This window comes from Saccharopolyspora sp. ASAGF58 (assembly GCF_012277335.1).
Taxonomy (GTDB): Bacteria; Actinomycetota; Actinomycetes; order Mycobacteriales; family Pseudonocardiaceae; genus Saccharopolyspora; species Saccharopolyspora hattusasensis.
In genome coordinates this window covers 5,676,363-5,734,033 of the sequence record NZ_CP040605.1, presented here as the reverse complement: position 1 = coordinate 5,734,033, position 57,671 = coordinate 5,676,363, and the positions used below count along the sequence as shown (strand labels likewise).

General features: G+C 67.2%; 51 protein-coding genes and 1 pseudogene (2 of these 52 cut by a window edge). 37 read left to right on the top strand and 15 right to left on the bottom strand.

Going from position 1 to position 57,671, the window contains the following annotated elements:
- Positions 1-648: the 5' portion of a maleylpyruvate isomerase N-terminal domain-containing protein gene (locus FDZ84_RS26755; RefSeq protein ID WP_168588125.1), read on the bottom strand. 9 nt of this gene lie to the left of the window's left edge; the window shows 648 of its 657 coding nt (coding positions 1-648); its start codon is at positions 646-648; its stop codon lies off the left edge, out of view.
- Between the two features lie 292 nt (positions 649-940).
- Between FDZ84_RS26755 and FDZ84_RS26750 the strand changes: the two genes are divergently transcribed.
- On the top strand, positions 941-1,144 hold the full coding sequence (locus FDZ84_RS26750) for a cold-shock protein (protein ID WP_168588124.1): 204 nt from the start codon (positions 941-943) through the stop codon (positions 1,142-1,144).
- 233 nt (positions 1,145-1,377) lie between these two features.
- Here FDZ84_RS26750 and FDZ84_RS26745 read toward each other — a convergent pair whose 3' ends face one another.
- On the bottom strand, positions 1,378-1,851 hold the full coding sequence (locus FDZ84_RS26745; RefSeq protein ID WP_168588123.1) for a hypothetical protein: 474 nt from the start codon (positions 1,849-1,851) through the stop codon (positions 1,378-1,380).
- Positions 1,852-2,763: 912 nt separating this feature from the next.
- On the opposite strand from FDZ84_RS26745, the gene FDZ84_RS26740 reads away from it, so the two are divergent.
- Complete coding sequence (locus tag FDZ84_RS26740; RefSeq protein WP_168588122.1) at positions 2,764-9,999, top strand: type I polyketide synthase; 7,236 nt, start codon at positions 2,764-2,766, stop codon at positions 9,997-9,999.
- 48 nt (positions 10,000-10,047) lie between these two features.
- Positions 10,048-11,019 (top strand): FkbO/Hyg5 family chorismatase, encoded by a 972-nt coding sequence (locus tag FDZ84_RS26735; RefSeq protein ID WP_246869234.1) that lies wholly within the window; start codon positions 10,048-10,050, stop codon positions 11,017-11,019.
- 214 nt (positions 11,020-11,233) lie between these two features.
- Here the strand turns inward: FDZ84_RS26735 and FDZ84_RS26730 are convergent, their stop codons facing one another.
- The 3 genes from FDZ84_RS26730 to FDZ84_RS26720 all read right to left on the bottom strand — a co-directional run bounded on the left by FDZ84_RS26730 (position 11,234) and on the right by FDZ84_RS26720 (position 16,615).
- Positions 11,234-12,019: an SDR family NAD(P)-dependent oxidoreductase gene (locus FDZ84_RS26730; RefSeq protein WP_168588120.1), complete on the bottom strand. Its 786-nt coding sequence runs from the start codon at positions 12,017-12,019 to the stop codon at positions 11,234-11,236.
- Positions 12,020-12,171: 152 nt separating this feature from the next.
- Entirely contained in the window at positions 12,172-12,465 is a 294-nt protein-coding gene (locus tag FDZ84_RS26725) for a hypothetical protein (protein WP_246868448.1), read from the bottom strand.
- 298 nt (positions 12,466-12,763) lie between these two features.
- A complete protein-coding gene (locus tag FDZ84_RS26720; protein ID WP_210435122.1) occupies positions 12,764-16,615 on the bottom strand; it encodes a non-ribosomal peptide synthetase in 3,852 nt (1,283 codons plus the stop codon).
- Between the two features lie 491 nt (positions 16,616-17,106).
- Between FDZ84_RS26720 and FDZ84_RS26715 the strand changes: the two genes are divergently transcribed.
- The 20 genes from FDZ84_RS26715 to hypB all read left to right on the top strand — a co-directional run bounded on the left by FDZ84_RS26715 (position 17,107) and on the right by hypB (position 30,283).
- Positions 17,107-17,580, top strand: coding sequence for a hypothetical protein (locus FDZ84_RS26715; RefSeq protein ID WP_168588119.1), 474 nt, complete (start codon positions 17,107-17,109; stop codon positions 17,578-17,580).
- The gene (locus FDZ84_RS40140; RefSeq protein WP_256413575.1) at positions 17,577-17,708 is read left to right on the top strand and encodes a hypothetical protein; all 132 of its coding nucleotides are present in this window, start codon (positions 17,577-17,579) and stop codon (positions 17,706-17,708) included. Before FDZ84_RS26715 ends, FDZ84_RS40140 begins: the two co-directional genes overlap by 4 nt.
- A 228-nt stretch (positions 17,709-17,936) precedes the next feature.
- Positions 17,937-18,830 carry a hypothetical protein gene (locus tag FDZ84_RS26710; RefSeq protein ID WP_168588118.1) on the top strand — a complete coding sequence of 298 codons (894 nt, stop codon included), beginning with the start codon at positions 17,937-17,939 and terminating at the stop codon, positions 18,828-18,830.
- On the top strand, positions 18,827-19,315 hold the full coding sequence (locus FDZ84_RS26705) for a hydrogenase maturation protease (RefSeq protein ID WP_168588117.1): 489 nt from the start codon (positions 18,827-18,829) through the stop codon (positions 19,313-19,315). Before FDZ84_RS26710 ends, FDZ84_RS26705 begins: the two co-directional genes overlap by 4 nt.
- A gap of 128 nt (positions 19,316-19,443) precedes the next feature.
- On the top strand, positions 19,444-20,478 hold the full coding sequence (locus tag FDZ84_RS26700; RefSeq protein ID WP_168588116.1) for a hydrogenase expression protein HypE: 1,035 nt from the start codon (positions 19,444-19,446) through the stop codon (positions 20,476-20,478).
- A 22-nt stretch (positions 20,479-20,500) separates the two neighbouring features.
- On the top strand, positions 20,501-22,270 hold the full coding sequence (locus FDZ84_RS26695) for a nickel-dependent hydrogenase large subunit (RefSeq protein WP_168588115.1): 1,770 nt from the start codon (positions 20,501-20,503) through the stop codon (positions 22,268-22,270).
- Positions 22,271-22,272: 2 nt separating this feature from the next.
- Positions 22,273-22,815, top strand: a complete 543-nt coding sequence (locus FDZ84_RS26690; RefSeq protein ID WP_168588114.1) for a NifU family protein — start codon at positions 22,273-22,275, stop codon at positions 22,813-22,815.
- Positions 22,816-22,820: 5 nt separating this feature from the next.
- Positions 22,821-23,429 carry a DUF5947 family protein gene (locus tag FDZ84_RS26685; protein WP_168588113.1) on the top strand — a complete coding sequence of 203 codons (609 nt, stop codon included), beginning with the start codon at positions 22,821-22,823 and terminating at the stop codon, positions 23,427-23,429.
- A gap of 9 nt (positions 23,430-23,438) precedes the next feature.
- Positions 23,439-23,642 (top strand): hypothetical protein, encoded by a 204-nt coding sequence (locus tag FDZ84_RS26680; RefSeq protein ID WP_168588112.1) that lies wholly within the window; start codon positions 23,439-23,441, stop codon positions 23,640-23,642.
- Positions 23,639-24,295, top strand: coding sequence for a DUF6084 family protein (locus FDZ84_RS26675; RefSeq protein ID WP_246868447.1), 657 nt, complete (start codon positions 23,639-23,641; stop codon positions 24,293-24,295). The genes FDZ84_RS26680 and FDZ84_RS26675 overlap by 4 nt, the downstream gene beginning before the upstream one ends.
- Positions 24,292-24,978, top strand: coding sequence for a hypothetical protein (locus FDZ84_RS26670; protein ID WP_168588111.1), 687 nt, complete (start codon positions 24,292-24,294; stop codon positions 24,976-24,978). Before FDZ84_RS26675 ends, FDZ84_RS26670 begins: the two co-directional genes overlap by 4 nt.
- A complete protein-coding gene (locus tag FDZ84_RS40135) occupies positions 24,968-25,099 on the top strand; it encodes a hypothetical protein (protein WP_256413574.1) in 132 nt (43 codons plus the stop codon). Before FDZ84_RS26670 ends, FDZ84_RS40135 begins: the two co-directional genes overlap by 11 nt.
- An 89-nt stretch (positions 25,100-25,188) precedes the next feature.
- Positions 25,189-25,809, top strand: a complete 621-nt coding sequence (locus tag FDZ84_RS26665; RefSeq protein ID WP_168588110.1) for an SIS domain-containing protein — start codon at positions 25,189-25,191, stop codon at positions 25,807-25,809.
- Positions 25,806-26,027, top strand: coding sequence for a HypC/HybG/HupF family hydrogenase formation chaperone (locus FDZ84_RS26660; RefSeq protein WP_168588109.1), 222 nt, complete (start codon positions 25,806-25,808; stop codon positions 26,025-26,027). The genes FDZ84_RS26665 and FDZ84_RS26660 overlap by 4 nt, the downstream gene beginning before the upstream one ends.
- Positions 26,024-26,725 (top strand): SIS domain-containing protein, encoded by a 702-nt coding sequence (locus FDZ84_RS26655; RefSeq protein ID WP_168588108.1) that lies wholly within the window; start codon positions 26,024-26,026, stop codon positions 26,723-26,725. Before FDZ84_RS26660 ends, FDZ84_RS26655 begins: the two co-directional genes overlap by 4 nt.
- The gene (locus FDZ84_RS26650; RefSeq protein WP_168588107.1) at positions 26,703-26,972 is read left to right on the top strand and encodes a HypC/HybG/HupF family hydrogenase formation chaperone; all 270 of its coding nucleotides are present in this window, start codon (positions 26,703-26,705) and stop codon (positions 26,970-26,972) included. The genes FDZ84_RS26655 and FDZ84_RS26650 overlap by 23 nt, the downstream gene beginning before the upstream one ends.
- A gap of 61 nt (positions 26,973-27,033) precedes the next feature.
- On the top strand, positions 27,034-28,161 hold the full coding sequence (hypD, locus tag FDZ84_RS26645) for a hydrogenase formation protein HypD (protein WP_168588106.1): 1,128 nt from the start codon (positions 27,034-27,036) through the stop codon (positions 28,159-28,161).
- Positions 28,158-29,267, top strand: a complete 1,110-nt coding sequence (gene hypE / locus FDZ84_RS26640) for a hydrogenase expression/formation protein HypE (protein ID WP_246868446.1) — start codon at positions 28,158-28,160, stop codon at positions 29,265-29,267. The genes hypD and hypE overlap by 4 nt, the downstream gene beginning before the upstream one ends.
- Before the next feature lie 2 nt (positions 29,268-29,269).
- Positions 29,270-29,599, top strand: a complete 330-nt coding sequence (locus FDZ84_RS26635) for a hydrogenase maturation nickel metallochaperone HypA (RefSeq protein WP_168588105.1) — start codon at positions 29,270-29,272, stop codon at positions 29,597-29,599.
- On the top strand, positions 29,600-30,283 hold the full coding sequence (gene hypB / locus FDZ84_RS26630; RefSeq protein WP_168588104.1) for a hydrogenase nickel incorporation protein HypB: 684 nt from the start codon (positions 29,600-29,602) through the stop codon (positions 30,281-30,283).
- Between the two features lie 1,007 nt (positions 30,284-31,290).
- On the opposite strand, the gene hypF is transcribed toward hypB, so the two are convergent.
- Complete coding sequence (hypF, locus tag FDZ84_RS26625; RefSeq protein ID WP_168588103.1) at positions 31,291-33,573, bottom strand: carbamoyltransferase HypF; 2,283 nt, start codon at positions 33,571-33,573, stop codon at positions 31,291-31,293.
- Between the two features lie 175 nt (positions 33,574-33,748).
- Positions 33,749-34,636 (bottom strand): universal stress protein, encoded by an 888-nt coding sequence (locus FDZ84_RS26620; RefSeq protein WP_168588102.1) that lies wholly within the window; start codon positions 34,634-34,636, stop codon positions 33,749-33,751.
- Positions 34,637-34,890: 254 nt separating this feature from the next.
- Between FDZ84_RS26620 and otsB the strand changes: the two genes are divergently transcribed.
- The 4 genes from otsB (at position 34,891) to FDZ84_RS26600 (ending at position 40,449) form a co-directional block, all read left to right on the top strand.
- Positions 34,891-36,192, top strand: coding sequence for a trehalose-phosphatase (gene otsB, locus FDZ84_RS26615; protein ID WP_168588101.1), 1,302 nt, complete (start codon positions 34,891-34,893; stop codon positions 36,190-36,192).
- Positions 36,189-38,615, top strand: coding sequence for a glycoside hydrolase family 65 protein (locus tag FDZ84_RS26610; RefSeq protein WP_168588100.1), 2,427 nt, complete (start codon positions 36,189-36,191; stop codon positions 38,613-38,615). The genes otsB and FDZ84_RS26610 overlap by 4 nt, the downstream gene beginning before the upstream one ends.
- Positions 38,616-38,786: 171 nt before the next feature.
- Positions 38,787-39,638, top strand: a complete 852-nt coding sequence (locus FDZ84_RS26605; protein WP_168588099.1) for a CDP-diacylglycerol diphosphatase — start codon at positions 38,787-38,789, stop codon at positions 39,636-39,638.
- A 292-nt stretch (positions 39,639-39,930) separates the two neighbouring features.
- Positions 39,931-40,449, top strand: a complete 519-nt coding sequence (locus FDZ84_RS26600) for an LppY/LpqO family protein (RefSeq protein ID WP_246868445.1) — start codon at positions 39,931-39,933, stop codon at positions 40,447-40,449.
- A gap of 376 nt (positions 40,450-40,825) precedes the next feature.
- Here the strand turns inward: FDZ84_RS26600 and FDZ84_RS26595 are convergent.
- Positions 40,826-41,042 (bottom strand): annotated as a pseudogene (locus FDZ84_RS26595) (transposase); the annotation flags it as partial.
- A gap of 404 nt (positions 41,043-41,446) precedes the next feature.
- Here FDZ84_RS26595 and FDZ84_RS26590 point away from each other — a divergent pair.
- Positions 41,447-42,496, top strand: a complete 1,050-nt coding sequence (locus FDZ84_RS26590; protein WP_246868444.1) for a YncE family protein — start codon at positions 41,447-41,449, stop codon at positions 42,494-42,496.
- Positions 42,497-42,551: 55 nt separating this feature from the next.
- On the opposite strand, the gene FDZ84_RS26585 is transcribed toward FDZ84_RS26590, so the two are convergent.
- From FDZ84_RS26585 to FDZ84_RS26570, 4 genes are all read right to left on the bottom strand, one after another.
- A complete protein-coding gene (locus FDZ84_RS26585) occupies positions 42,552-42,719 on the bottom strand; it encodes a hypothetical protein (RefSeq protein WP_168588098.1) in 168 nt (55 codons plus the stop codon).
- A gap of 295 nt (positions 42,720-43,014) precedes the next feature.
- Positions 43,015-43,347, bottom strand: coding sequence for a LysM domain-containing protein (locus FDZ84_RS26580; protein WP_246868443.1), 333 nt, complete (start codon positions 43,345-43,347; stop codon positions 43,015-43,017).
- A gap of 156 nt (positions 43,348-43,503) precedes the next feature.
- The gene (locus tag FDZ84_RS26575) at positions 43,504-43,920 is read right to left on the bottom strand and encodes a hypothetical protein (RefSeq protein WP_168588097.1); all 417 of its coding nucleotides are present in this window, start codon (positions 43,918-43,920) and stop codon (positions 43,504-43,506) included.
- A 54-nt stretch (positions 43,921-43,974) separates the two neighbouring features.
- Entirely contained in the window at positions 43,975-44,553 is a 579-nt protein-coding gene (locus FDZ84_RS26570; RefSeq protein ID WP_168588096.1) for a hypothetical protein, read from the bottom strand.
- Between the two features lie 330 nt (positions 44,554-44,883).
- Here FDZ84_RS26570 and FDZ84_RS26565 point away from each other — a divergent pair, with 330 nt between their 5' ends.
- The 6 genes from FDZ84_RS26565 to FDZ84_RS26535 all read left to right on the top strand — a co-directional run bounded on the left by FDZ84_RS26565 (position 44,884) and on the right by FDZ84_RS26535 (position 51,767).
- A complete protein-coding gene (locus FDZ84_RS26565; protein ID WP_168588095.1) occupies positions 44,884-45,600 on the top strand; it encodes a response regulator transcription factor in 717 nt (238 codons plus the stop codon).
- A gap of 70 nt (positions 45,601-45,670) precedes the next feature.
- Positions 45,671-46,744, top strand: coding sequence for a serine protease (locus FDZ84_RS26560; RefSeq protein ID WP_168588094.1), 1,074 nt, complete (start codon positions 45,671-45,673; stop codon positions 46,742-46,744).
- 41 nt (positions 46,745-46,785) lie between these two features.
- Entirely contained in the window at positions 46,786-47,751 is a 966-nt protein-coding gene (locus FDZ84_RS26555; protein ID WP_168588093.1) for a DNA/RNA non-specific endonuclease, read from the top strand.
- Between the two features lie 714 nt (positions 47,752-48,465).
- Positions 48,466-49,230, top strand: a complete 765-nt coding sequence (locus FDZ84_RS41040) for a hypothetical protein (RefSeq protein WP_168590370.1) — start codon at positions 48,466-48,468, stop codon at positions 49,228-49,230.
- Positions 49,231-49,341: 111 nt separating this feature from the next.
- A complete protein-coding gene (locus tag FDZ84_RS26540) occupies positions 49,342-50,655 on the top strand; it encodes a serine/threonine protein kinase (RefSeq protein ID WP_168588092.1) in 1,314 nt (437 codons plus the stop codon).
- A gap of 5 nt (positions 50,656-50,660) precedes the next feature.
- Positions 50,661-51,767: a hypothetical protein gene (locus FDZ84_RS26535; RefSeq protein ID WP_246868441.1), complete on the top strand. Its 1,107-nt coding sequence runs from the start codon at positions 50,661-50,663 to the stop codon at positions 51,765-51,767.
- A 34-nt stretch (positions 51,768-51,801) separates the two neighbouring features.
- On the opposite strand, the gene FDZ84_RS26530 is transcribed toward FDZ84_RS26535, so the two are convergent.
- Both FDZ84_RS26530 and FDZ84_RS26525 read right to left on the bottom strand, forming a co-directional pair.
- Complete coding sequence (locus FDZ84_RS26530; protein ID WP_168588091.1) at positions 51,802-52,686, bottom strand: hypothetical protein; 885 nt, start codon at positions 52,684-52,686, stop codon at positions 51,802-51,804.
- Positions 52,687-53,025: 339 nt separating this feature from the next.
- Entirely contained in the window at positions 53,026-53,451 is a 426-nt protein-coding gene (locus FDZ84_RS26525; RefSeq protein WP_168588090.1) for a LuxR C-terminal-related transcriptional regulator, read from the bottom strand.
- 1,066 nt (positions 53,452-54,517) lie between these two features.
- Here FDZ84_RS26525 and FDZ84_RS26520 point away from each other — a divergent pair.
- The 3 genes from FDZ84_RS26520 to FDZ84_RS26510 all read left to right on the top strand — a co-directional run bounded on the left by FDZ84_RS26520 (position 54,518) and on the right by FDZ84_RS26510 (position 55,793).
- The gene (locus FDZ84_RS26520; protein WP_168588089.1) at positions 54,518-55,390 is read left to right on the top strand and encodes a helix-turn-helix transcriptional regulator; all 873 of its coding nucleotides are present in this window, start codon (positions 54,518-54,520) and stop codon (positions 55,388-55,390) included.
- The gene (locus tag FDZ84_RS26515; protein WP_168588088.1) at positions 55,368-55,541 is read left to right on the top strand and encodes a DUF397 domain-containing protein; all 174 of its coding nucleotides are present in this window, start codon (positions 55,368-55,370) and stop codon (positions 55,539-55,541) included. The genes FDZ84_RS26520 and FDZ84_RS26515 overlap by 23 nt, the downstream gene beginning before the upstream one ends.
- Positions 55,542-55,619: 78 nt before the next feature.
- Complete coding sequence (locus tag FDZ84_RS26510) at positions 55,620-55,793, top strand: DUF397 domain-containing protein (protein WP_168588087.1); 174 nt, start codon at positions 55,620-55,622, stop codon at positions 55,791-55,793.
- A 301-nt stretch (positions 55,794-56,094) separates the two neighbouring features.
- Here FDZ84_RS26510 and FDZ84_RS26505 read toward each other — a convergent pair whose 3' ends face one another.
- Positions 56,095-57,671, bottom strand: partial view of an NADH:flavin oxidoreductase gene (locus FDZ84_RS26505; RefSeq protein ID WP_168588086.1) — the 3' portion only. 463 nt of this gene lie beyond the right edge of the window; the window shows 1,577 of its 2,040 coding nt (coding positions 464-2,040); its start codon lies off the right edge, out of view; the stop codon is at positions 56,095-56,097.

The following is a 57,671-nucleotide window of genomic DNA, read 5'->3' as shown; positions in this document are numbered from 1 at the left end:
GACGAACGGGAGTTTCGCGGCCAGTTCGCCGAGCTCGGTCTGCTCCGCGTCCGTCGGGGCCCGGCGTCCGGTGCCCACCAGCAGCGCGTCCTTGTCGGACCACGACGCGGGAAACGGCTCCCCGGCGATCTCTTCCAGCATCTCCCGGGTGCGAGACAGGCTTTCGGTGGGCGGTTCGGCAGCGTCGTGGAGGTGCGCGATCAGGTCGAGGTGGTGCAAGGTCCATTCCAGGACGTACGCGGAGAGGTAGTCGCCCGCGGTGAGCACCTGGTCCTGGGTGCTGACCCGGACGCCCGGATCCGCGAGCTCGGCGGCGCGACCGGCGGCGGAGCCGACGTCGTCGAGGTGGAACTTCAGCAGCCACGGCTGCTCGTACGCGGCGGCCAGCCGGACGATCAGCGCGTCGAGCGGGTCGTCGCCGGTCGGCGGCGTTCCGGCGACGTTCCAGTAGGTCACCGCGTTCCGGGTCGGCTCCGCATCGGCGGGGGTCACGAGAGTGATCAGGACGTCCTGGGCGTCGAGGATAAGGTGGCATACCAGGTCCCGCACGAGCCAGCCGGTGCAGCCGGACGGCCGCTCGAAGTCCTGGTCCCGGAGTTCGGCGACGGCCGCGCGCAACGCCGCCCAAGAGCTCGAGAAGAGATCCACAGCGCCAAGCTAGCAGCGCCCGGCCGTGGTGACGACCGCTTTTCGATCTCCGCAGCGCACCGGCACCGGCCACGACGGGCCCACGATGTGATCACTGGACCTCGGCGTCGCAGATCGTGCTAGGATCGTCAGCGGTCGTTAGTTTCTGGGTACGTGTTCCCGCATGTTCGCAGGATCTTGTGCGGATGTGTTGTTGTCTTCAAATCGATCTGGAGAAAACCGCCATCTGAAGGCCCGGTTCGCCACGCGGTGTGGTGTTCCGTCATCCAGCGCTCGAAGAAGGAGAAACAGCGTGGCACAGGGAACCGTGAAGTGGTTCAACGCGGAAAAGGGCTTCGGCTTCATCGCCCCGAACGACGGTGGCCCGGACGTTTTCGTCCACTACTCCTCCATCGACACCAACGGGTTCCGCAGCCTCGAAGAGAACCAGGCGGTGGAGTACGAGGTCACCCAGGGCGCGAAGGGCCCGCAGGCCAGCGGCGTGCGCCCGCTCTGAGCCTTCCGCTCTTCGCCGACCCGACCGATCGGAACCCCGGCTGAGCCTCGATGCGGCTCCCCCTCCGGACCAGGAGGGGGAGCCGCATTGCGCTTCGCGCCAAGAATCCCCCACCATCGCCGGGGCCGCGCAGCCCGTAGGCTGGGGTCGCTCGCGGTGGCCCGCGGCGAGTGGGCGACCGCGACCAGCCACCTCACGGAGACCGGCGCGTGCGTCCCGGCGTGACGGTCCGGCTAACCGCCGTTCTGCTCGATCTTGTTCCCAGCGGGCGAGACCACGTACCAGGTGCCGCCGTCGGAGTACACGGTGTCACCGTTGGCTTCGCCCGGAACGTCGTCACCTTCGTAGTAGTACAGCGGGTGTCCGTTGTAGACGACCTGGGCGCGGCCGTCCGGACGTGTGACGACGCCGAGCAGAGCGGGGTTAACGCCTGCACCGGCAGTGGGCGGGCCGGTCGTCGTGAGCGGCGGCCAGGCCGAGGTGCACCCGCCGACGCAGGTCGGCTGCGAGTCCCGGTCGTTGCTGAACAGGTACAAGGTGCGACCGCTGGGGCCGGCGAGCACGGTGCCCAGGTTCGGCACCTCAAGGGTCTGCAGCGCGATGACCTCGTCCGTGACCGGTGGGGCCGTCGTCGGTGGTGGCGGCAGTCCACTTCCGACACCGTCCGGGTACTCGCCGGGTGAGCATGCGACCGCGACCAAAGCCATTGCACCACAAGCGAGCCCGCCCCAGCGGAAGCGCGGGCCGATGCTTCTCCGCCCAGTACTGCGGTCTCGAGTCGAACGAGTCATCATGCCCTCTCCTTGGCCGGGACGGCGCCTTTCCGGCGGTCCCAGCTCGACCGTTGCCCCCGCGGAACGGATATCGATCCCAAGGCTGTTGCGGACCTCAGGCAATGGTCGCGCGCGCACTCGTCAGTGGCCCCGGGCACGAGCCTGAACCTCGTTGGGAACGGCAGCATAGGGCCGTTGGTCCCCCACGGTGGTCACCGAAGAAAGGTAGCGCGGATGCTTCGTCTTGAGGGCGGGGAAGAAGCGCACGTGGTCGGTGGACACGGGTGCCGGTACTTCGTGACGAAAACCAAGTGAGCATGCGTCAGGGAACTCGTTTTTGCCGGTACGGAACTCGCTGTCGATAGCCGTTAACTCACTGCTACGGTGATCCACATGACAGCAGCGAAGGCCGGGGAGACCGGGCACGCCCGGTACACGGCCAAGGCGCGTGGTGACCAGTCACGCGATCTGGACGAATGTCCAGGTCGCGTACCTGCTGACGTACCGAGACGCTCTCTCGAACGCGTCTCCGACTGTTGACCGGGACCGTGGCGCCGAGGGGCGGCTGTCACGCATCAGTCGATCTCGGTGCTCAGTGCCCCATGAGTGCCTCACCGCCGGGAACGTTCTACCGCCAGGCGTTGTCGACGAGGTTGCGCACCATTTGACCGGGTAGCGCGGGATCACCATTCGACCGTGCACCGCACGGGCACGTCGATCCGAAGGCCGACCCGCCAGCGGGCTGGTTGGCAGAAATACGCAATTTTATTTTCGTCGACGCGAACAACGCATCACTGCGAAAAGGTCGGCTCGATCGGCATGTAGACAGTTCATCAGGAGGAATGCATGACCCAGTGCCTCCAGAGCCGGACGATCTCCGGAATTCTGAAGGACAACGCTCGTCGGTTCGCGGACAAAATCGCGTACCGCGACGAGCACCGCTCGGTGACCTACACGGAATTGGCCGCGCGCACCGAGCGGTTGGCCGGGAACCTGGCCGGACGCGGCGTCGGGCGCAATATGCGCGTCGCGCTCCTGCTGGGGAACTCGATCGAGGCAATCGAGGGTCTGCTGGCGATCACGCGGGCCGCCGCGGTCGGTGTGCCGCTGAACCCGCGCGGTTCCGACGCCGAACTCGGGTTCCAGCTGCACGACTGCGATCCGGTGCTGGTGATCACGGACCCCGTCCACGAACCGCAGGTCCGTCGGATCTGCGACCTGCCGGTGCTGGTCACCGGCCCGGCTTTCGAACATCTCGCCACTACTGCCACCGCCGCACCACCCGATGACCTGCCTCTGGACGATCCAGCGTGGATCCTTTACACGTCAGGGACTGCCGGACGAGTGCGAGGTGTGGTCTCCAACCAGCGAGCGGCACTGTGGAGCGTCGAAGCCGGTTACGAATCAGTGCTCGGCCTCGGTCCGCACGACACCCTGCTGTGGCCACTTCCGCTGTACCACTCGTTCGCGCACTCCTTTTGCATTCTCGGTGTGATCGCGGTCGGCGCCAGTGCCCGTATCCTGCCCGGCTTCGTCGCCGAGCAGGTCCTCGCGACCCTGCGTGCGGGCAGCTACACCGTGCTCGGTGGTGTCCCCACCATCTACCGGCAGCTCGCAGCCGGTACGGACGGAACCGTGCCCGGACCTCGCATCTGCCTGACCGCGGGCGCACCGAGCGGTGTCGAACTGCGCAGGGCCTTCGAGCAGGCCTTCGGCACACCGTTGCTCGATTTCTACGGATCCACCGAAACCTGCGGCGGGGTCACGATGGCCGCACCCGGCAGTCCACCCTCGGCCGGCAGCCCGGTGATACCCGGTCAGCAGGTCCGGGTCGTCGATCCGGACACTGGAGAGGATCTGCCACTCGGGGACGAGGGTGAGGTGTGGCTGCGCGGTCCGAACCTGATGCTCGGCTACCACGGCCGGCCCGCACTCGAACCAGGCGAGTGGCACCACACCGGGGACGTGGGCCGGTTCACCGGCCACGGGCGGCTGGAGATCACCGGGCGGCGCAACGAGGTGATCAACTGTGGCGGCGAGAAGTTCCACCCGGCTGAGGTGGAGCAGGTGCTGGCCGAGCTGCCCGAGGTCACTGACGTCGCGGTGACCGGACGGGCCGACGAACTGCTCGGCGAGGTCCCGGTCGCCTACGTGGTCGCGGCGCCGTTCGAGCCGGACCGGTTGCGTGCTGCGTGCCGCCGCGCGCTCACCGCGTCGAAGGTTCCCGTCGAGTTCCACCGGATCGGCCACATACCGCGGACCGCGTCCGGCAAGGCACTGCGCCGGCAGCTGGCGGTGGCCGAACTCGACCTGCTCGACGTGGTGCTGCGGGAGACCGCGGCGGTGGCCGGGCTAACCGAGCAGGACGCGTTGGCCTCCGACCGGCCGTTCACCGAGCTGGGGGTCACGTCGCTGCTTGCGGTGGAGTTGTGCGCCCGGCTCAGCGGGCACGCCGGCCGGAAACTGCCTGCGACGCTGCTGTTCGAATTCCCGACGCCCGGGCAGCTGGCACAGCACTTACGCCAGGCCGGACCGGCACAACGGCCGCCGGTCCCCACCACTGCGGCCGAGCCGATCGCGATCATCGGGATGGCCTGCCGCTATCCCGGCGGAGTGCATTCGCCTGCGGACCTGTGGCAATTGCTCGTCGACGAGGTCGACGCCACCTCGGAGTTTCCGGCCGATCGTGGCTGGGATCTCGCCGGGCTGTTCGACGACGATCCCGACCGGGCCGGGCACACCTACCTTCGTCGCGGCGGGTTCCTGCACGACGCCGCCGAGTTCGACCCGGCTCCGTTCGGCATCACCCCGCGGGCCGCGCTGGCGATGGACCCCCAGCAACGGTTGCTGCTGGAGACCGCGCTGGAGGCGTTCGAACGGGCCGGAATCGATCCCGCGTCGCTGCGGGAGAGCGACACAGGTGTGTTCGCGGGGGTGATGTACAACGACTACGCCTCCCGCATACAGCACTCGTCAGCTGAGGTGGAGGCACAGCTGGGCCTGGGCTCGGCGGCCAGTGTCGCCTCCGGGCGGATCGCCTACACCTTCGGTCTGCGCGGCCCGGCGATCACCGTCGACACCGCCTGCTCGTCGTCACTGGTGGCCATGCACTGGGCCGCAGCGGCGTTGCGTGCCGGAGAGTGCTCACTGGCACTGGCCGGTGGCGCGACAGTGATGTGCACGCCGAATTCGTTCGTCCAATTCAGCCGTAGCCGCGCGCTGGCCCCGGACGGCCGGTGCAAACCGTTCTCCGCGAACTCCGACGGTGCCGTGTGGAGCGAGGGTGCCGGGTTGCTGGTGTTGCAGCGACTCTCCGACGCCCGCCGCGACGGTCACCCGGTACTGGCCGTCTTACGTGGCTCGGCCGTCAACTCCGACGGCGCCTCGAACGGGCTCACCGCACCCAGCTGCTCGGCCCAGCAGCGAGTGATCGAGCGCGCGCTCGCGGCCGCCCGCCTGCAGCCAGGTGACGTGGACGTGGTGGAGGCGCACGGCACGGGCACCCCACTTGGTGACTCGATCGAAGCCCGGGCGCTGATCGCCGCGTACACGCCGGGTCGGCCCGCGGACCGGCCGCTTCAGCTGGGCTCGATCAAGGCCAACCTCGGGCACACCCAGGCTGCGGCCGGAGTCGCCGGCGTGATCAAGATGGTCGAGGCGATGCGGTACGGCGTGCTGCCCGCGACCCTGAACGTCGGCGTTCCCACGCCGGAAGTGGACTGGCCGGCCACGATCGAAATCACCGACCGCACCCGTCCGTGGCCCGATACTGGTGGCCCCCGGCTGGCGGCGGTGTCCTCGTTCGGCATCAGCGGCACCAATGCCCACGTCATCCTCGAACAAGCCGGCGAACCCGCCCTCGTCGAATCATCCGTCCGAGCCGACGTCGAACTGCCCTGGTTGCTCTCCAGCGCTACCGATGTTCGCGCACAGGCCGCCGAGCTCGTCGAAGTGGTGCCAGAGCTACCGGCCTCGGCGGTCGGCCACGCGTTGGCCCGTCGACCCGCGTTCACCCAGCGCGCCGCGGTGCTGTCCCCGGCCGCCCTGCCTGCCCTCGCCGCGGGCGAATCCGATCCTCGAGTGATCACCGGCGTCGCCGCTGCCCGGGGGAAGCTCGCCTTTCTGTTCAGCGGGCAGGGCGCGCAACGCCCGGACATGGGTGAGTCCCTGCGTGTCTTCCCGGTTTTCGCCGACGCGTTCGACCACGTCTGCCGCTTCCTCGATCCGTTACTGGACCGCCCGGTGCGTGCAGTGATCACCGGCACCGACCAGTCGCTGCTGGACCGGGCGGACTTCACCCAGGCGGCCCTGTTCGCCTTCGAGGTCGCGTTGTTCCGGCTGCTGGAGTCGTGGGGCATGCGACCGGCCTACCTGGCCGGGCACTCGTTCGGCGAACTCGCCGCCGCGCACGTGGCCGGAGTGCTGACCGTCCGGGACGCCGCCGAACTCGTCGCCGCTCGCGGCGCGCTGATGCGGGATCTCCCGTCCGGCGGTGCGATGGTGTCGGTCGAGGCCGACGAGGGCGAGGTGCTGGCGAGCATCGCGGGCCTGGAGGACCGGCTCGGCGTGGCGGCGGTGAACGCGCGGCGATCGGTCGTGCTGTCCGGTGCCGAACCCGAAGTACTCGCGGTCGCGACGCACTTTGCCGCGCGGGGCCGGCGGACCAAACGTCTCGGCCTGCGCCTGGCGACTCACTCTCCGCTGGTCGAACCGATGCTGGACGAGTTCCGGGCGGTTGCGGCCCGGCTGTCCTATCAGGACCCGCGGATCCCGGTAGTGTCCGGGCTGACCGGGCGGATCGCCGAACCTGGCACGTTGAGCAATGCCGAGTACTGGGTGCGGCACGTCCGGCAGCCGGTCCGTTTCGCCGACTCGGTCCAGACGCTGGCCGATGCGGGCGTCCGCCTCTTCGCCGAGCTGGGGCCCTCCTCGGTGCTTTCCGCGCCCGCGCAGGAAACCACCGATCGCGTGGTCGCCCCGATGGCGCCTTCGGTGACCGCGGCCGTGGCCAAGTTGTGGGTGCACGGGGCCGAGCTGGACCGGGCGGCGATGTTCAGCGGCTCGCCGATCGCAGCCCTGCCCACCTACGCGTTCCAACACTCGCGGTTCTGGCTAGAGGATGACCGGGAGGACCAGTTCGCCATCGCGGGAACCGGGCAGCGGCTGTTCACCCGCACGTTGTCGGTGTCGGCCCATCCCTGGCTGGCCGACCATCGGATCGCCGGCACCCTGGTGGTGCCCGCGGCGGTGTTAATCGAGATGACGATGCGGGCCACTGAAGCCGACCTGGCGGAGTTTCTCCTGCGCACACCGATGGTGCTGCCTGAAACCGGGACACTGACGGTGCAGGTACTGCTCGACGAGAGCGGTGAGCTCACCCTGCACGCCCGCCACGACGACACGGCGCCCTGGGTGCTCCACGCCACCGGCCGCGTTGCTCCTCGAGAGGTACCGCCGGAGAGCGACGAGTGGCCGGCTTTCGAGTCGAATGTGGACAGTGTCGACGTGGCCTACGAAGTACTCGCCCGCCGCGGCTACCACTACGGCCCGGCGTTCCAGTGCGTACGATCCGTCCACCGGGCCGGGGACACCATTTACACCGAGGCCCGGGTCCCCGACACCGGCCGGTTCGCACTGCACCCGGCGCTACTCGACGCTGTGGCGCACTCGACACTGTTCGTCGACGAGGTCGACGGACCGGTCCGGCTGCCGTTCGCCTGGACCGGCGTACGCCTCTACGCCACCGGGGCGACCGCCGTGCGGGCCAAGCTCACCCCAACCGGGCCTGACACGGTGGCCGTTGCCATCGACGACTACCACGGCAACCCGGTCGCCCGCGTCGACGCACTGGTAGTCCGGCCACTGCCGGCGGACGCGATACCCAGGGCCGATCTCCCGTTGCTCCGGCCGGCCTGGCAGCCGGTCGCCCCCGGTTCGGCACGTCGTGACTTCGACGTGCGGGAGCTCACCGATCCGGCGCCACATGTAGTGGACCGGACGCACTCGCTGGTCACCCGCACCTTGCACTGGTTACACGAATCGGTCGATGGGGACCGGCTGCTGGTGCTGGTCGCCGAGGACAGTGATCCGGCGACTATGGCGGCGTGCGGCCTGATCCGGGTGGCGCAGCACGAGCATCCCGGCCGGTTCGTCCTCGTCCACGGCAACCCGGCCGATCGTGCCTCGCTCGCCGACGCCGTGGCCACCTGTGAACCGGAAGTTTCCACTGTCGACGCACAACTCCGGGTACCGCGGCTCACCGTCGCGCCCGCGTCACGGAGCCGGTACTCCTTCGATCCGGATGGCACTGTCCTGATCACCGGCGGCACCGGTGCGCTCGGCAGCGTGCTCGCCCGACATTTGCAGGCAAAGCACGGGATACGGCGGATCGTGCTTGCCAGCCGGCGCGGCCCGGAAGCTCCGGGGGCCGGCGAACTGGACTCGGAGGTCGTCTCCTGCGATGTCGGCGACCGTGCCGACCTGGCACGGCTGCTGGCCGAACTCGGTCCGCTGAGCATGGTCGTGCACGCCGCCGGAGTGATCGACGACGGCATTCTGACCGCGTTGACCCCTGACCGGATGACCGCCGTCCTGCGGGCCAAAGCCGACGCCGCGTGGTGGCTGCACGAACTCGTCGGCGACTCGGCGATGCTCGTCCTGTTCTCCTCGGCCACGGGCCTGCTGGGCAACGCAGGACAGGGCAACTACGCCGCGGCCAACGCCTTCCTCGACGGCCTCGCCAACCACCGGCGCGCCCTCGGCATGCCCGCTCTATCCCTCGCCTGGGGCCTGTGGGACACCGACCACGGCATGGCCGCGCAGGCCGCCCGTTCCCCGTCCCTGGTCGCCCCTGTCTCGGCGGAACGGGGTCTGGCGATGTTCGACGCCGCACTGGCCGGGGACGAACCGGTGCTCGCTCCGATCGCACTCGACCAGCGCGGCGTACGGCCCGGGCAACCGATCCCGCCGATGCTGCGTGGACTGCTCCAGCCGGTTCTGCCGGCCGCCGCACGCACCGGGCCGTCCGCCCAAACCGGCGACCGTGACCCGCTCGGCCTGGTCCTGCGGGCGGTCGCGAACGTCCTCGGCAACCGCGATGCCAGTGCCATCGCACCGGAGGAGTCCTTCGCGGCGATCGGCTTCGACTCGCTGACCTCCATGGAACTGCGCAACCAACTCGCCGGAACGGTCGGTACGCGCCTGCCCGCGACCGTGGTGTTCGACCACCCGACGCCCGCCGCGCTGGCCGGGCACCTCGCATCCTTGGTGGGCACCCCCGCGCCCACCGCACCCACCACCAGCGGGCTGGCCTCGCTGTACCGGAGGATCTGCGAAAAGGGCGAAGTGGTGCTCGGGATGCACCTGCTGGTCAGTGCCTCCGTCGTCACGCCGAGTTTCGGCCTGGCTGACCTCGGCGATCACCGGATCACGCCGGCCACTCTCGCTCGTGGCGAGCGGGCACCCGCACTGATCTGCCTGCCGTCATTCAGTCCCGTTCCGGGCGAGTACACGCGGCTCGCGGCGTTGTTCGACGGTGAGCGCGACGTGCACATGCTGCCCCACCCCAGCTACGTCGGGAGTGCAGTTCCCGCCGATCGCGAGACGCTGATCCGGTTGCACGCGAACGCGGTCGTGGAACTCATCGGAGACCGGCCGTTCCTACTGGTCGGCCGATCGAGCGGGGGTTGCGTGGCGCACGCCGTGGCCACCGAACTGGAACGTGCGGGCGCCGCGCCCGGCGGCGTGGTGCTGATCGACACCTTCCACGTCACCAAGCACAACGAGGACGCCGAATGGTTGCTCGCTCTGCCCGCGCGCAGCGCGCTCGCCCTCGGCGCGGGCTTCGACGCCCTGCCTGACAGCGCAGTGGTCGCGATGGGTGCCTACACCTCGATATTCCGGGGCTGGCAACCGGAAAAGGTCACCGCACCGACGCTGCTCCTGCGCGCGGCCGACGCGGTGGCGGACGAGGGCTGGCCTGTGTCGCACGACCTCGTCCGCGTGCCAGGGGACCACTTCTCCATAGTCGAAGAACACGCCGCCACCACCGTCGCGGCCATCCGTGCCTGGGAAGCCCGGTAACGAAGCCACTTTGCCCATCAATACTCGAAGGAACCGCACGTGACAGCAATGACCTACAGCACTCTGGCGCCGGCAACACCACCCGAGCACATTCTCGGCGTGGTGCGGCACCTGCCCACCACTGCGGGATCGCCTCCAGCGGCGCCCTGGCCATCGGTGGCGGTGCGCTCGGCCGCCGACCACGACCAGGCCTTTCATGAGGTCTGGACGAGCAGCCGAACCGCCTTCGGCGGGCAATACAAGAACCTGAGTTACCGCCACGACGGCGAAACGTTCTTCTGTGCGGCCGAAATCCCCGATGCGGCCCGGTTGCGCAATGCTGTCCGCGCGACTTATCAAGCGGTGGTAGAGCTGACTCGCCGGCTCGGCTACCGCCTGCTCCGGGTCTGGAATCACGTCGGGAACATCAACGCGGGCAACGCCGACGGCCTCGAGCGGTACCGGGACTTCTGTCAAGGCCGGGCCGAAGCGCTGGAAGACCTCACCGGGGAATGGCGCGTCCACCTGCCAGCAGCCAGTTGCGTCGGCGCTCTCGCCGGTGGCGCGGTGCTGTACTGCCTGGCCACACGGTCACGACAGCCACTTCACTTCGAGAACCCCCACCAGGTCCCGGCCTACCATTACCCGCCGCAGTACGGGCCCCGGTCCCCGAGCTTCGCACGAGCCACGCTGCTGCCCGGAGACACCGGCCCGGCGGGCGGCCAGCTCTTCGTCTCCGGCACGGCCAGCGTCGTCGGCCACGCGACCACGCACCCGGACGACGTTGCCGAGCAATGCGACACCACCGAGGAAAACCTCGAGCACCTGCTCAAGCACGTCGGACAGCAGACCGGCACCTCCCCCGGTCTGCCGGATTTCCGCTTCGCCAAGATCTACGTCCGGCACGCGCCCGACATCCCTTATGTGGCCGGGAAATTCCGGAGAGCTTTCGGCGAGAACACCGAGATCCGCGTGCTCAATGTCGACCTCTGCCGCAGTGATCTGCTCCTCGAGATCGAGGGCGTCGTCGCGATGGCCTGAATCCCCAGCCACCAGTCCGATACCGAACAGGGAAGACCATGAACGGAGCGAACGGACCAATCGCCTCGTCTATTGAAGTGAACAGTCCGTTCGCCTCACACCGGTTGGCGAGGCGGCACCAGGCCGCTCCCGCTGCGGCGGCCACCGGAACCCCTCTTTGTCAGCGCAGGTCCGGGTTCGTCTCGTCGTGAGGCGGCGTCGTCCGCGAGGGACATCAGAAGTGGGTCCCGCCGTCGATGCGGACCTCGGTGCCGGTGATGAACTTGCCGTCGTCGGAGCCCAGCATGGCGACGACCGACGCGACGGTTTCCGGACCGGCGTAGCCTTCGCCGATGGCCGGGCTCAGCTTCGCGAAGAGGGACATGTCGGCGTCGGCGGGCAGGCCCGGGCCAACGCTCGACCGGCTGGCCCCGCTGCCATCGGTCATGCCCGACGAGATGGAGCCGGGCTGCACGGCGGTGAAGCGGATGCCCCGCTTGCCGTACTCGCTTGCGAGGGTGTGCGTCATGGACTGGATGCCGCCCTTGCTCGCCGCGTACGCCGCCATGTAGGGGTGCGCGAAGGCCGCCGAGGTGGAGCTGAAGTTGACCACGGCAGCGCTGTTTCCCTCCAGCAGTGCCGGAATGGCTTCGCGGATCATCAGGAAAGTGCCGGTCAGGTTGATCGAGATAATCTTGTTGAAGTCGGCTAGGCTCATCTCGTGGCTGTGTGCAGAACGCAGGATCCCGGCCGCGTTGACCAGAACATCGAGGCCACCGAGCACTGAGACGGCCGAGGCGACGGCGTCCCTGACCGACGCTTCGTCGGAGATGTCGAGCACGAGCGTGGTGAGCCGGTCGGCGACGGTGCCGGCTTTCTGGACGGTGTCCGCCAAGCCCGGCTCGCTGATGTCAGCCGCGACGACGTTGCCGCCTTCCGCAAGCACGCGAAGCACGGTCGCCTGACCAATGCCCGAGCCAGCACCGGTGATGAGCACGCGTCGGCCTTCGTAGCGGTTCATGTTCTCGCTCCATGTCTCCATCGACCTCGTGGTGTCCTAGATGATTGATTCCGTGAAGATCACGTGAAGGGAGGGGTTGGTGAGTGGGTAGCGGAGAAGGGTGTTCAAGATCAATGTGTGAATAAAGAACTAAACCCCCTCCTGACTGCACTCTACGTGCTCGCCGACGACCACGTTGTTCCCGCCCGCACAGGGACTCGGACGCTGGCGACGACCTCTGGCCGTCGTTCCTGCGTCGTGCTTCCCAGCAGATTCGGCAGGGTGCTCTCCGCGAGCCGGCCGCCGGTGCCCTCGCGTTCCGCTCGATCCGCGACCGTGAGGCGGTTGGCACGCTGCACGTCGTTGTCGGCGACAGCCCTGGTGTCCACGAGAAACAGACCCGCGACCCGTTGCGGCGCCACCGCGGCGAAGGTCGCCACCTGGCCGTGAGTGATTTTGGGTGCCATAGCACCGAAAAACGCTCACGGGCCTCGGTCCTGCACCGCGCACACCCAACAACAGCAGTCCGGATACGACAAGCGTTTGAGGAACGCAGCTTTCAGCGCCTCTTCCACGCGCGCGCCGAACCGCCTGGTGCGCGAGGCGATCCCAATGGTCTCCGGAGGAATGCCGTGTCGCATCCACCGCTGGACCCGATGCACGATTGCCGTGATCCCTGCGGGGCTCGTCCGCGAACCCCGCAGGCTCGGGCTGGTTTCCCGCCGGTGATGGATCTGCGGGCTCCTACGACTGACTTCGCGGCCGTTACCGCGACGTGGCAGCGGCCGCCGGCTGCCATTGCAGGTGGTCTGCGATCAGCCTGCCGATGACGGCCATCGGTTCCGCCTGCGTGATGGTGTGGTGGGTGCACGCGATGTCGTGGGAGATCACCTCACCCGTGATCCGCGACCGCCACTCGCCACCATCGGTGATGTGGTCGGCCTGCGTCGCGCGGAACTGCAGCAGATCCCCGTCGAAGGTGGACTCGGTGTAGGTCGGCAGCAGCGCGGCGGCGTTGATGAGAACCGTGGTGAGCGCCGCGAGGTGCTTCTCCCCCAACGCAGGGTGCACCTCGGCTTCAGGTGGCAGGCCCGCCGCCTGAAGCAACATCGACCGGACGTCCTCGCGCTTGGGCGCGGCTCGCTGTGCCTGCGGGTCGACCGGCCTGGCATCGAGCAGGGCGAGCAACGCCACGCGCTCGCCGTCGGCCTGCAGGCGGGTGGCGATCGCATGCGCCAATGCGCCGCCGAGCGACCAGCCCAGCAGATGGTAGGGCCCCGCCTGTTGCACCGAGCGGATCTGGCGCACGTAGCCGTCGATCATCTCGCGAAACGACGAGGGCAGTTCGTCGTTCCCGGTCAATCCGCTGGACTGCAGGCCGTAGACCGGCACGTCCTCGGGCAGGTGGCGCGGCAGGCCGGCGTAGCACCAGCTCAGGCCGCCCACCGGATGCACGCAGAACAGCGGCGGTCGCGAACCGCTGGCACGCAGCGGAAGCAGCGCGTCGAAGGCGTTCGACGACGTTTCCCGCTCCAGCACGCGCACCAGGTCGGCCACGGTCGGAGCCTCGTAGACGACGCCCAGGGGCACCTCGGCATCCAGGTCAGCGCGGAGGCGAGTGACGAGTTCGGCAGCGAGCAGCGATTGCCCGCCCAGCTCGAAGAAATCGTCGTCGATGGTGACTTCGCCAACGCCGAGCACCTCGGCGAACAGGGCGCACAGCTGCTCTTCGCGAGGTGTGCGGGCGGCACGACCGGCGCGAATTTCGGCGGCAGGCAAGGCCGAGTGGTCGAGCTTGCCGTGCACCGTCAGGGGCAGCTCGTCGAGCACGACGAATGATGCGGGCACCATCGAAGTGGGCAGTCGTTTCGCCGTCCACGACCGGAGTTCCGCTGTGTCGACCGGCCCTGGACCCGGAACCACGTAAGCGATCAGCTCGGGCTCGGCGGACTTTGTCGTCGTCACCACCGCCTCGGCGGCTCGTGGATGCGCGGTTAGCACCGCCTCGATCTCGCGCGGCTCGATGCGGACGCCACGGATCTTGACCTGCTCGTCGGTGCGGCCGAGGTACTCCAGCACGCCGTTCTCCGTCCACCGGGCCACGTCGCCGGTGCGGTACATGCGCGTGCCGGGCGGCCCGAACGGATCGGGCAGGAAGCGCTGCGCGGTCAGCGCCTCCTGGTCGAGGTACTCGCGGGCGACCTGGTCGCCGGCCAGGTACAGCTCGCCGGGCACTAGCGGCGGCTGGGGTCGCATCGCCCGGTCGAGGACGTAGGCGCGAACATTGTGCCCCGGACGGCCGATGACTGGCCGATCGCCCTCGATCCGGCAGTACACAGCATCCACTGTGGACTCCGTAGGCCCGTAGTAGTTCCAGGCCTCGACACCGGGGCAGTCGCGCAGCGTCGACCACAACGCGGGATCGACCGCTTCGCCGCCGACCATCAGCAGCCACGGGAACTTCTCCGGCCCGGACAGCAGGCCCTCGGCCAGCAGAAGCCGGAGGAAGGACGGGGTGAGGTCGGCGAAGTCGATCCGGTGCCGGGAGAAGTAGCGCACGAGCGCGGCCGGGGCGAGGCGCACCGCGTCCTCGACGAGGTGGACCTCCTGCCCCGCGGCCAGGAACAGCAGGCCCTCCCATGCGGTGTCGAACGAGAACGACGCGGTCAACGCCGCACGCAGTCGCCGCCCCGCCGGCGCGATCAGCTCGCGCTGGTGGTCGTGGAAAAGGTTGGCGAGGTGGCGGTGCTCGACGACCACTCCCTTCGGCCTGCCCGTCGAGCCGGAGGTGAAGCAGACGTACGCCGCGTGGTCCGGCCGGTGGGTGCCGGTCGGATCGGTGCCGGGATGCCGGTCGATGCCGACGTCGTCGAGCACCAGGAGCGGCTGCTCGACCGGAAGAGTCGCGCTGGTCGTCGCGGTGGTGAGCACGTGGAGCGGCCGGGTGTCCGAGAGCAGCGCCTCGATGCGGGCGGGTGGATGGCTCGCGTCGAGCGGCACGCACACCGCGCCGGCCTTGAGCACCCCCAGCACCGCGACGATGTAGTCGGCAGTGCGTGGCAACGCCAGCGCGATGCGCGTTTCCGGACCGGCGCCACGTGCGATCAACAGGTGCGCCAGGCGATTGGCTCGGGTGTTGAGTTCGGCGGCGGACAACGTCGTCGAGCCGCAGACCAGCGCGGTGGCATCGGGCGCCGCGCGGACTCGGGCCTCGAACAGTTCCGGCAACGTCGTGGCCGGCGTCTCCCGCCTGGTGTCGTTCCACGTGTTCAGAACCAGTTCGCGCTCATCCGCGGACAGCATGTCGATCGTGCCCACCTGCTGCTCAGGGTCTGCGGTCGCCAGTGCGTGCAACAGCGCGAGGAAACGGCGGTGGTGCGCCGCCGTGGTCGCCGCGTCGTACTTGGCAGGATCCGAGTTGAAGTCGATCCGCAGTGATCCATCGGCGGGCCTGTCGTAGACGTTGACGCCGAGGCCGGTCACCGGGCCGTTCGAGAGGTTGCGCAGCACTGCGGGGTGGCGGCCGAACCGGAGCTGGACGTCGTGGGTCATGACGTTGATGCCCCAGTCGCCGAGGTATCCGCCGCGGTGATGGGCGATCCCCAAATCGCGCACCAGGTGCGTCGAGGAGTAGCGCTGGTGACGCAGCAGATTCTTCGCGCTGTTCGCGGTGGTGCGCACCAGCTCCGCCACGGTGGTCGACGGCGTCATCCGGGTCCGCAGCGGCAGCACGTTGGCCACCATCGACGGCACGCCGCGCGCGACGCTGCCCGCCCGGCCGTTCACCGTCAGGTCCAGCGTGACCTCGTCGTTTCCCGCCAACCGATGTACGTACAGCGCCAGGGCGGACATCGCGACCGATGGCAGGCTCGTGCGCACCTGCCGCGCCAGCGCCCGCAGGGCTTCGGTGTCCGCCGGGGTCACGTAACCGGTCTCGCGGAGGAAGGTGTGCGGAACGATCGACGACGGTCGCTGCGACCCGCGCGACGCAGGCCAGTCGGCCAGTTGTTCCGTCCAGTACTGCTGATCGCGGGCGAACCGCTCGGATGCCTCGTATTCGGCCTCATCGGCCAGGATCTGCGCCAGGGAGCCGAACGGGCACGGCGGAGCGGGACGCCTCTCCTCGGCCGCCGTGTAGAGTTCCGCGACCCGCTGGATGAACAGCGAGAGGCCGAAGCCGTCCAAGATGATGTGGTGCAGTCCGAGGTAGACGGTGAACCGCTGCTGCCCCGTCCGCAGCAAGGCGAACGAGAACAGCGGCGAGCGGCGGAGGTCCGCCGCTCTGCCCAGATCGGCCCACATCCACGCCTCGGCCGCCGCAACTGGATCGGCGGCCCCGCGCAGATCGACCACCGGCAGCTTCCAGTCCGGCAACGGTTCGATCGCCTGCCAAATCCGCCCGTGGCCGTCGTCACCGAATCGGGCCCGCAGTGCTTCCGCCTCGTCAACAGCCTGGCGCAATGCGACCTCGAGCAGCGCGACATCCACCGGGCCCTCGATCTCCAGCGCCTCCGCGGCCCGGTAGATCGGGTTGGCCGGATCGAACTCCTGGGCGAACCACACACCCGTCTGGGCAGCCGTCAGCGGCAACGTTTCGCAGCCGATATCCGTAGACATGCACGCTGCGTATCACGAAAACAGCAAGCTCACACAGAGCAACGGCCCGCGCGTCAGGGGGTAAATCGAATCGATCACGGTGTGAGCGCGCACCCCGCTCCAAATCGGCGCGCTCAACGGCGGCGGACAGCCTGGTGGCACGAGGCGGGATGCGCGGGGCAAGGTCCGCGAGGCGACCGGCCAGTACCTCACCAAGCGGGCCGAAGCAGAAGCCGAACGCCAGGAGCACCCCGCCGCCCCGCACGTGACCTGTGCAGACGAAGGCGGCCCGCGATGCCCGGTTGGGCGCCAAGTGGCGATTTCGCGCGAAATCGCCGCCCGCCAGGCGTGGAAAACGGCGATTTCGCGCGAAATCGCCACACCTCCACCGACGAACCGCCGGCTGCGACATTTGCATGAGGGCGCACGAGATCGCAGCAGCGAAAGGCCATCGCGGTACACGCCGGGGTGATCACGACTGCCGCTAGCAAGTGAGCGGAGACAGGACGACGATGGATGCCGCCAAGCTGAACGAGGGTGCACGCGAGCTGCTGGAACAACTCGCCGACCGGCTCCCGAAGCGTCGGCTGCCCTCGTACCGGGCGCTGGGCGAAGCGGGCGAGTCGACCTCGTTGCTCAACGAGATCTGCAAGATGCTGGTCAACCGCCACACCGAAGTGACACCTGCGGAGAAAGACACGTTGGCCCAGCTCCTCGGCATGGTGCCAACCGACGCCAGCGACTACGACTACATCAACAACCGCGATCAGACATTGGCTTCGCTCCAGGTTGCCGATCAACCACGAGTGGTCACCAACGTCGACCAGAACTGGCTCAACACTAAATCTCAGCAGCTGCTTGAGCGCTTCGCAGACCGGCTGTCACCACACGATCTCGAAAGCAACCGCACCCTGAGCTTCGCCGGGGAGCAAGCGATCATGCTCAACAATCTCTGCGCAGCCTGGTCAAGGATGAGATCTCGGTGACGCCGCATGAACAGCGGGCTCTCGCCGAGTTGCTGAACTGGTTCCGCCCGGCCACGGTCGCCGAACTCGAATACATCCGCGACCGTGAGAACACGCTTGCCTCGCTGAACCTCACCGACCAGCCCTGAGCGGTTTGACAGCAACCAGCCGTTAGCCCGCGCGAGGTAGGCGATGAACAGGACGTGCAAGACGGAGTCGGGTGCCCAGTTCGCCTGTGGCGCCGGATCGACGGCGAGCTCGGCAGGCGCTGGACGACGGGACGCATGACGCGGTCGTGGTGCTCCGGAGGTGCTTCGCCGCCCATCTCGGTTGACACTCCGGTCCAGTTCCGAATTCCCGACCGACGGAGTGGACCAGTGAGCCTAGACGACGCACGCGCGGTGGCCGACGCCGTTCTGTTCGAAGGATATCTGCTGTACCCGTACCGGGCTTCTGCGTTGAAGAACCGGATGCGCTGGCAGTTCGGCGTGCTGGCACCGCACGGCGAGGAATCCGAACCATCGTTCGCCCGCACGGAGTGCTTGCTCGTCGCGCAGCCGGGCGCGGAACTCGAAGTGCTGGTGCGCTGCCTGCAATTGCGCACTCGCAAGGCTGAACCCGATTGGGACGAAGGCGGCCTGCGCGAGATCGTTGCGACGGTCGAACTCGATCGACACGACGTCGCAGCGGATATCCCGTTCGAACTGCCGGGCGGCGAGAACGAGCGCGAACGCTGGCTGCCCCTGCGCGGGACGATCGGCATCCGCACGACTTCGATCGGGGGAGGTTTGCAGCGCCTAGCGGTCGTGGTCGAGAACCGGACGCAGCGGAACCCCCGTTCGCAGCGCGAAGGCATGCTGCGGAGCTCGCTGGTTTCGGCGCACACCGTGCTTGCGTTGCGCGGCGGGCATTTCATCTCGCTGCTGGATCCACCCGAAGGCGTTCGCGAGGCCGCGCAAGCGTGCCGCAACGAGCACACCTGGCCGGTGCTCGTCGGGGAGCAGGGGCGACGAGACGTGGTGTTGTCCGCGCCGATCATCCTCTACGACTACCCGGCGATCGCTCCGCAGAGCCCGGGAGATCTGTTCGATGCCACGGAGATCGACGAAATCCTCATGCTGCGCACGATGACGCTCACCGACGACGAGAAGCGCGAGGCCCGGGAAACCGATCCCAAGGCCGCGGAGATCATCGATCGCGCGGAGCGGCTCTCCGCGGAGCAGCTCTCCCGGTTGCACGGCACCATGCGCTACCCGGACGGCCGTCGATGACGGGACCGCGAATCCTGATCGCAGGGGTCGGAAACGTGTTCCTCGGCGACGACGGTTTCGGCGTCGCGGTCGCCGACCGGCTGGCCAGCGAACCACCGGAGGGCGCTCGGGTCGCGGACTTCGGAATCCGCGGCATGCACCTGGCGTACGAACTCATGGACCGGTACGACCTGCTGATCCTCGTCGACGCGGTGGCGCGCGGCGAGGAACCCGGAACCGTCTCGGTCATCGAACCCGACCTGGCGGCGATCGAGCCCGCCGCCGGCGTGGACAGCCACGGCATGAACCCGGATGCGGTCCTCGCCTGCTGCAAGGGCTTCGGCGTGCCGCTGGGCCGCGTCCTTGTCGTCGGGTGCGAACCCGCGGACTGCTCGTGCCGGTGGGGACTCACCGAACGGGTGGCCGAATCCGTCGGATCAGCCGAGAGAACTGTGCGGAACCTGGTCGCCGACGCGATCGACGCCGGAACCCGAACCAGCGGGTAGCGCATGATCCTGGTGCTGCGCCGGGCAGATGGACTTACGGTGGCGGCGGGCCTCGCCGCCACGGTCGGCCGTCAGGGGGAGCCGACGTTGCGAAGTGGTTGGCGGAAACCGGAGATCCGGAGTGGCATATGAGTGCTGTGTCGACGCCGTCGAACATAGACGAGGTCCACATCCTGTGGACCTCCGAGGGCATGAGCTGCGATGGCGACACCGTGTCGGTGACCAACGCGACGCTGCCCAGCATCGAGGACGTGGTGCTGGGCACGGTCCCGGGAATACCGAAGGTGCACCTGCACAACAAGGTGCTGGCCTACGAGACCGGCGCGGACTTCATGGCCGCGTTTCACCAGGCCGACCGCGACGAGCTTGGCCCGTTCATCCTGGTCGTGGAGGGCTCCATCCCCAACGAGCGGATCAACGGCGACGGTTACTGGACGTCCATGGGAAACGACCCCGAGACCGGGGAGCCGCGCACCCTCAACGAGTGGCTCGACCGGCTCGCGCCCAAGGCGTGGGCGGTGCTGGCGGCGGGCACCTGCGCGACCTACGGCGGCATCCACGCCATGGCCGGCAATCCGACTGGGTGCATGGGCCTGGCCGACTACCTCGGGGCGGACTTTCGCTCCGCCGGTGGGCTGCCGATCGTCAACGTGCCCGGCTGCCCGGTGCAACCGGACAACTTCATGGAGACCTTGCTGTGGTTGCTGCACCAGGCCGCCGGGCTGGCGCCGACCATCCCGCTGGACGAGCAACTGCGTCCGACGTGGCTGTTCGGCAAGACCGTCCACGAGGGCTGCGACCGCGCCGGCTACTACGAGCAGGCCGACTTCGCTCTCGACTACAACTCGCCGAAGTGCCAGGTGAAGATCGGCTGCTGGGGACCGGTGGTCAACTGCAACGTCACCAAACGAGGCTGGATGGACGGCATCGGCGGCTGCCCCAACGTGGGCGGGATCTGCATCGGCTGCACGATGCCGGGATTCCCGGACAAGTTCATGCCGTTCATGGATGAGCCGCCCGGCGGCAGCTTCTCGTCTGGCCTGCTGCGGGCGTACGGGCCGCTGGTCCGGACCTTGCGGAGCATCACCAACCACAGTGCGAACCGAGAACCGAAGTGGCGGCACAACCGGGCCGAACTGACCAGCGGCTTCCAGCCGCGGTAGCAGAGGTGGAGGTAGCAGCGGCATGAGCGCGCAACAGCGGAACCTCGTCGAGGTGGAGTTCGATCCGATCACCCGGATCATCGGCAATCTCGGCATCTACACCAAAGTGGACTTCGACAACAGCGAGGTCGTCGAGTGCCGCAGCACCTCATCGCTGTTCCGCGGGTACAGCGTGTTTATGAAGGGCAAGGACCCGCGCGACGCCCACTTCATCACCAGCCGGATCTGCGGGATCTGCGGGGACAACCACGCGGTGTGCTCGATCTACGCGCAGAACATGGCCTACGGAGTCAAGACCCCACCGCTGGGCGAGTGGATCATCAACCTCGGCGAGGCCGCGGAGTTCATGTTCGACCACACGATCTTCCAGGACAACATGGTCTTCGTCGACTACTGCGAGAAGATGGTGTCGGAGACCAACCCGTCGCTGCTCAAGCGGGCCGAGCAGACCGATGCGCCGCGCGGGAACGTCCACGGCCACCGCACGATCGCCGACATCATGCGGTCGTTCAACCCCTTCGAAGGCGAGACCTACAAGACCGCGCTGGAGATGTCGCGCGTGACGCGCGAGATGTGCTGCCTGATGGAAGGGCGGCACGTGCACCCGTCGACGCTTTACCCGGGCGGGGTCGGCACGGTCGCCACCCCGCAACTGTTCACCGACTACCAGGTGCGGCTGGTGCGGGTGCTGGACTTCATCAAGCGCGCGGTCGCGATGAACGACGACGTGTTCGACTTCTTCTACGAAGCCCTGCCCGGCTACGAGGAGGTCGGCCGGCGCCGCACCTTGCTTGGCTGTTGGGGGTGCTTCCAGGATCCCGAAGTGGTCGACTACGACTACCGGAACATGAGCGAGTGGGGACGCGCGATGTTCGTGACCCCGGGGATCGTGGTCGACAACGAACTGCTGACCACCGACCTGGTCGACATCAACCTGGGCATGCGCATCCTGCTGGGCAGCTCCTACTACGAGGACTGGGCGAACGAGCAGACGTTCGTGGACCGGGACCCGCTGGGGAACCCGGTCGACCAGCGCCACCCCTGGAACCAGACGACGGTCCCCCAGCCGCAGAAACGCGATCTCGACGGCGGGAAGTACAGCTGGGTGATGAGTCCACGCTGGTTCGACAAGCGTTCCGGCGACCACCTCGCGCTGGACACCGGCGGCGGTCCGATCGCGCGGCTGTGGGCCACCGCGCTCGCCGGGCGCGTCAACACGCCTTACGTGCGCTCCACGGGGCACAGCGTGCAGATCGACCTGGCCAAGGGGCAGTCGCTGCCGGACATGCAGCTGGAATGGCGCCCGCCGCAGTTCCCCAACACGTTGGAGCGCAACCGGGCGCGGATGTACTTCGTCGCCTACGCCGCCGGGATGGCGCAGTACTTCCTGGACCGCGCGCTGGCCGAAGTGCGGTCCGGCAACACCAAGGTGTTCGAGGACTTCAACGTGCCCGACGAGGCGATCGGCGTCGGCTTCCACGAAGCGGTCCGCGGCGTGCTGTCGCACCACTTGGTGATCCGGGACGGCAAGATCGCGAACTACCACCCGTACCCGCCGACGCCGTGGAACGCGAGCCCGCGCGACAGCTACGGCACACCCGGCCCGTACGAGGACGCCGTGCAGGGCCAACCGATCTTCGAGGAGAACGGGCGCGACGACTTCAAGGGCATCGACATCATGCGGACCGTGCGCAGCTTCGACCCGTGCCTGCCTTGCGGTGTGCACATGTACCTGGGTGGCGGGCGGGTGCTCGAACGAACGCACTCGCCGATGTTCGGCGCGGGCTCCTGACCATGCCTTGGGACGCCGAGCAGGTCCGCGACGAGATCGTGCGCGCCGAGACGTTGCTCTCCGACCTGGGGTCCGGGGTGGAACCGGTCGCGGGCACGCATGCGATCGAGGCCGTGCAGGCAGTCGTCGGTCTGTACGGGGAATGCCTGGCGCGGTTGCTGCGGCACATCGAGCAGGCCGGGCACCCCGAAGTCCTCGCCGACGTCGCCCGCGACGAACTGGTCTCACACCTGCTGCTGGTGCACGACCTGCATCCGGTCGGCATCGAGGGCCGGATCGGCACCGCGCTGGCCGAGGTGGAGGACGCTTTCGAACCCGGTTCCCTCGATCTGCTCGACGTGCAGGACGGCGTTGCCCGAATCCGCGTGGCGGTTCGCGGCTGCCAGTCCACGGCGGCGCGGATGCGCACCTCAGTAGAAGAGGCGGTGTTGGCGGCAGCACCGGAACTCGAAAGCGTGGAGATCGACGCCGCCGCGCCGCAGGGGTCCACCGTCATTCCCGTCGAGGACCTGTTCGCGACCGGGCGACTGGCCGGGGAGAGGTGAGCACGATGCCTTCGACGTTGCGGCAGCTCGCCCACCGCAGGCCCGCGCCGAGGGCCGGGCCCGCCGAGCGCTGCGATCTCTGCTCCGACGAGCTGCCCGACCAGCACAGCCACCTGCTCAACACCGCCACCCGCGCCCTGTCGTGCAGCTGTCCTGCGTGCAGCGTGCTGTTCGATCACCACGCCGCCGGCGGCGGGCACTACCGCCGCATCCGCTCACGACCGCGACCGCTACCCGAGTTCGTGCTCGACGACGTGGGGTGGGCCCAGTTCGGCATCCCAGTCGGGTTGGCGTTCTTCGTGCACAACGCCGAAAGTGATCGCGTCACCGCGTTCTACCCCAACCCGGTCGGCACCATGCGCGCCTCCGTCGATCCGGGCAGCTGGCGGTCGTTGGTCGAAGCGAACCCCGAGCTGCCCACGCTGGAAAGCGACGTCGAGGCGCTGTTGATCAATCGGCTCAGTAGTGGGCCGGTGGCGTGGCTGCTGCCGCTGGACGAGTGCTACCGGCTGGTTGCGCTCCTGCGCACGCATTGGCGTGGTTTCAGCGGCGGCGACGAGGTCTGGCGACAGGTCGCCGAGTTCTTCGCGAACCTGCACCAGGGCAGAGCCTGAGGAGGAAACGTGATCAAGGTCGGCAAACCACAAGTGCACCGCGACACTCCCGCGCACGTCCGGGGCGTTGAGCAGGGCAACCAGGTCGGGCACTACCAACGCCAGCCCGGACACCACCCGGATGGGACGTCGACGGCCCGCCGGTCCACCGGGATCGGCGCCGCGCGGCACAACCCCATCCTGTCGTCGATGCCAAACCTCTCGCCAGCATGACCGCGGGGTTGCCCAGCGCCATGCCGGAACTGGCCTTCGCCGTCACCGGGGCGGAACCGGTGCGCATGGCCGCAGTGCCCGCGCTGAGTTTCGAGCTCCACGTGCGTCGGGTCGGAGGCGGCTCCGTCCGGTCCATCAACCTCACCACGGCGATCCGCATCGCTGCGGCCCGCCGCCGCTACCGCGCCGCGGAGCAGGACGAGCTCGTGGAGCTCTTCGGCGTTCCCGAGCGGTGGGCGACCACGATGCGCCCGCTGCCCTGGGCGCGCCTGACCACCGTCGTCGGACCGTTCGACGACGACGTCGTGGTGCCGTTGCAGCTCGTCTGCACCGACGATGTCGAACTCGCGGTCGCCAAGTATTTCCACGCGGTGCGCGATGCCGCCGTGCCGCTGGATTTTCTGTTCAGCGGCACGATCTTCCACCTAGGTCCGGACGAGCGGTTGCGGACCGCGCAGATCGACTGGTCCCAGGACACGACCTTCGATCTGGCAGCGGGCCTGTGGCACGAGGCGCTCGGCGGAACCCGATGGGTGCGGATGTCCGAGGACAGCTTCTCGCGGCTGCACGACTACCGGCGTGCGCGGGCCCTCGGCACGTGGGACGAGACGATCAGCGCGCTGCTGGCGCGCACCGAACAGGACGTTTCGTGAGCCCGGGCGCGGATTCGGTACCGACCAGCGGAATGCGGGTGCGCCTGCGGCCAACACGTCGCGCCGACATCGTGGACATCGCTCTCGCGGGCAGGCTCGCCGAGGTCGAAGGCGTCGAGCACGGTGCGGACGGCCGGGTCTACGTGATCGTGTCGCTGCTCGGTGACACCGCGGTGGATCTCGGACCGATGAGCCAGCTCGGTCACCGGTTCTTCTTCTCCCCCGAAGAACTCGAACTGCTCCCCGGCGGAAGCGCGCGCCGGGTCCTGGTCGCGGGGGTCGGCGACATTTTCAGCTCCGGCGGAGGCCGAGCGCATCGGATCACCGAAGACCTGCGCAGGTCGGACCTTCCGCCAGGCGTGCGCGTCGCGAACTTCGGGATCCGGTGGCAGGATTTGCTTCGCTCGCTGGAGGATTGCGACGCCGCGGTTCTGCTGTGCGCCGGTGCTGCCGGCGAAGTCCGTTCGATCGAGATCGCAGATCTGCCGGGGTTCGCCCACTCGGGTGCGCAGCTTCAGCCCGCAGTGGCACACCGGTGCGTGCGGATCACCTCGGTCGGCTGCGGTGAAACCGGTGGCGCTGGTCCGGCTGGACGAGGACTGGCCATCGAGGCTGTCATGTCCGTTGTGGACGATCTATTGGCTGATCGAGCTTTCGAGGGAGGAACCGTCGATGAAAGATGACATCCATGTGCCGCGCAAGGCCGTCTACGCGGCACTCGGCGTGCTGTCCGCGGTCGCGGCGGTGGTTCTCGCGCTGCAGGTGCCCGCGATCACGAGGTACGTGAAAGCTTCTCGAATGTGATTGCAGGGCAAGCAGATCAAGTTGTGCGCCGCTCATGACGGACCTTAGCGTTGGTACGCCGCACGATCGCGAATGAGGATGTGACCCCGATGCCGTGGTCCGGACAAGCAGCTGCTCGTGCCGTCGACGAGATCTTCGAACGACGGGTGCCGCCGCTGCAGACTCTCGTCGGAGACGCCGAACGCGTCGCCCGCGCATGCCATGCGATGGCCACCCGGTTCCACGCGGGCGGCAAGCTCATCGTGTTCGGCAACGGCGGGCCGAGCACGGACGCCCAGCACGTGGCCGTCGAGTTCGTCCACCCGGTGATCGTGGGCAAAAAGGCGCTTCCGGCGATCTCGCTGACCGCGGACGTCGCGACGGTGACCGGGGTGGCCACCGGCGAAGGGCTGGACGAGGTGTTCGCCCACCAGGTCCGGCACCTGGCCGACCCGGAGGACATCGCCCTGGGCATCTCCACCGACGGCAACTGCGGGAACGTCCTGCGCGGCCTGGCCGTGGCCCGTGATCGAGGCCTGCTGACCGTCGGGCTGGCGGGCGGCGGCGGTGGGCGCATCGCCCGTGCGGGCCTCGACCACGTGCTGATCGCCGATGCGGTCGATCCGCGGGTCGTCAAGGAGGCGCACGTGACCATGTACCACGTGCTGTGGGAGCTCGTGCACGTGTTCTTCGAACACCCGGGCGCGTTGCAGCAGGGGGTGAGCGCATGACATCCGGAGATCCGGGGGAAACCTGCCGCGGCGATTCCTGCGTGACCTGTTCGGACGAGGCAACGGAAGTCCGGGTACTGCGGCTGCTGGGCGACGAACTCGCCGCCGTGGCCACCGATTCGGGTGAAGAAGTGGTCAGCGTCGCCCTGGTTCCGGCTCGTCCCGGTGACACGGTGCTGGTCCACGCCGGTGAGTCGATCGCGATCGTGGAGGAGTGACCGCCGTGAGTTCAGGTGCCGATGCTGTCGAGTCGCTGTACCCGTTCTTGTCGACATCGGACGGCGACGTCGATGCGGTGCTCGCCGAAGTGCGCCAGTCCACGCAGGACAAGGCGCGGGAGATCATGCAGTTGCGCGAGGCGGTCAAGCAGGGGTACCGCGACGAGATCGTCGCGTGTTCGTCGGCGATGGCCGAACGGTTCGCCCGCGGTGGGCGGCTGCTCACCTTCGGCAACGGCGGCAGCTCCACCGATGCGCAAGACCTTGCCAGCCTCTTCCTGAACCCGGGCGCTACCGCACCCGCGCTGCCCGCGATCGGGTTGACCAGCGATATCGCGGTGGTCACCGCCCTGTCCAACGACATCGGGTTCGACGTGGTGTTCGCCCGCCAGATCGGCGCCTTCGGCCGCCGCGACGACATTGCGGTGGGGCTGTCCACCAGCGGGAACTCGCCGAACCTGCTGCGGGCGTTCGAAGAAGCGGCGCGACGCGGATTGCTCACGATCGGGATAGCCGGCGACAAGGGCGGCCGGATGGCCGAGTGCGAGCACATCGACCGCCTTTTCGTGGTGCCGTCCGCCTCGGTGCACCGCATCCAGGAAGCGCAGACCACGCTCTACCACGCGCTGTGGGAGATGACCTTGCTGACGCTGCACGGGACAGGAGGAACGGCCGATGTGCCTCGCGATCCCCGGTGAAGTCCTCGAGATCCTGCCGGACCGCCCGGATCTGGCCAAGGTCGAAGTCAGCGGCGTCCGCCGCAACATCAACGTCAGCCTCCTCGGCAGACCACCCGAGCCGGGCGAGTGGATCCTGATCCACGTCGGATTCGCAATGTCCACAATAGACGAGACCGAAGCGCGTGCGGTGCTGGATTTCCTGGAGGGCTTGGGGCAGACCTACACCGACGAGATCGATGCGCTGCAGGACTCCCGCATCGAATGACTGATTCCGCTGCCCGCACCGCTATGCAAAAAGAGACTGGAAAACGCTCAAAGGGGGGCGGATGCGATTCGTCGACGAGTACCGGGACGCGGACAAGGCGCGGGCGCTGGCGGCCGAGATCGCCGCGCTCTGCGAGCCGGGCCGGCAGTACAAGTTCATGGAGGTCTGCGGCGGCCACACCCACACCATCTACAAGCACGGGATCGAGGACTACCTGCCGGCGAACGTCACCCTGGTGCACGGCCCCGGGTGTCCGGTGTGCGTGATCCCGATGGGCCGGGTCGACGACGCCATCCACATCGCCCGGCAACCGGACGTGCTCATGACCTCGTTCGGCGACATGATGCGGGTACCCGGCAGCAACGGGAACTTCTTCGATTCGAACGCCGAGGACACCAACATCCGCATGGTGTACTCGCCGCTGGACTCGCTGAAGCTCGCCCGGCAGAAACCGGACCGGCACGTTGTGTTCATGGCGATCGGGTTCGAGACCACTGCCCCGTCGACGGCGATGACCCTGCTGCGCGCCGAGCAGGAGGGCCTGGAGAACTTCTCCGTCTTCGGCAACCACGTGACGATCATCCCGGCGATCAAGGCGATCCTGGACTCCCCCGACCTGCGCCTGGACGGGTTCCTCGGGCCGGGGCACGTGTCGACGGTGATCGGCTGCCGGCCGTACGAGTTCATCGCCCGCGACTACGGCAAGCCCGTGGTGGTCTCGGGCTTCGAACCGCTGGACATCATGCAATCGATCTACCTGCTGCTCAAGCAGCTCGCGGAGAACCGCTGCGAGGTCGAGAACCAGTACGCCCGCGTGGTGCCGTGGCAGGGCAACACGACCGCGCTGGAAGCGATCGCCAAGACCATGGAGCTGCGGCCGTACTTCGAGTGGCGCGGGTTGGGTTTCATCTCGCACTCCGCGCTGCGGCTCCGCGAGGCGTACGCGCGGTTCGACGCCGAACGGCGCTTCGACCTGCCCGGGGTGCGGGTGGCCGACCCCAAGGCATGCCAGTGCGGCGAGGTGCTCAAGGGCGTCCTCAAACCGTGGGAGTGCAAGGTGTTCGGCACGGCCTGCACGCCGGAAACACCGATCGGCACCTGCATGGTCTCGCCGGAAGGAGCCTGCGCCGCGTACTACAACTTCGGCCGGTTCAGCCGGGAACGCGTCAGGGAGGCGAGCCGAACATGAGCGCGGAACCCCGAGCGGAGCTGACCGACGAGCAGCGCGACCCCGAGCAGCAAGTACTCGACCGGATCGAGAAGGCCCGCCGCCGCAAGCCGAAGGTGAAGGAGGAGCGGATCACCCTCGCCCACGGCTCCGGCGGGAAGGCGACGCAGACGCTCGTCGAGGCCGTGTTCCTGGAGGCGTTCCGCAACGAATTGCTGGAACCCCTGGAGGACGGTGCGGAGCTGGCGGTGGACGGAACCCGGCTGGCTTTCACCACGGATTCGTTCGTGGTGTCGCCGCTGTTCTTTCCCGGCGGGAACATCGGCGACCTGGCCGTCAACGGCACGGTAAACGACCTCGCCGTCTCCGGCGCGACACCGCAGTACCTGTCGGCCGGTTTCCTGATCGAGGAGGGCTTCCCGGTCGCCGACCTGACCCGCATCGTCGAATCGATGTCGAAGGCGGCGCAGGCGGCCGGGGTGCGGGTGGTAACCGGCGACACGAAGGTCGTGGAGAAGGGCAAGGCGGACGGCTGCTACATCAACACCTCGGGCGTCGGCGTCATGCGGACCGACCACCGGCTGGGCGTCAACACGGTCCGTCCGGGTGATGCCGTCCTGGTCTCGGGCCCGATCGGCGATCACGGGGTGACGGTGATGCTCGCCCGCGGCGAACTCGACATCGACTCCGACGTGGTCTCCGATACCGCGCCCGTCCACCAGCTCGTCGCCGACCTGCTCGCGGCGGTTCCGGACGTCCGGGCGCTCCGCGATGCGACGAGGGGCGGTGTTGCGACGATCCTCAACGAGATCGCCCGGGCCGCGCAGGTAGCAGTCGTCGTGGACGAAGCGGAGGTACCCGTGCGCACCGAAGTGCGGGGCGCCTCGGAGCTGCTGGGGATCGATCCGCTCTACGTGGCTTGCGAGGGACGCATCGTCGTAGTCGTCCCAGGTGCTCGGACCGAGGCAGCGCTGCAGGCGATGCGGGCGCATCCGCTGGGAGAACAGGCCGCGCTCATCGGACGCGTCGCGGACGACCCGCCGGGGCTGGTGCTGCTGAACACGACGTTCGGCGGCACCCGCATCGTCGATCTGCTGGTGGGCGACCCCCTCCCGCGGATCTGCTAGCCGTGCACGAGCTCGGCATCACCCAGAGCATCGTGGACGCCGTGCTGGACGCGGTCGAGGAGCCGGCCATCAAATGCGTGCATCTAGAGGTCGGGCGGCTCTCCGGCGTGGTGCCCGACGCGATCCGGTTCTGCTTCGAGCTGGTGGCGGACGGCACGCGACTGGCATCGGCCCGGTTGGACATCACCGAGCCGGCCGGTCGCGGCGAATGCCGTTCGTGCGGACTTGAAATCGACATGGACGACCTGATCACGCGCTGCGCGTGCGGCGGCGTCGACATAGCGGTGCTCGCCGGACAGGAACTGCGGATCAAGGCAGTGGAGGTGGGATAGATGTGCGGTACGTGCGGATGCGCCGACGAGGAATCGAAGACCATCGTCCTGGAGCAGCAGGTGCTGGCCAAGAACGACGGCCTCGCGGACGCGAACCGGAACTGGCTGCAGGCCAGGGGGATCGCGATGATCAACCTGATGAGCTCGCCCGGTTCCGGCAAGACGAGCCTGCTGGCCCGAACCGCGCGCGAGTTCGACGCTGCCCCGCTCGCGGCCGTCGAGGGTGACCAGGAGACCGGCCTCGACGCGGCTCGGCTGCGGGACAGCGGCTGCCCGGTGGTGCAGATCAACACCGGTACGGGCTGCCACCTGGACGCGACGATGGTGGCCGACGGACTGCGGGCGCTGCGGCCTCCGCACCATTCCGTGCTGTTCGTCGAGAACGTCGGGAACCTGGTGTGCCCGGCGCTGTTCGACCTAGGCGAGCAGGCCCGCGTCGTCCTCGCCTCGGTGACCGAGGGCGCGGACAAGCCGCTGAAGTACCCGCACATGTTCCGCGCGGCGGATCTGGTGCTGCTGAACAAGATCGACCTGCTGCCCCACGTAGACTTCGACGTGGCCGGCTTCATCGACGCCGCTTCGATGGCCAATCCCGGCGTCCGGGTGCAGCGCCTCTCGGTCACCACCGGCGAAGGCATCACCGAGTGGTACGACTGGCTCGGTGAACAGGCGCACGGTTATTGATAGGGAACTCAAGGGTGTGATCTTCGCTGGTCTGGCGGGATCGCTGGTGTGCGGGATGCGCGGAGGTTATCGCCTGAGGTGCAGGAGGATCTGCGGCGCAGGGTGGTCGCGGCGGTGCATGGTGGGATGAGGCAGGTCGAGGCGGCGCTGGTGTTCGCGGTAGCGCCGCAGTCGGTGTCCGGATGGGCGCAGGTGTGGCGGAAACAGGGTTCGAAGGGTCAAGCACGACCAGCTCGCCATTGCGGTGCCGGTTCGCCCGGCAGCCGACCTGATCGACCTACTCGCTTCGTGCGGCGTGAGTTGTCTCTACGAGGCGAAGCCAGGGCATTCCGATCGCGTCCGGGCGGCCTGAAGGTGTCATGTCGTTCTTCCTGAAGCGCAGGGCGGTCGGTGACCGGGCGCGTGGGGCATTCGCGCCCGGTCACCGGGGAAGGGCTGGTGCGGCGGAGGCCAGGGGAGGCGCCGCACCGGCCCGGCTTGGGGAGGTCAGGTCTCGTGAGTGATCCTTCCGGTAAGAACCGGAAGGATCACTCACGAGCGTTCAGACACACAGGTGGCGCCACCCGGTGGGCTCCTCCCGGGGCGCCGAGCTCGCCTGGGTCGGCTGGGGAGATCCCGGTGGTCTGGGGAGGTGTTCTTGTTCCGCCCGGTGTCTTCGGTGCGGGTTTCGGCTTCGATGCCGGCTATGAGGTGCCAGACCGTGTAGGCGGCTTCGCCGCCGCCTCCGGCGTGCTGGCCGGATCGAGAACGCGAGGGCTCTTGCGGGTAGCTGGGTGGAGAATATGGCGAAGATCAGCAGGGTGAACAGGACGAACGTGCTGAGCTGGATTCAGAACATCGGTGGTTCTCCTTCGGTGGGGCGAAGGGGTGCCAATTTCGCGAGAAATTGACGTTCACCCGGGTGACGGTCAATTTCTCGCGAAATTGCGCCCTCCTCGGGTGACCACAGGCGGGTGGTGAGGGTGTGTCGGCAGCGCATGTGTCGCCGCAGAGACCGATCCGCAGGCCTACGAGCGGGACCCCGAGGCCGTGCGCCGGCACAGCGCTCCGGCGACGGCGGCCTGCCCCAGGCTGATCCCCCCATCGTTGGCCGGGACCTGTGAATGCAGCAGGGTGCGGAACCCGCGTCGGTGCAGCATGGTCGTGACGCGCAGCAACAGCAGTGCGTTCTGGAAGACGCCGCCCGAGAGCGCCACCGCGGCGATCCCGGTGGATTCCCGCAGCCGGTCGCAGACATCCACCACCGCCGCTGCGAGTCCGTTGTGGAATCGTGCGGCGATCACCGGTACCGGGGTCGCGGCCCGAAGGTCGGTCACGACCGCACGCACCAGGTCCGCGCCGCGCACCCGCAGCACGGGCCCGCCGCTGATCGACACCGGGTAACCGCCGGTTTCGGCGCTGTCGGCCAGCTGTTCGAGCTCGATGGCGGCTTGTCCTTCGTAGTTGATCGCGTCCCGCACCCCGAGGATCGCCGCCACGGCGTCGAACAGCCGCCCGGCGCTGGAGGTCGGCGGCGCGTGCCGGCGCTGCCGCAGCAATGCGGCGACTTCGGTCCAATTCGGGTTGCGCCGCAACACGTCGAGGTCCGCGGACAGGCGATCGACCTCCGCCAGGTAGGAGACGGCGGTCCGCCACGGCTGCTTGATCGCGGTTGTCCCGCCCGGCAGCGGCACCGGGTCCAGGTGTCCCAGCCGCCGGAAGCGGGCCAGGTCGGCGACCAGGAACTCCCCTCCCCAGATCGAGCCGTCGGTGCCGTACCCGGTCCCGTCGAACGCCACCCCGATCACCGGGCCAGTTTCGCCATTGTCCGCCAGGCATGACGCGATGTGCGCGTGGTGGTGCTGCACGCCCACCAGCTCGACGCCGTCGAGCTCCGCGGCGAACTTCGTCGACAGGTACTCGGGGTGCAGGTCGTGGGCCACGACCTGCGGTTCGACGTCGAAGAGCCGTCGGAAATGCGCGATCCCGCCGGTGAAGGACCGCAGCGTCTCGTAGTTCTCCAGATCGCCGATGTGGTGGGAGACGAACACGTGCTCGCCCTTGGCAACCGCGAAGGTGTTCTTCAGCTCGGCTCCGCAAGCCAGCACCGGCTGCGGGAACGGCCACGGCAACGTCAGCGGTTCCGGTACGTAGCCGCGAGAACGCCGGATCGGCATCTCGCGTCCGCTGACAACGCGGACCACGGAATCATCGGTGCGCATGTGGATGGGCCGGTCGTGCATCAGGAACGCATCGGCGATTTCGCCCAGCCGCTCCAGCGCGTCGTCGTCGCGGTAGGCGATCGGCTCGTCGGAGACGTTCGCGCTGGTGAGCACGATCGGCCGGGGAAACCCGCGGAGCAGCAGGTGGTGCAGCGGGGTGTACGGGAGCATGAGGCCCAGTTGACGAGTACCGGGCGCGATGCTCGGTGCGACCGCGGCGCCGGGCAGCCGGTCGAGCAGCACGATCGGCCGGCGACGCGACATGAGCAGCGCTTCTTCGAGGTCATCGATCGCGCACAGCGACCGTGCCTGCTCCACCGACGCCACCATGATCGCGAATGGCTTGTCCTCGCGGTGCTTCCTCTTGCGCAACGTAGCCGCCGCATCGTCATCGGTGGCGTCCACGGCCACGTGGTAACCGCCCAGTCCCTTCACGGCCAGCACCTCGCCGCGCGCCAGGGCCGCCACCGCTTCCGCCAGGGGATCGCCTCGGCGGGCCACGCCGCCACGATCGGTCAGCCGCAGCCGCGGACCGCAGTCCGGGCAGCACACCGGCTGGGCGTGGAAGCGGCGGTTCGCCGGATCGCGGTACTCGGCTTCGCACTTGGCGCACAAGGCGAATTCCGACATCGTCGTGTTCGGCCGGTCGTACGGCACATCCCGGACGATGGTGAAGCGCGGCCCGCAGTTTGTGCAGTTGGTGAACGGATAGCCGAACCGCCGGTCACCGGGGTCGGCGATCTCGTCGGAGCAGTCGGCGCAGGTAGCGCTGTCGCTGGAGACGAGGGTCGCCCGCGGTCCGGCAGCGTCGCTGTCGACGACGCGGAATCCCTCTTCAGCCACCGTCTCGGCGTCGGTGGCGGAGACCCGGGCGACCGCCGCCAGCGGCGGAGCCTGTTCTTGGAGCAGGGCCAGGAATCGCTGGACGACCGAATCCGCGCCCTCCACCTCGATGAACACGCCGTGCACGTCGTTGCCGACATGCCCGGCCAGCCCCAGGCGGGTCGCCAACGAATAGACGAAGGGGCGGAAACCGACGCCCTGCACGATTCCCTCGACCCGAATCCGCTTCCGGACCAACTCACCCACCGACCCAGTCTCCGGCGAGTCGGTTGCCGGTGCATCCGCTATCCGATCCGGTCGAACGCGCGGCTCTAATCCCGGTTCACCCGGCGCGGGAACGAAACCGCATCAAGCCGCGGAAGCGGTTTCGACCACGAGGGCGATCGGCGTCGCCCCGGGAACGGCAGGGTGACCGATCTGCTCACCTGGCGCGCAGGACCGCGACCGGGCAAGGCGCCCGGTTCACCACGGCGTGGCTGACCGAACCGAGCAGGCTCCGGCGAATGCGGCCCCGGCCGTGACTCCCGACCACCAGCAGCCCTGCCCCGCGCGCCTCGCGCAACAAGGCCTGCGCGGGTTTTTCCGGCGTGATCGTGCGCCGCACGTCGACGTCGGGGTACTGCTCGCCCCAGCCGGCCAGGGATTCGGCGACCGCTTCCTCGGCTTCGCCCCGCACCTCGCTCCACGGCAGCTCCCACTGCTTGACCCGGGCGAAGGGGTCCAGCGGCAGGTCGCTCCAGGCGTGCACGGCCACCAGGTCGCAGCCGTGCCGGGAGGCGAAGTCGTAGGCGAAGCCGATGGCCAGCTTGCTGGCGGACGACCCGTCGACACCGACCACCACAGGTGCCGTCCCCGGCTCCTCGACGCTGCCGCGGACCACCACGACCGGGGCGCCGGTGCGTCGCGTCAGCAGCTCCGCAGAGGTCGAGCCGAGGACCCCCATCTCCACCTCGATCCGCGGCCCACCGAGCACCAGTACCTCCGCGTCCTCGGCAATCTCGCTGAGCACCTCGGCCGGGTCCCCGAACGGCAGGTGGCTGCGCACCTCCAGCTCCGGGTCGAGCTCCCGGCAGGCCTCACCCAGCACGTCGAGCTCGCGCCGCAGGATCTGCTGCAGCGGTTCGAGCACACCGTCCTCGCCCGGCACCTCGATCGTGGTGTGCGCGTCGAACGGCCACGTGAGCACGTGCACCAGCAACAAGGGCCGGCGCCGATCGGACGCCTCGCGCGCCGCCCAGCGAACCGCCCGGCGGGACGGCTCCGACAAATCGAATCCCACGATGACCGCCTTGCGCGCTGTCGCCGCCACCCGAAACGCCTCCCCCTGCCATCGGTCGGTCGATGCTTTACATGGTGGATCGGACCTCGACGCGCGGCACTCGATCAGGGCACATCACTGGCGGTCTCCCAGGCCGCTATGAGGCCGTCGGACCCTCGTCCACGCTAAGCCGACGAGCCGCAGCGACGGCATCGAACGACGGTGGATTCGCGCATCAGGTCGGGTATCCGAGAAGTGTTGCTAGTCCGACCACGGTCTAGGCGGTGTGGAGAACCGGAGTCCGCATGGCCACCACGAACATCGATCCCCGTCGCTACCACGCGGTGCTGTTCGACGTGGACGGGATGATCGCCGACGCCGCCTCGGCGAGCGCGGGGCTGTTCGACGACGCGGTCCCGTTGGTCGCCGCGTTGCGCAGCCGAGGCGTCCGGACCGCGGTCATCTCCGCCAGCCGCAATTGCACCCAGGTCCTGGAACAGGCCGGAGCAGGACAGCTATTCGACGTCCGGGTGGACGGTGTGCTCGCCGATGAGCTGGGGTTGCCCGGCAAGCCCGATCCCGCGGTGTTCCTCGAAGCCGCGCGTCGGCTCGACACGCCGCCCTGGGCGTCCGTGGTCGTCGAAGACGCCCAGGGCGGGCTGGAGGCCGCCAGAACGGGTGGTTTCGGCCTCATCATCGGGGTTGCCCGGACCGGCCCGCCGAGCCGGCTGCTGGAGGCCGGGGCCGACGTGGTCGTACCGGCGCTCACCGACGTTTCCGTCGCGGCGTCCAGCGAGCGGCGGCTGTCCGAGGTCCCCGACGGCCTCGGCCGCTGGGGCGAGATCGCCGACCGCCTCCGAGGTCACCGACCTGTGGTTCTGCTGGACTTCGACGGCACTCTCGCGCCGATCCGGAGCGACCCGACCAAGGTCACCATGCCGGTGAAGACGCGGGAGGTCCTGCAGCGGCTCGTCCAGCGCTGCCCGGTGGCGATCCTCAGCGGCCGGGACCTGCAGGACGTGCGCAGCAGGATCCGCATCGACGGCCTGTGGTGCGCGGGAAGCCACGGATTCGAGCTGGCCGGCCCGGGCGACGTGTCGATCGCACTGCCGGCCGGTGAGTCCGCGCTGCCCGATCTCGAGGAGGCCGAACGGCGGCTGTCCGATGAGCTGGAACTCGTCGCAGGCGCCCGGGTCGACCGGAAGCACTTCGCCCTCGCGGTGCACTACCGCAATGTCGCGCCGGACGCCGTCGACCAAGTGATATCCACCGTGGACAGCGTCGGTGGCGCTTTCCCCGCGCTTCGCACGGCGCACGGCCGGCGAGTGGTCGAGTTGCTGCCGGACATCGACTGGAACAAGGGCCGGGCGCTGCGGTGGCTCTTGGACCGAATGGGCCTCTCGGGGCCCGACGTCGTTCCCGTCTTCGCCGGAGACAACTACACCGACGAAGACGCGCTGCGCGAGGTCCACGACGACGGGATCGGAATCGTGGTGCGCAGCGCAGAACACGGCGATCGCCTGACCTGGGCCCACTACTCCGTCGACGCCCCGCTTTCGCTGACCGCGTTGCTCGCCCGCTTCGCGTCGTCACCGGGGAGCGCATGAACCCGTGGCAACTCGACTTCCGCGACTTCGACCCGGACGACGAAGGTCGCCGGGAAGCCTTGTGCACCTTGGGAAACGGGTACTTCGCCACCCGAGGAGCAGCGCCGGAGTCCCGCGCCGACGGGGTGCACTACCCCGGCACCTACGTCGCGGGCTGCTACGACCGGCTCACCACGACCATCGCGGGAAGGGAGGTGGAGAACGAGTCGCTGGTCAACATGCCGAACTGGCTGCCGCTGAGCTTCCGCATCGACGAAGGCGCGTGGTTCGACCCGGTGCAGGTAGAGCTGCTCGACCACGAGCAGGAACTCGACCTCGAACGCGGCATCCTGGTCCGCCGGTTGCGCTTCCGCGACGAGCGGGCGCATACGACCAGGGTCGTGCAGCGCAGGTTCGTGCACATGTCCCGGCCGCACCTCGCCGGACTGGAAACCACCCTCGTCGCCGAAGACTGGTCGGGCCCGATGACGTTCCGCTGCGGCATCGACGGCCGGGTGACCAACTGCGGTGTCCAGCGCTACCGAGACCTCGCCGGAAGGCACCTCGTCGACCACCAGTCCTTCGAAGTCGCGCCGAACATCGCCGTCCTGCACGCTCGAACGTCCCAGTCCCGCATCCGCGTCGCCGAAGCCGCGCGGTTCCGGGTGTTCGTGGCGGGTGAGCTCGTTGACCCCGGCCCTTCCCTGGTCCGGCAGGACGACCTGATCGCCCACGACATCGCGCTGGACGTCGAGCAGAACGCCGAAGTGCGGGTGGAGAAGATCGTCTCGCTGCACACCTCGCTGGACCGCGCCAGCACCGAACCGGTCACCGAGGCCGTCGACGACGTGCGCGATGCCGCCGGGTTCGACGATCTGGCCCGATCGCACAGCCTGGCGTGGACGCACCTGCACCACTCATTCTACTGTGGACTATCGATGAGCGAGCCCGCGCAACAGGCGGTGCACCTGCACCTGTTCCACCTGCTTCAGACCACCTCGCCGAACACCGTTGACCTCGACGCCGGTATCCCCGCCCGCGGATTGCACGGCGAGGCCTACCGCGGCCACATCTTCTGGGACGAGCTGTTCGTGCTGCCGACCCTCGACCTGCGCCTCCCGCAGCTGGCCCGCGCCCTGCTGCTGTACCGCTACCGCCGGCTGCAACAGGCGCGGAAAGCCGCCCGCGACGCGGGCTTCGCCGGCGCGATGTTCCCCTGGCAAAGCGGCAGCAACGGCCGCGAGGAAACCCAACGCCTGCACCTCAACCCCCGCTCGGGCCGCTGGCTGCCCGACCACACGCACCTGCAGCGGCACATCGGGCTCGCCATCGCCCACAACGTCTGGCACTACCACCGAGCCAGCGGGGACGAGGAGTTCTTCGCCGACTTCGGCGCGGAGATGATCCTGGAGATAGCCCGGTTCTTCGCCTCTCTCACCCAGTACGACCGCAGCCGGGACCGCTACGTCATCCGCGGCGTCGTCGGCCCGGACGAGTACCACACCGCATACCCCGGGCGGGACCGGCCGGGAATCGACAACAACGCCTACACCAACATCATGACCGCCTGGCTGTGCCGCACCGCCGTGCACGTCCTCCGCGAACTGCCCGGCCAGCGGCGCGGAGAACTCATCGACGCGCTGGAGATCCGCCACGCCGAGATCGACCGCTGGAAGCGGATCTCGCAACGCATGTTCGTCCCGTTCCACGGCGACGGCATCATCAGCCAGTTCGACGGCTACGACCGGCTCGCCGAACTCGACTGGGACGCCTACCGGCAGCGCTACGGCGACATCCAGCGCCTGGACCGCATCCTGGAGGCTGAGAACGACGACCCGAACCGCTACCAGGCGTCCAAGCAGGCGGACGTGCTGATGCTGTTCTACCTGCTGTCAGCGGAAGAACTCGGGGAGATCCTGGGCAGGCTCGGCTACCCGATGCCCAGCATTCCCGACAACATCGAGTACTACCTCAAGCGCACCAGCCACGGATCCACCCTCAGCGCCGTCGTGCACGCCTGGGTGCTGTCCCGCAGCCGGCGGCACCGAGCACTGGAGTTCTTCGACGACGTGCTGGCCAGCGACGTCCACGACACCCAGCACGGCACCACCGCCGAAGGCATCCACCTCGCCGCCATGGCAGGCAGCATCGACCTCCTGCAACGCTGCTTCGCCGGTATCGAAATCCGCGACGGCGCACTGCACCTCAACCCGCTGTGGCCGAGCGAACTGGGGCCGCTGGAACTCTCCATCCGCTACCAGGGACAGCCGGTCACCATCAAGGTCACCGGCCGCACCGCCACCATCCGCACCAGCCCGGGAAGGAAACGAGCCCCCATCACCTGCACCTGCGGCACCCGCACGGTCTGCCTGGGCCCAGGCGAAACCGCCCGCTTCTCGCTGGAACACCCCGTCCGCGGCGCGGACCCGACGAGTTTCGCCTGATCCTGGCGGTCTGGCGGAACAACGCAGGCTATGAACCGTCCACCATCGCGGAGGAAACGGCAGTGCGACGAGAACATGTAGGCCCTTCGGCCGTAGTCCGTCGAGCCGATCGCTGGTGCACTCGCACCACGGACGTCGTCCGCTCGCCGAGTCGCCATTGCCGGAGTCACCATGAGCGCGAACGAGAACGCCGGGAACTTAGCTCGACGCCGATTCCTGAAGCTCTCCGGCGCCGCCGGAGCCGCCGCGGTTCTGGTCGGTTCCGCTGCGGCGGCCGGGACGAACCTGCCCGCGGCCGCCGCCCAGACCGACCCGTGCGGCGCCTACGGCGACACCGGAATCAAACTCTGGGACCACGCCAAGGCATGCGGGGAAGCCCAGCGCGACCCCACGCACCACCCTATGCCCAGCTACTGCAAGGGCACGAACGCGTACGACGTCGTGCTCGACGGTGCGGACCCACCTGGAACCCACAACTTCTTGCTAGTTCCCACGAGCCGCCTCAAGGGCATCGAGTGTTCGAAGATCAGATTCGGGAGAAACTTCTGGCAAGACGCGTGGGATCAAGCTCAGCCAGGTGGAGTCGCCCCGGTGACCTACAGCGGCGGCCAAATCGGCCTGGGTGTCAACGCGGCCCAGGACACGGCCGGCAAACCCGTTCGAGACCAGGACCAACTGCACATCCACATGGCCGGCATCTCGACGAAGGTGCTCGACCAGCTGAACAAGGCGGGCATCAAGAACGATGTGAACGGCTGGGCGGCATCGCGCGTGAAACTCGAGTTCAACGGCGACACGCGTTACTACCGAGCGCTCCAGGTCACGAACTTGAACCAGAACCTCTTCGCGCTCATGTTCGACAACGTTGCGCGCCCGACACGCGAAGACATCGCGATCCAGATGATGATCGTGACGCAAAGCCCACACGGATTCTACGTGCTGACCAGCAATTCCGGCTTGACCGGCGCCGAACACGGAATCGGCGGGACGAGCAGTTGCGACCGCTTGCTCGTGTACACCTGATCGCGACGGTGGTGGCATGGCCCGCATCTCAAGACCGCTTCTGCTGGTGGCCGGGGGAATCTTCGTTCGCAGCTGGTGACGCGGTTGATCCCCGGTGCGGTGTTGCAGAGGTTGCTGCGGGGAACGACCCCGCGGAGGAGGAATCCCCTGCGAGCGAAGACCAGAATGCGCAGACCGGAATGGGGACGACGATGCCGAGCACCGGCCGAACACTTCCCTCATCGCGCTGCGATTCCCGTCGCGGCGCTACTACTCGCGGCGCTGGCCGGATGCGGAGGCGCACCGACCACCGGTGTGGTGGACCCACATCCACGGCATGGGCGACCCCGCGCACCTCGCCCAGGTCGTGCGCGCAGCGCTGGACGCCACCGCGATCCCACCCGCTGCCGCTGCACCGGCTCAGCAGCCCGCGATCGATTTGGACACTGCCGGGATCGACAATGCCTTGGGACGAAGGGGAAGCGCTGACGGCGGTATTTACAGGTTCACCATCGCCCGCAACGACGCCGCCCAGGACAGCGGGCACGTCGTCCCGCCGGGCACCGGGGTCAACACCGCGCTGAACTTCCAGCCCGTGGGCGGCGGTAGGGCCGCGATCAACGGTGACTTCGTCGTGACCGCTCCCGAAGTCCAGAACGTGATCCAGGCGCTTCGCAGGGGCGAAATCACGTGGTCGAACTGCACAACCAACAGCCTGACCGACGAGCCCCGGCTGTTCTACATGCATTTCTGGGCCGTCGACAACGCCGTGGCACTCGCCAAAGCACTGCGGACGGCAGTCGACGCCACCAACGCCAAGCCGGCACAGTAGGCCACTGCGGCGAAGGTGGTCCGATTCGCCGGGGCGCCCAACTGTTCGGGGAGCTGGGTAAAGATGGCGCTCCCTCAGGCGAAGACCGGCTGTTCCAGGGCGGCCACCCGGGTGTCCCGGCAGTGCAACCCGGGTCGCGTAGCCGTCGAGGTGCCCGAGTTCCGAGGTGGGCCGTGCGTGTTTTTCGGTGCTATAGCGCCTGAAACCGCTCACGGAACTCATGCTGGCGGCTGGCGGCGTCGCCAATGTGAAGAGGCCGTTCGCTTCACAGCGGCTGGCGAGGCAGAGCCGGGTCACTCCCGATGGGAGGCGCCGATTTCGCGCGAAATCGGCGAGGGCCCTGGGGGGAAGGCGCCGATTTCGCGCGAAATCGACCGGTGGCGGAATCGTGCCCCGGCGCGGCCCACACCACCCGCACGGTGTCGTGATCCACCACGACCGTCAGATAGCGGTGATGGCGTTTGTAGGGGATCTCGTCGATGCCGATACGCCGCAGGCCGGCGAACCGGTCAACCTGGGTTTCGGCCTCGGCCGACACCCGGGCCAACGATCGCCCCCACGGTGCGCCAGGCGATCCGCATCGGCTCGCCCACGCCGTTCTCCGTCCCCTCGGTTCCTCACTCTGGACAAGCCAGAAACCTAGACGAAGCAACGGCGTGCCCCCGTCTCCGGGCCCAAAACCCAGCTCACACCACCCACGGATCAGTCACAAGAGCCGTAAGAATGTGTCGTTTCGGGTTGGTATGGTTGCAGCGAAGGAACTTGGCAGGCTGGCGATAGCCAAGCCAGTCTGTCGGGAACCTGGTTTGCAAACATGGTTGGGTGGCGGCGAGTTGCGTCGTGACAGCCCGATGGAAAGCCAGTGTAAGACCAGCATGATGCTGGCGGCGGGTATCGCCACGGGAAGACCAGCGCCGGACGGGCGCTGGCCAACGTCGGCACCGTAAGGTGTCGGCTCGCGGAACGTTCTTACACGTTGCGTTTACGGGAGGCTGCAATGCGAGCAGCTGCTCACGGCGCCCCCCGGCGGCGCGCACGTTGGACGCCGTCGTCGACCGGGGTCTTCGTCGCGGCGTTGGCGGTAGCACTGGCCGCGGCCTGTTCACCGCCGCCGACGACTGTTGCCCTGCCGCTGCGTGCCGTGGGCGAGGTGGAGCTACCCGGGAGCAGCTCGCGATTCGACTACGCCAGCCTGGATCCGGAACGCGGACTGCTCTTCGCGGCGCATCCCGGAGCCGGTGAGGTCGTCGAGGTCGACGTTCGCGCGCACCGCGTGGTGCGTGTGATCCCGAACGTGCCGCAAGTGCACGGTGTGCTCGTCGTTCCCGCGCTTCACCGGGTGTACGCCACGGCAACCGGCAGCAACGCGATGGTCACGATCGACGAGGAAACCGGTCAGGTGATCAACCAGACCCCGACCGGCGCGTACCCCGACGGCTTGGCGTTCGACCCGCGCCGAAACGCCGTGTGGACCACCGACGAACGCGGTGGTTCGGAGACCGTCATCGACGCCTCCAGCGGCACCGCACGAGGCACCGTCGCTCTGGGCGGGGAGGTCGGCAACGTCGCATACGACCCGGTCGCAGATCAGATGCTGGTGGACGTCCAAGCCCACGACGAGCTGGCCATCATCGACCCCACCAAGCTCACCGTCACCAGAACGATCCCGCTGCACGGCTGCGACCACGACCACGGACTGGCGCTGGCCCCACCCCAACGACTGGCGTTCGCAGCCTGCGACGGCAACGACGAGCTGCTGACCGTCGACATCGACACCGGAGCGGTCACCGCGACCGCACCGGTCGGCCACCAACCCGACGTCCTCGCCTACGACCCGAGCGCGCAGCGGCTGTACGTGGCAGCCGAAAGCGGCTGGCTGACGGTGCTGGACCAGCACGACCACGAGCTGGCGGTGAGGGGCTCCAGCCATCTCGCCGACGACGCGCACGTGGTCACCGTGGACCCCACCACACACCGCAGCTATTATCCCGTGCCCAGCGGAACGAGCGGCCACCCGGCCCTGCTGGAACGAGAACCCGTCGGCTGACCAGGACATCGCGGTGCGCCGCTGCGGCGGTGCTACGCAGCTTCCCGTGCAAGGGTCATTCGCCTTCTGTTGCGGTATCGGCGTGGCGCCGCAGTTCGGCCTCCACGGTGGTAGCCTTCGCCCCCTGCTCACCAGGAGTCGGTTTCCTGATGTTCGCTTGCTGCTGCGGTCCCTCGGCCGGTTCGGAGGAATGTTCCCGTGGTGTCTGCTTTTCCTGCGTCATGACATCCGCCTCCGGACATGATGCGACGATCGGATGACGGAGCATCCGTCCCCTCCTCATTCCCCCGTGGCCGGTACGGCAAACATCGGAGATCGCGGGCCTGATCGCAGTCCTGTGTTTCTTCGCCCAGAAGGGCTACGCGATCTACGACGACGTCAACGACCGCAAGCTCCCCGGACTTCTACGACCACTAGGGCGTACCTGCGCACACACGCCACGCACATGCAGAAGGGGCACGGCCGCGGAGAGGGCCTGGGAAGCCCCCATCCGCGCCCGTGATCTCGACACCGGACCGCTACACCGCCGATGGGCCTTGCGGGTGCGGGATGCAGATCGCCTGTCCGATCTGGATGACGTTCGGGTTGGCGATGTGGTTGTAGTACGCCAGGAGCTGCCACCTCACGTGGTTCTGCTCGCCGATCTCGGAGAGCGTGTCCCCATCCTGCACGGTGTAGGTCTTGCACACGTTCCCGTTCTTCGAAAGGCGCAGAACTTGGCCGGGGAAGATGAGGTTCGCGTTCTCTATGTTGTTGATGCGCTGGAGTTCCTGCCAAGGGACGTGGAACCATTCGCCGATCTCGGAGAGCGTGTCGCCCTTCTGCACCGTGTAAGTGTTGCAGTTCGTCATTGCTCAGCCTCCTCGTGGTCAGCTGCGCGCTCGGCGCACAGACATCCCGTGTCCATATAAGGCGCCGCCCGCGTGCTGTGGCAATGAGCAGCGGGATCCATTGAGGATCCATCCGCCCACGAACATCACCGGTACGCCGCGCGAGCCGGGCATTGCTCAGCGTGTTAGCAACGGTTTGGCCGCATCGATGCTTTTCCGCACGTCGTTCAGGAATTTCTCGTCGTTGCCGGCCAACGGCCTGCCGCCATCGGCGAGGCCTCGCTGCAGCAACTCCATGTAGTTGTAGGCCTCGGCGAGCTGAAGGAACGCGTCATCCGCCATGCGGCCCGCCAAGGCCGACCAGTAGACCGACCACGACTGAGCCCAAGCCTTGTCATTCCAGCCCAACGGCCATTCCCGGGTTTCCAGGGCTACGACCACCGCAGTGCGCGCGTCTTTGAGCTGGGACCGCACGAGCTTGCTCGCCGCTCGGGCAGCGTTGCACTCCCTGCGCAGGTCGAGCACGAAATCGACGAGGCCGGTCAAGAACCCGCCGACGATGACCCCCACGAGTCCGAAGATCGCCGCAGTCAACGTGATCCACCCCTTCGAGGGTGAGCACCGACCGGTTGGCTCTGGCGGATGTCGTTACCGCCGGAGGACAGCCCGCGGTTGGCCGTCACGCAACCGGCCGTATTCCCGCATTGCGGCCCGGCCGGTGAATGTGGGGTTGTCGCTGTCCTCGTCGGCAAGCAGTTCTTTGCGTGACCACAGCAGGCCGCCGACGCCGACCACGTGGCCCATCTCGTGGGTGATCACGTCGTCGAGCGTTCCCGCTTCTTCCATCTTCGCCAGGTCAGCCGTGTCGAACGACATCGCCCCCTTCGCGGGCAGGAGCGCCGAGGCGCCTGCGCCGGCCGTCCGGAGGTGCGTCGGGCCGGCCTGACCGAGGATCCTGCCGGGGCCGTCGATGTTCACGCCTTGAGCGAGGATGAGGACGTCGTCGATGACGTCACCATCGATTTCGACCTCCGGCAGATCACCCACGATGACGCGGACCCACCGGTCCGCGGCCTGGGTGAACGCGGCCTGTTGCACCTCGGTCAGCCCGCCGAGGAACCGGACCTCGATGGTGAACGGGGACTCGGTTGCGGCAATCGCCTTCGCTTGACCCGCATCGGCACGGGCGGTGTAAACCGTGCGAGTACGTGTCGCGCTTTTCGTCATGGCAAACACTTCCTCCGCGAATAGGAAAGCCGGCAATGATCTGGAATATTCCCTTCCAGTCCAGATGCGTTTCGAACATGCACCGCTGCGCATGCTCGCGCAACAGCCGAAGGTCCTGAATTCTCGTCCCGGAACCCGTTGCAGGACAATAATTATCCGGCTTCCATCTACCGCAGATCTAGCGGTCGACGAGCGAGGACCAAATGCCATACCCGCGACAGTCCTCGGCACGGTAACGTGAACTTGAGCCGGGCGTGCGATGTCCGGTGACCAGCTGGAAGCGGAACTGCTTCTTGGCCGAGTGCCGGTGGCGGCGCCGGGGTGTTCACAATGATCGAGCTCATCATCGTTGCCGCGACGAGGTTCTACCGTGAGGGATTGGCCCTTGCCCTGCAAAACGTCGACGGATTCGCGGTCCTCTCCACCCTTGCGCGACCGGAGGAACTGGAACCCGATCTGACCGCACGCAAGCACCCGGTGGTACTGCTTGACATCGCCGACTTGCCGGACGGTCCCAGTGCCGTGATCTCCTTGCTGGCAGGGAATCCCGGGCTGCGGATCATCACCTTGGGCGTGTCCGACCGGGAATATGACATTCTTGCTTATGCTGAGTTGGGCGCGGCCGGTTACCTGACACGGGAACATTCGATCTCCGAACTGATTCGGACGATAAGCAGCGTTGCCAATGGGGAGTTGCGCTGCTCGCCGCGCGTTGCCGCTGCCCTGTGCCGCAGGGTGGCCGAGCTGTCCGCGGAGGTGCAGCCCAGTCCGGACGCGGGGGTCCTGAGTCGCAGGGAAGTGCAAGTCGCCGTGCTGCTGGAGCAGGGACTGTCCAATCAGGAGATCTCCCGGCATTTGTGCATCGCCTTGGCGACGGTGAAGAACCACGTGCACAACATCCTGGACAAGCTGGGATTGCAGGGTCGTGCCGCGGCCGCTGCCTGGGCCCGGCAGCAACGCTTGGACCACTCCGTCCTTGTCCGTTCCACGCTGCACCAGACCCTCCCGCCCAATAACAGACCGCACTCCAACTGCCGCCCGGATTAGCCCGCGGGAGGTAATTTCATGGCACGGCTGGTTACCGTCGGATCACGGATGTTGGTTGATACCAGGGGGAATGATGTCCGGGCATGATGTCGTAGCAGAAGCACTGCGCCACGAACGCGATCTGCCACGGATCGAGGAAGAGTTGTACGACGACAACGCGACTGTCGTCCGTAAGGTCGCGCCCGGGCGCTCGAAGTACATGACGAAGCCATTCGTTGGTGCCGAGCCGGGCGAGCTGCCACGGCTGGAGGCCGAGTCACGCGGTCACCTGGAGGAGTTGGTCCCGGCCGGGCGTACCGCTGTTCGGAAGCTTCTGCGCGATGGTGCCCGCGCCGACGTCGACGCGGACGAGCGCGCAGCCTTGGAGGCGATCGTCCTGCTCATGGCCAGGCCCGCGATCCTGGTGCAGGACGGTCGGTTCTTTCCAGCGCCACAACCCTGGACCGACGAACTCGAACAGCACCGGTCTGCCATCGAGGACGTCCTGCCCCGCGTCGGACGGATCGAGGTCGAGGGGCATCCGGACATCGATTGGGTGGGGACGGGTTGGTTGGCGGCAGCGGACGTCGTGATGACCAACCGGCACGTCGCAACCGAGTTCGCCAGCAACGACGGTCGCGCGTGGTCGTTCGCCCCCGGCATGACGGGACGGGTGGACTACAACGAGGAACTGTCGGCTTCGCAGCCCCGAGAGCTGCAACTGACCGAGATCATCGGCATGCACGACGCAGTCGACCTCGCCTTGCTGCGGTGCGCGCCGGACGGCCCTGGCGGAGCGCCTCGCATGGATCCCCTGCCCATCGCCCGCGCCCCCGGTGTTCGCAGCGGGACCAAGGTGTACGTCGTCGGTTATCCGGCCGCCGACTCCAGGCGCAACGATCCGGAGGAGATGCAGCGGATCTTCGCCGGCGTCTACAACGTCAAGCGACTGCAGCCGGGCGAGGTTCGTTCCGCATCGGGCAGCGTCATCCACGACTGCTCGACCCTCGGCGGCAATTCGGGATCGTGCCTGCTCGACCTCGAAACCTCGATGGTCATCGGCCTGCACTTCGGAGGTCGATACCTTCAGGGCAACGAGGCGGTGCCGCTGTGGCGGCTTACGGGAGACCCGCTCCTCCAGCGGGCCGGGGTGGAATTTTCCTGAGGAGCACCCAACGAGTCGACCACGATGCGAAAGGCCCGATCATGCAACACAGGCTGTCCGTTCCGCTCTACATCACGGTAGAAGTGGGGGAATCGACCGCAGCCGAATCCGCTCAGGTCGAGTACCTCGATGGCACGCCGCTCGAAATCTCCCGCCCCAGCTCCTACTACGAGGGCTACACCGGGTACGACCCGGAATTCCTCGGGCCCGAATTACCGCTGCCGGAACTATCCGATGAACAGCGGCGCAACGCCGCGACGACCAGCAACGTCCCGCCTGGCGGAGATCCCACCGTCCTCCCGTACACGCACTTCAGCATCGTCGTGAACCGGCGCCGCCAGCTCGCCTACTACACCGTGGTGAACATCGACGGCAGCAGGAGCGTCGATTTCCAGCGGCTGGCGGACAGGTGGTACCTCGACTCCCGCATCGCGGAATCGGAGCAGATCGGCGAGTCCCTCTACCGGCGCAACGCGCTGGACCGGGGGCACCTCGTCCGGCGGCTCGATCCGGTCTGGGGAGACGACCTGGCACGAGCCAACGACGACACGTTCCACTTCACGAACTGCGCGCCGCAGCACGAGAAGTTCAACCAGGGGAAAGAACTCTGGCAGGGTCTTGAGAACTTCATCCTCGAGAACGCCGACCTCACGGACAAGAAGATGACCGTGTTCACCGGTCCGGTCATGGCCGATGACGACCCGCTGTACAAGGGCGTCCGGCTCCCGCTGGCGTTCTGGAAGGTCGTCGGCTACTGCAAACCCGCTGGTGCGCTGCGCGTTTCCGGGTACCTGCTCGAGCAAACGCAACTCATCGAAGACATGCTCCCCTTCGAAGCCGTTTTCGATGCCGGAACGTACCGCGTCTCGCTGGAACAACTGCGAGAACGCGCGGGTCTTGACTTCCAGTACCTCGAACCGCACGAGACCCCCTTGACATCCGACGGGCTCGAAGCGCGGGTGGACCGGGTGCCGTTGAAGGACGACTACTCGAACTTGGTGCTCTAGACGAGTAAGTCCAAATTCCTGCGGGCATGAGGCAACGCCTGGCCGCGCCATGGCGGGAAGCGGCGGGGGCGTGTTCGCGGCTATGGGGATCGCGATGAGCGTTTCGGTAAGCAGAGAACACCCGTGAGTGTTTTCGGGTGCTATGGCGCCCAAAAACGCTCACGGCTGTTCTCTTCGAAGGCGGCCATCGGCAGACGTGCTGGACCGAGGTGACACGCTGAGATGGTCAAGGATCGCGCTGGTCTGGTGCTGATCAGCGACAAGGGGTTCGCCTCGAAGGCCTTCGAACGGTCACTGTCCGAACAGCGCAGCACGTTGCTGCGGCCGTCGCGTAAGAAGGAGGTTCTGCGAGCAGGCGAGCCGATGCTCAAGAAAGTCCGCCAACTCACCGAGTCGGTCAACGACACCCTGAAGGGACAGCTGGACCTGGAACAACACGGCTGGACCTGGAACAACACGGCGCCCACACGGCCGAGGGTGTCAGCGTGCGCGTCGCCCAGCGTGTGCTGGCCCTGGCCGCCGCGATCTGGCACAACTTCCGCACCGGCCAGCCAGTCGGGCGGCGGACGCCGACTGGTTCGCCGGTGGGTGGACCGCCTGGATCCTATTTGGATCGGTGTGCTCATTGCTGCCGCATGCACGCGACCGGCTTACTGGTCGTGCCCGCCCGCGTTCCGGCGAACGGGCAGCTGTGTAGCGAGAGTGGAGGAACCCATGCGGTACCGCCCGATCGATCGAGATCCAGATGACCAGCGTCTGGGGCGTTTCCTCCCCGACGATTGGCGCCACGTCGAGCAATACCCGTTGACCGCCGCGAGCCGCCCCGCAGAGGTACCGGTGGTGATCGGCATCAACTGGTACACCGAATTCGACCGCCCCCAAGCGGGCCAGGACGGTGTTCCGTTCGTGGCCCGGGAGGGGGCGAAGTCGCTGACCAGGATTCGGGGCGGGCACGCCGTGTGCCTGGAACCCGGCGGAGAACCCGACCGCGAGGAGTGGTGGAAGTTCTACAACCAGGGCAGCGAGGGAGCCTGCGTCGGATTCGCCTGGACCCGGTGCATGACGATCCTCAACGACGAGTTGTACACGGCCTGGTGGTTGTGGGATCGGGGCAAGGAACGCGATCAGTGGCCCGAGACCAACCCGGGCGATTCCAACGGTACGTCCTGTCGCGCCGCGGCCGAGGTCTTGGCCTCGGCAGGGCACGTCGACTGGGAGAACTCCTACGCCAACAACGACTACACCGAGCGCGCCCGCTACGTCGCCGACGCGGCCGACGGCATCAAGGTGTTCCGCTGGGCAGCATCGGTTGATGACGTGCATGCCGTGCTCGGCAACGCTCGCGCGGACGAGCTGGGCGCCGTGCCGATCCTGAACTCCTGGGGCACCGACTACCCGCACCGGGTGTGGATGCCGGACGAAGTCCTGGATCGGCTGATGCGGGAAGACGGAGAAATCGCCGTACCGACCGACCGCTAGCCGGGCCCAGCCCTTGCCAGCGATGAGCCGCGTCTTGAACCTGCTGGATCCTCTTTGGTCCCTGCGGAACCGTCTCTTCGTGGTGGGAGCCCTGCGACCTGGGGAGGAGAGATGGAGTCACATTTCGGCGATGTGCCCTACTGGGAGGTCGAGTTCGATGCAGCGGGCGTGCTCCGCCAGAGTGAAAGCCTGCCCGAGACCACCGCGGGGCTGCGCGAGCTCTTCGTCTTCAGCCATGGCTGGAACAGCTCCTTCGACGGGGCACGTGACCTCTACGCGGCGATGTTCGGACTCATCGCGGGGACGCTCTCGGCCGAGCAGCGGGCCAATACGGCGTTCGTCGGCGTGCTGTGGCCCGCACTCCTGTTCCCCGAGGACGCCCCGGCAGACACCGGCCCGCCGGTCCCGCGGTCATCGGCAACGCGGGACCTAGGAGCTCTGGCGTCCCCACAACCCACCGGGGAGACATCCACCGGTGCCGACCTCGCGAAGGCGCTCTCGCCTGCCTTCCCGAACCAGGAGGAGCGGCTGGAGGAGATCGGCCAGCTGCTCGACCGGCAGCCGCAGGACCGGGACCGGCTCTTGGAGTTCCTCCGCCTGGCGAGAGGACTCGTGACCACTTCCAGCAACGCCCCGGAGGACGCGGGCGAAGCAGCGGTGCTCAGCGCACCACCGGGACGGGTGTTCGACGCGATGGCGGCCCTCGCACCCGTCGACGTTGGAAGTGAGCGGGCACTCAACCCGTTCGGGCGGATGTGGCGGGGAGCGCGAGAGTCGTTGCGGGTCCTCAGCTACTACGAGATGAAGGAACGCGCCGGGGTGGTCGGCCGCGACGGCCTCGGCCCCCTGCTCGGAGAGGTGGCGCACACCATCCCCGGCGTGCGCGTGCATCTCCTCGGCCACAGCTTCGGCGCCCGGCTCGTTTCGTTCGCCCTCAGCGGGCTCCCGCCTGAGCTGCGTGGCGGTCACAGCCCGGTCAAATCCCTGTACCTGCTGCAGGGCGCGTTCAGCCACTTCGCGTTCGCACCGCGAGCTCCGGTGCGGGACGGCGCCGGTGTGCTGGCCGATTGCGTCGACCGGGTCGACGGCCCGCTCGTGTGCACGTTCAGCGAGGCCGACCGCGCAGTCGCCTGGTGGTATCCCAACGCCAGCAGGCTGGCGTGGCAGGACGCCGAGTTGGTGGACCGGATCAACTACCGCTGGGGAGCGATGGGCTACGACGGTTACCAGCAGAGCGGGGTTCAGACCGTCAAGATGGCCCAGCAGGGCACGGACTACGGGTTCCAGCCGGGAGTGTTCTACCGTCTCGACGCCAACGACGTCATCAACCGGAACTTGTCCCGGTTCGCCCAGGCCCACTCCGACATCCGGCATCCGGAGGTGGCGTGGGCCGCGGTCTCGGCCGCTCGATCGCCGCGCAGGTGAGAGCCGTGAACGCCCCGCGAAACGTTTCGCGACGAGACTCCGGTTGGCGATGGCCTTGGGGGTTCAGGGCACTCGCCCGCATAGACGAGCTGAGGGCATTCGTGGACTGGGCGGAGAACTGCTCCGCGCCGAGCGAGCTGTGCACCGAGAAGTTGGCGGCCCACGCCCGCGACCACCTCGAGTGCGCTCACAGCGATGTCCTCGGCACTCGGTGGCCGCGGCGGGCGCACGGGGTGGACAGCACGCTCGCCCACATCCACGCGGCCCACCTTCTCGTGCTCCAGATGGTTTCGCTCGAAGATCTCCACAGCATGCTGGCCGACCTCCTCATGCTGATCGAGGCGAGCCTGCCGCCCGAGGACAGGCGCCGATTGGCCGTCGAGCGGATCTTCAAGAGCTCCGAGGGCGGCAGAATCACCCAGTCGCAGCGACAGACCGTGATCGACGCGGTGCGCGAGGCGTACCGGGCTCAGGAGCGCGAGGTCGTCCGCGAGCGCAGTTTCTCCCAACTGGTGTGGTGTTGGACCATCGGCCTGCTGGGCATAGCTGTCACGATCGCGATCTTCAGCGCGCTCATTCCGACGCTGCTGCCGATCTGCTTCGGGCCCACCCCCAACGTGCCGTCAGCACAGGTTATCGAGCCACCTCGCGAACTGGTAGTCGTGTGTCCGCTCGGCCAACACCCGTTCACCGGAGATATGGACTTGAGCTCGGAGTTGGCCGCGTCGAGTGGCGACTACGCAGTCGTCGAAACCGTCGGGTTCGTTGCGGCGGCGGTGACCGCTGCCGCAACGCTTCACCAGCTCAGGGGCAAACCGACCGCGTCCAACGTGCCGCTCGCGCTCGCGTGCCTCAAGCTCCCGGCCGGTGCCTTGACAGCCGTGCTCGGGCTCCTTCTCATGCGCGGCGAATTCGTACCCGGTCTGACGTCCCTCGATTCATCGGCGCAGATCATCGGCTGGGCCGTCATCTTCGGAGCTGCACAACACCTGTTCACAAAGGTCGTCGACGCCCGAGGCCAAGAAGTCATGGAGGCGGCGCCAAGTCCGCAACCCGCGCCGGCGCCCCAAGGGGCACCGGCGCAACGAGAATCTCTCCACGGCCGAGCGTGATGCCAACGCCTGCGTCGACGCGTTCTGCCCTTCCTCACCGGGAGAGCGAACAGCTCACCGCACCCAGGATCAGCGCCGAACGGTCCACCTCGGTGCGGATGCCGTTCGCCACGACGTAGCTCGTCACCTCCACCCGCCAACCGGTAGCGGCGTTGACCTCACCGGTCCGCCACTGGTCGGTGTCGATCAGGTCCGCGGGTCCGGTCACGCGGCGCACCGATACGTCCGCGAACTGCGGCAGGGCCTGCTGCTCCATGGTCGAATTCGGCAACCGCAACGGCATCCCGTTCACCCGGTACGCCTCGTCCCCGACGGGCAGGGGTACCGCGGCCAGCGTGCGGTCGGGCTGGCGAATCCAGAGCTGCCCGGCGGTCGTTCGAGCCGAGACGTTCTCCGCCGACCGGCACTCGGCGTGACTGCGCACGTCGTCCAGGTACAGCCATCGGTGGTCCGCGGTGTCGTCGCCGAGCGCGTTCTGCGCCTCCAGCATGTAGTCGGCGCGCACCGTCGCACGGGGCACCGAGGTACGGCTGAGTTCTGCGGTCGACTCGAAGAACTCGTCAACGGTGGTGCCCTCCGGTCGGGTGCTGCTGCTGAATACGCCCCGGTCGGAATTGACGTGCATGAACCACGAGGTGCCGGTGGACAGCGGACCGACCGGGATGAAGTCCGAGCGGGCGGCGTTGGACGGCGGCCGGACGCCCACCACCCCCGGCTCCAACGGTGAGCGGTAGACCTCGTCGAACGTGTCCGCGCCATCGAGGGTCGAGGCGTGGTACGCGCCGGTGAAGGCGTAGGCGACCGGGCCGGTGTGTTGGTCCACCGGCCCGGCCGAAGCCCAGGCCATGCCCGGCAGGGCGGCGGTGATCGCGACGACGCCGATGGTCGCCGCGCGTCGGCGGAGGCGGGACACCCGCATCGATGTCTCCTTGCTGCGTCGGGGAATTCGTCAGCAGCAACACGTCCGGCCGGCCCCCGCGGTTGCCTGCTCCCGCGGTCGCCGGTGGCGGGCGCTGGATCTCGGGACCACCCGGGTGTTTTTGCGGGCGACCGTGCGTGCTCTCGCACGACCGGGTGCCCCTCAGGTCGTGAGTGGCAATGCCGGTTCTTACCGGAACAATCACTCACGACCGGAGCCCCTCAGGTCGTGAGCGGCAATGCCGGTTCTTACCGGAACAATCACTCACGACCGGAGCCCCTCAGGTCGACGGTGCCCCGCACCTGTGGTGCGGGGCACCGTACAGGTGGCGGGTGGCGACTAGGATCGGCCTCTCGTTTGTTCCCATTGTCGGCTCATGGCCTCAGTGAGGAGATATTTTCTCATGCGCCTGGCAAGAAGATCCACCAAAGCTTCGATTTCTTTCATGTCTTGCTGGCGAACCGGAAGACATATGCGGGATGTATCGTCGATTGGCGAATCTTCGGCATTTCTGAATTGCTCAACATTTGACGGCTTGAGGATGCCGAGCTCGTATCCCAGAATCACAGCACCGACACGATTGCGTAGATTAAACTTGCGGTAGATACTGCACAATCGGGATTTTACGGTATCTTTCGAGATGAACAACCGCATCGCAATTTCATTGTCCGTAAGTTCGCAGGCGATGCAATATATGACGTCCCTCTCTCCCTTGGTGAGATTTATCAACTTGTCGGTGCTGAATCTTTGCGGTGACGTTCTCACTACATTAAAACCGTTCGTACTAGTTTGAAAATGACGGAATCACGTGGGTGCGGCCGGTTGGCGGCCGGAGGATCTCCAGCCGCCAACCGGCCGCGACGGACCGATGCCGGGCCGGGGGGCACGACACCTGAATATCCAGTGTCGACCGGCACCGGGCCGTGTCTGGGGTCATGCGGTACGTCTATGACGTCCGATAGCCACGTCGGCGGGTGACTCTTCCCGCATTGCCTCTTCAACGCAGTCGCGACACGGTCTCACGAGTGGTGGCGTATTGGACTTACCCATGTTGAGTCCGCATCGCGACGTCGCGATGGTGCCGGGCTTACGTTCGTGTACATACCCGAGATGGTCAGTCCAAACCACCCGGACCCCAGGCACACACGCGTACCCTTCCATCGCGGACACTGGTCCGAATACGACCGATCCGCTCACTCTGTGCCCCCGCCTGATCGCATGGCATGCGCCCGAACGTGAAGTACATGGGAGAGTCGCCGCAATTTGTCCGCTAGCGCCACCTGATTCTCCAGGGGGTAGTCCCCCCGCACGACATTGAACTGCGCATCGCTGATTGCCCATTGGATTTCAGCAAGCATCACAGCAAGCGTATCGGCCGGAACCTGACTCACCACGGGTGGAATATCGACCAGTCGATCAGCTCGGCCAATGACGACCAGCAGGCAAGGAACGCACGCTGCCCCCTCACCCTCCTCGCACACCTCCACCTGCACGCGTGGGAACTTCTCCCCAGACACGGACGTCACCGTGCCATCCCGAGATTCTTCCGCACAGTGCAGGACACGTTTCGACTCACGGACGACGCCATGTTTGTAGCGGAACCACCGCACGTTGCTACCCTCGGGCGTCTGGTCGGGCGGACCAGCTGGACCAGGTGGACCAGGAACGGCGCTGTGACCCGTCATAATGCCTCCCACGAGTGTTGACCTAGCAAGTACGCTGATGCGGCAAGGGGTGATCAGCGCCAACAAAAGATTGGATGATGTTGAAATGACATCGCAACTGCTCTAAACGGGTGATCGTGCCCGTATAACACGTAAGGATGTATCGCATGGCTACAGCCAACGGGTCACCGCGAGCTAGAGCGCTAGCGGCTGCGTTGCGTCAAGCTCGCAATGACCGTGGTATCAGCGCTAGACAACTAGCAAATAAACTATCGATAGATCAAGCACTCTTGTCCAGAATTGAGACCGGCAAGAGAATTGCTGACGTCGAAACAACAGCAAGGATTCTAGGCGCGTTGGGCACGGCGTCTGCGGAGTGCGAACGAATCCTTGACATAGCGCGTCATGCGAACGAGCCTAATTGGCTGACCACTGGAGTTCCCGGTATTCCGCAACAGCTAGCGGGGGCTGTTGCGAGCGAACGGGACGCATCAGTAATAATGGAATGGTCACCGATGATCATTCCTGGACTACTGCAAACTAATGATTACGTTCGGGGAGTTGCACAAGCTGACGGACACCCGAAACATGATGTTGAGTCACGTGTAATGGTTCGAGTGTCGCGCCGGGAGATCCTTACAAAGCGGAATCCGGTTCACTATGAGGTGCTTGTTGGTGACGTTGCCTTGCGTCAGCAAATCGGGTCAAATGTCGCAATGATCGACCAACTGCGATACTTGATCAAATTCTGTGCAGAAAATTCAAACGTTACGCTTCGCGTAGTCCCAATACGTACCGGCTGGCATCCGGGAACCGCTGGACCATTCGTGCTCTACGAATTCTCAGACGCACCGCCTTATGTGCACTTCGAACACTATAGTTCGAGTGCGTTCGTTACCGATTCCGATGATGTCGATGCGTATCGCAAGGCGCTTGACATGATTGGTGAATACGCACTGAGTCCGAGCAAATCGATTGATCTGATAGCACAAACAATAGTTGAGGAGCACCAGAAAGATGAACCCGAAATATTGGCGTAAGAGCTCGTACAGCAACGTGAACGGCAACTGCGTCGAACTGACCACCACGTTAGACGCAATCCGCGATTCTAAGGACCCTCACGGACCGACCTTGAGCGTCAACGTGAGCACCTTCGTTCGTGCGGTACAGCAGGGTCGTTTCGACCGCTGAATGCATGACGCCCCGGTGCGTGGCACCGGGGCGTCATTGTTAGTTTCCCCCGTTGCATCTTCGATGAATGGAGTTAAAATGCTAACGCAACAATGGATTAAATCGAGCTACTCCAGTGCGAATGGAGATTGTGTCGAATTAACTACGACACTGGACGCAATCCGCGATTCTAAGGACCCTCACGGACCGACCTTGAGTGTCGACGTGTCGACCTTCGTTCGTGCGGTACAGCAGGGTCGTTTCGACCGCTGAATGCATGACGCCCCGGTGCGTGGCACCGGGGCGTCATTGTTGGTTTCTGCCGTTGCATCTTCGATGATCTTCGATCATGCCTCGCCATGTCGAGTAGTCGCGCCCAACAACGTCGAAACTGCATTTGTTGCACACCCATCGTTGGTTCGAGCGCGTCAGGGTGTGTCCGGTTGCCGTGTCTTGGTAGGGCCGTCCGTGGTTGAACGGGCATTGGCGGAAACTGAAGTCGGACTGTTGCCGCCGGTCCCTTGCCTCAACCCCTGTGGGAAGGCGCGCCTCCCCGCACCGCCGAGGCCTGTTCTCATACGGCTGAGCAGAGCCGGAATGCGTCCAGCACAGCGGCGTGCACGCTGCGGCTGCTGACCGCGTCGCCGATGCGGAACAGCTGGAACCTGCCGTCCTCGTTGCGCAGCCGGTCCTGCGGTGATCGGTCGAGGAGCTTCGCGTAGTCGATCTCGCCTTCGTTGGTCGAGTGCGGTTTGAGCTGCTCGTAGAGCTCGGCGTTGGGCAGCGTTCCGTGCTCGACGACGACGTGGTCGAAGCGCCGGGTGAACGAGCGACGGGTCGGATCGCTGGTGAAGGTGGCCAGCAGCGCGTCTCCGTCGCGCTGTACGCCGACCAGCCGGTGCATCAGGCTGATGCGGACGTCGTGGTTGAGCATCGTGCGGAGGTACGGCGGTGCGTTGACGCTGCCGACGTCGACAGCGACCGTCCGTTCCGGGCTGGCCCACTCCACCTGCGCCACGCTGCCGGCCAGCAACTCCACGACGTCCAAGCCGGGATGCCCGCCATGGTCGTCGTAGACCAGCACCGAACCGGTCGGGAGCACGGCACCGGAGATGATGTCCCACGTGTCGTGCACCAGATCCGCCCCGAAGTCCAGGAAATCGGTGTTCGGCACTCCCCCGGTCGCGATGATCATCACCTCGGGAGCCAGCCCGCGAAGCTCATCGGCTTCGACGAGATGGTTGAACTTGAACCGCACCCCCGCGCGGGTGCATTCGGCCACCCGCCAGTCCACGATGCCGATCAGATCCCGCCGCCGCTGCACCCGGGACGCCAAGCGCAGTTGGCCACCCGGCTCGGGAGCAGCCTCGAACACCGTGACGTGGTGGCCGCGTTCGGCCAGCACCCTCGCGGCCTCCAGGCCGGCGGGACCGGCACCGACCACCACCGCGTTCTTGGCTTGCGGCGCTGCGCTGATCCGGTGCGGTAGGCGGAGCTCCCGGCCGGTCGACGGGTTGTGGATGCAGTAGGCGGGTTCTCCGATGTAAGCGGCGTCGATGCACAGGCTGGCCCCTACGCAGGGACGGATCCGTTCTTCTTGCCCGGCCTCGATCTTGGCGACCAGGTGCGGGTCGGCCATCAGGGCGCGCGTCATGCCGACGAGGTCGAGCAGCCCCTCGTCGATGGCGTGCCGCGCGGTGGCCACGTCCGCGATCTTGGCCGCGTGCATGATCGGCACGTCGATCTTGCGCTTCACCCGGGCGGCGAGGTCCAAGTGCGGTGCCGAGGCCTCGCCCATCGGCGGAATCACGTCGGACAGACCGCTTTCGGTGGCGATGTGGCCGCGGATGACGCTGATGAAGTCGATCCCCGCGTCCACCACCACCGCAGCGATGGCCAGGCCCTCGTCTTCGTCGACACCACCGGGGAGCTGTTCGTCGACGGCCATGCGGATGCCGACCACGAACTCGTCGCTGACCGCGGCGCGTATCGCGGCGATGACCTGGAGGGGGAAGCGCATCCGGTTGTCGAAGGAACCGCCGAAGTCGTCGGTTCGGTTGTTCAGCGCGGGAGACCAGAAGCTGTCGAGCAAGTGCCCGTAGGCCTGGATCTCGATGCCGTCGAGGCCGCCCGCCTCGCAGCGCGCGGCGG

Bases quoted from the DNA above. Each gene is read 5' to 3' on its own strand.
- FDZ84_RS26580 (WP_246868443.1), bottom strand. From the start codon at position 43,347: ATGACGAACTGCAACACTTACACGGTGCAGAAGGGCGACACGCTCTCC.
- FDZ84_RS26585 (WP_168588098.1), bottom strand. From the start codon at position 42,719: ATGACGCAGGAAAAGCAGACACCACGGGAACATTCCTCCGAACCGGCC.
- FDZ84_RS26555 (WP_168588093.1), top strand. From the start codon at position 46,786: ATGCAACACAGGCTGTCCGTTCCGCTCTACATCACGGTAGAAGTGGGG.
- FDZ84_RS26565 (WP_168588095.1), top strand. From the start codon at position 44,884: ATGATCGAGCTCATCATCGTTGCCGCGACGAGGTTCTACCGTGAGGGA.
- FDZ84_RS26665 (WP_168588110.1), top strand. From the start codon at position 25,189: ATGCCGTGGTCCGGACAAGCAGCTGCTCGTGCCGTCGACGAGATCTTC.
- FDZ84_RS26660 (WP_168588109.1), top strand. From the start codon at position 25,806: ATGACATCCGGAGATCCGGGGGAAACCTGCCGCGGCGATTCCTGCGTG.
- FDZ84_RS26540 (WP_168588092.1), top strand. From the start codon at position 49,342: ATGGAGTCACATTTCGGCGATGTGCCCTACTGGGAGGTCGAGTTCGAT.
- FDZ84_RS26695 (WP_168588115.1), top strand. From the start codon at position 20,501: ATGAGCGCGCAACAGCGGAACCTCGTCGAGGTGGAGTTCGATCCGATC.
- hypB (WP_168588104.1), top strand. From the start codon at position 29,600: ATGTGCGGTACGTGCGGATGCGCCGACGAGGAATCGAAGACCATCGTC.
- FDZ84_RS26530 (WP_168588091.1), bottom strand. From the start codon at position 52,686: ATGCGGGTGTCCCGCCTCCGCCGACGCGCGGCGACCATCGGCGTCGTC.
- FDZ84_RS26690 (WP_168588114.1), top strand. From the start codon at position 22,273: ATGCCTTGGGACGCCGAGCAGGTCCGCGACGAGATCGTGCGCGCCGAG.
- FDZ84_RS26745 (WP_168588123.1), bottom strand. From the start codon at position 1,851: ATGGCTTTGGTCGCGGTCGCATGCTCACCCGGCGAGTACCCGGACGGT.
- FDZ84_RS41040 (WP_168590370.1), top strand. From the start codon at position 48,466: ATGCGGTACCGCCCGATCGATCGAGATCCAGATGACCAGCGTCTGGGG.
- FDZ84_RS26675 (WP_246868447.1), top strand. From the start codon at position 23,639: ATGACCGCGGGGTTGCCCAGCGCCATGCCGGAACTGGCCTTCGCCGTC.
- FDZ84_RS26700 (WP_168588116.1), top strand. From the start codon at position 19,444: ATGAGTGCTGTGTCGACGCCGTCGAACATAGACGAGGTCCACATCCTG.
- FDZ84_RS26515 (WP_168588088.1), top strand. From the start codon at position 55,368: ATGAACCCGAAATATTGGCGTAAGAGCTCGTACAGCAACGTGAACGGC.
- FDZ84_RS26560 (WP_168588094.1), top strand. From the start codon at position 45,671: ATGATGTCCGGGCATGATGTCGTAGCAGAAGCACTGCGCCACGAACGC.
- FDZ84_RS26510 (WP_168588087.1), top strand. From the start codon at position 55,620: ATGCTAACGCAACAATGGATTAAATCGAGCTACTCCAGTGCGAATGGA.
- hypE (WP_246868446.1), top strand. From the start codon at position 28,158: ATGAGCGCGGAACCCCGAGCGGAGCTGACCGACGAGCAGCGCGACCCC.
- FDZ84_RS40135 (WP_256413574.1), top strand. From the start codon at position 24,968: ATGAAAGATGACATCCATGTGCCGCGCAAGGCCGTCTACGCGGCACTC.
- otsB (WP_168588101.1), top strand. From the start codon at position 34,891: ATGGCCACCACGAACATCGATCCCCGTCGCTACCACGCGGTGCTGTTC.
- FDZ84_RS26610 (WP_168588100.1), top strand. From the start codon at position 36,189: ATGAACCCGTGGCAACTCGACTTCCGCGACTTCGACCCGGACGACGAA.
- FDZ84_RS26715 (WP_168588119.1), top strand. From the start codon at position 17,107: ATGGATGCCGCCAAGCTGAACGAGGGTGCACGCGAGCTGCTGGAACAA.
- FDZ84_RS26705 (WP_168588117.1), top strand. From the start codon at position 18,827: ATGACGGGACCGCGAATCCTGATCGCAGGGGTCGGAAACGTGTTCCTC.
- FDZ84_RS26685 (WP_168588113.1), top strand. From the start codon at position 22,821: ATGCCTTCGACGTTGCGGCAGCTCGCCCACCGCAGGCCCGCGCCGAGG.
- FDZ84_RS26520 (WP_168588089.1), top strand. From the start codon at position 54,518: ATGGCTACAGCCAACGGGTCACCGCGAGCTAGAGCGCTAGCGGCTGCG.
- FDZ84_RS26730 (WP_168588120.1), bottom strand. From the start codon at position 12,019: ATGAACCGCTACGAAGGCCGACGCGTGCTCATCACCGGTGCTGGCTCG.
- FDZ84_RS26725 (WP_246868448.1), bottom strand. From the start codon at position 12,465: ATGGCACCCAAAATCACTCACGGCCAGGTGGCGACCTTCGCCGCGGTG.
- FDZ84_RS26720 (WP_210435122.1), bottom strand. From the start codon at position 16,615: ATGTCTACGGATATCGGCTGCGAAACGTTGCCGCTGACGGCTGCCCAG.
- FDZ84_RS26570 (WP_168588096.1), bottom strand. From the start codon at position 44,553: ATGACGAAAAGCGCGACACGTACTCGCACGGTTTACACCGCCCGTGCC.
- FDZ84_RS26735 (WP_246869234.1), top strand. From the start codon at position 10,048: ATGACCTACAGCACTCTGGCGCCGGCAACACCACCCGAGCACATTCTC.
- FDZ84_RS26590 (WP_246868444.1), top strand. From the start codon at position 41,447: ATGCGAGCAGCTGCTCACGGCGCCCCCCGGCGGCGCGCACGTTGGACG.
- hypD (WP_168588106.1), top strand. From the start codon at position 27,034: ATGCGATTCGTCGACGAGTACCGGGACGCGGACAAGGCGCGGGCGCTG.
- FDZ84_RS26740 (WP_168588122.1), top strand. From the start codon at position 2,764: ATGACCCAGTGCCTCCAGAGCCGGACGATCTCCGGAATTCTGAAGGAC.
- FDZ84_RS26605 (WP_168588099.1), top strand. From the start codon at position 38,787: ATGAGCGCGAACGAGAACGCCGGGAACTTAGCTCGACGCCGATTCCTG.
- FDZ84_RS26650 (WP_168588107.1), top strand. From the start codon at position 26,703: ATGTGCCTCGCGATCCCCGGTGAAGTCCTCGAGATCCTGCCGGACCGC.